The following is a 55089-nucleotide window of genomic DNA, read 5'->3' on the forward strand; positions in this document are numbered from 1 at the left end:
CGATATGCGAAGTTCCTCTCGTCGAAACGAGCCGAACACCCCGCATATCCCTTCTTCTTCCAATCATTTCAAAGAGCGAGACAACAGAACTTCGGTTGCGCTCAAGGCGCTCCGCCCGATTTCCTGCCGCCTGATGTCACCGGCGAGGCGTTTCGTCTTGCCGGTGAGGGGTATCTAGGGGATTCCCCGGGGGGCGTCAACAGCCAAATGACAAAAAGATTTCGCTCTGGTGGCCCGGAAAGCGCCCGCCCCCAGATATGGTAGAAGGCGCCCCGCGAGGCGCCTTCCGACGGGGATTTATCCCCATTTTCCACAGATTTGCAGCGTCTGGGCCCCCTCCCCTGCCCCGCGGAACCGGGCGGGAGGGGGCCCTGCGAGTCGCGCAGGGAGCCCCGCGGCAGACTCAGTGCACGGTGACCGGGTCGTCCTCCGGGTGGGCGGCGATCCGGTCGCCCACGATGAGCCCGTCCGGGCCGACGGTGACCGGGATGCGCGTGCCCTCGCCCGCCTCGCCGGAAAGCAGCAGCTCGGCCAGCGGGTTCTGCAGCTCGCGCTGGATCACGCGCTTCAGGGGGCGCGCGCCGTAGACCGGGTCGTAGCCGCGGTTCGCCAGCCACTGCCGGGCCTCGGGCGTGATGTCGAGCGTCACCTTGCGCTCCTCCAGCCGCTGCGCGAGCTGGGCGAGCTGGATCTCGACGATCCCGTCCATGTGCGCGCGGCTCAGGCGCTCGAAGATCACCTGCTCGTCGAGCCGGTTGAGGAACTCCGGCTTGAAGTGCGCCCGCACCGCCGCCATCACCTCGCGCCGCGCCGCGGCCATGTCACCGCCCTCGGGCAGGGTGGAGAGCGCCTGGGCGCCGAGGTTGGAGGTGAGCACGATCAGCGTGTTGCGGAAATCGACCGTGCGGCCCTGGCTGTCGGTGAGGCGCCCGTCGTCGAGCACCTGCAGCAGCACGTTGAACACGTCCGGATGCGCCTTCTCCACCTCGTCGAACAGCACCACCTGGTAGGGGCGCCGGCGCACGGCCTCGGTGAGCACGCCGCCCTCGTCGTAGCCGACATAGCCCGGAGGGGCGCCGATCAGCCGGCTCACGGCGTGTTTCTCCATGAACTCGGACATGTCGATGCGCACCATGGCCTGGTCGTCGTCGAACAGGAACTCGGCGAGCGCCTTGGTGAGCTCGGTCTTGCCCACGCCCGTGGGGCCGAGAAACAGGAAGCTGCCCAGCGGCCGGTTGGGGTCGTTGAGCCCCGCCCGCGCGCGGCGCACCGCGTTCGACACCGCCGAGACCGCCTCGCGCTGGCCGATGACGCGCTTGCCCAGCGCCTCCTCCATGTGGCGCAGCTTCTCGCGCTCTCCTTCCAGCATGCGGTCGACCGGGATGCCGGTCCAGCGCTCCACCACCTGGGCGATGTGCTCGGGCGTCACCGCCTCCTCGACCATCACGTCGAGCCCGCCGGCAGCGGCCTCGGCCTCCTTCAGCTGCTTCTCCAGCGAGGGGATCACGCCGTAGGAGAGCTCGCCTGCCTTGGCGAGGTCGCCCGCCCGCTTGGCGAGCTCGAGGTCGTTGCGGGCACGGTCGAGCTGCTCCTGCACGTCGCGGGTGCCGGCGAGCTTGTCGCGCTCGGCCTGCCAGCGGGCGGTGAGCTCGGCCGAGTGCTGGCTGAGCTCGGAGAGCTCCTTCTCCAGCCGCTCCAGCCGCTCCTGCGAGGCCGCGTCATGCTCCTTCTTCAGCGCCTCGGCCTCGATCTGCTTCTGCAGGATCTCGCGGTCGAGGGCGTCGAGCTCCTCGGGCTTGCTGTCGACCTCCATGCGCAGCCGGCTCGCGGCCTCGTCCATCAGGTCGATGGCCTTGTCGGGCAGGAAGCGGTCGGCGATGTAGCGGTCCGAGAGGGTGGCGGCGGCCACCAGCGCGCTGTCGGTGATGCGCACGCCGTGGTGCACCTCGTATTTCTCCTTGATGCCGCGCAGGATCGAGATCGCGTCCTGCACCGTGGGCTCGGAGACCATCACCGGCTGGAAGCGACGGGCCAGGGCCGCGTCCTTCTCCACGTGCTTGCGGTATTCCTCGAGCGTGGTCGCACCGATGCAGTGCAACTCGCCGCGGGCAAGTGCGGGCTTGAGCAGGTTCGAGGCGTCCATCGCGCCGTCGGACTTGCCGGCCCCCACGAGCGTGTGCATCTCGTCGATGAAGATGATCACCTCGCCGGCGGCGGCCTCGATCTCCTTTAGCACCGCCTTCAGGCGCTCCTCGAACTCGCCGCGGTATTTCGCGCCGGCGATCAGGCTGCCCATGTCGAGGGCCATCAGGCGCTTGTTCTCCAGGCTCTCGGGCACGTCGCCGTTGACGATGCGCATGGCGAGGCCCTCGGCGATGGCGGTCTTGCCCACGCCGGGTTCACCGATCAGCACCGGGTTGTTCTTCGTGCGCCGGCTCAGCACCTGGATGCAGCGGCGGATCTCCTCGTCGCGGCCGATCACCGGGTCGATCTTGCCCTCGCGCGCGGCGGCGGTGAGGTCGGTGGCGTATTTCTTCAGGGCGTCGAACCCGTCCTCGGCGGTGGCGCTGTCGGCGGTCCGGCCCTTGCGCACGGCGTTGATCGCCTCGTTGAGCTTCTGCGGCGTGGCGCCGGCGGATTTGAGGATGTCCGAGGCGCCCGATTTCACGATGGCAAGTGCTGTGAGCAGGCGCTCCACGGTCACGAAACTGTCGCCCGCCTTGTCGGAGACCTTCTCGGCCTCGGCCAGCACCTGGCCGGTCGCGCTGTCGAGGTACATCTGGCCGCCGCCCGACACCTTGGGCTGCCTGGCGAGTGCGGCGTTCACCCCCTCGAGCGCGCGCGAAGGCTCACCCCCGGCGGAGCGGATGAGGTTTCCGGCCAGCCCCTGGTCGTCATCCAGAAGCGCCTTGAGCAGGTGCTCGGGCAGGAACCTCTGGTGGGATTCGCGCATCGCGATGGTCTGGGCGGCCTGGATGAACCCGCGTGCGCGCTCGGTGAACTTCTCGAAGTTCATGTGCATCTCTCCTTCTCGGCACCGGTTCGCCGGCGCCCGAAAGGCGCACCGGCCACGGTCCATTCACTGTCCGGGCTGCCCGGCATGGCGCAGCCCTTTGATGAGGAGATGGGGCAGGCGAAGCGAGGTTGCAAGTATATGATCGCGCGTGATTAGCAAGAAACGGGCCAGCCTGCGGAAAACCCGGTGCCAATGGCCCCTGCGGTCCGCCCGGGGCCCCGTCAGGGTGGACGCGGGCGCGCCTTTCGCGTATCGGCTTGGGCTGCGCGGCCGGCCCTGTCGCGCGCCCCCGATCCGACCAGCAGCAGCACCCGAGGAGAGTCCGATGACCAGCCCCACCCTTCCGCGCGACCGCCTGATCGTGGCCCTCGACCAGCCGGATGCGCTCTCCGCCCTCGCGCTGGTGGAAAAGCTGGGCGACACGGTGGGCTTCTACAAGATCGGGCTCGGCATGCTCACCGGCGGCGGGCTGGCGCTGGCAAACGAGCTCAAGGAGCGCGGCAAGCGCGTGTTCCTCGACATGAAGCTCTTCGACATCGGCGCCACGGTGGAGAACGCGGTGCGCGGGCTGGCGCAGTTCGACCTCGACTTCCTCACCGTGCACGGCGACCCCCACGTGGTGCGCGCCGCGGTGAAGGGCCGGGGTGACGCGGTGACGCGCATCCTCGCGGTCACCATCCTCACCAGCCTCGACCGCGCCGACCTCGACGCCGCGATGATCGAGGCGGGCGAGATGCAGGCGGTGACGGTGGAGCGCGCGCGCCGCGCCCTCGCCGCCGGGGCCGACGGGGTGATCTGCTCGCCGCAGGAGGCCGCCGCCATCCGCGCCCTGCCCGAGGCGGAGGGCAAGCTCATCGTCACCCCCGGCGTGCGCCCGGCAGGCACCGCGAGCGACGACCAGAAGCGCATCGCCACCCCGGCAGAGGCGGTGACCAGCGGCGCCGACCATATCGTGGTGGGCCGGCCGGTCTGGGCCGCGGAAGACCCCGCCGCCGCGGCCGCCGCCATCGTCGCGAGCCTCTGAGCCCCTTCGGGGCGCGCAACCCCCGGCCCTGCGCCGGGGGCAGACCCTGACACGCGCCGCCCGGCGACGGGGCATGCCCGGCCCCGGGGCCGGGCCGGAGGCGCCAGCAACGGAGGCCGTCCATGGGCCATGTCGTCGAGGTATCCTCCTTCATCGCCTTCACCCTGGGCATGGTGGTGCATTTCATCGGCGACATGCTCACCCGCCGGGTGGGTCTGCTGCGCCGCGTCAGCATTCCCGAGGCGGTGGCCGGCGGGCTGGCGGTGGCGCTCGGCGCCTGGGCGCTGCAGGCGGGCACCGGCACCGAGCTGTCCTTCGATCTCGAGGTGCGCGACGCGCTGCTGGTGGTGTTCTTCACCACCATCGGGCTGAACGCGCGCTTCGCCGACCTGCGCCGCGGCGGTCGGCCGCTGGCGGTGCTGCTGGGGCTCACCCTCGCCTTCATGGTGCTGCAGAACATCGTCGGCCTGCTGGGCGTCACGCTGTTCGGCCTGCCCACCGGGCTCTCGGTGCTGGTCGGCTCGGCGGCGCTGATCGGCGGGCATGGCACGGCCATCGCCTGGGGGCCGGAGATCGCGGCCACCGGCATCGAGGGCGCAGCCGAGATCGGCATCGCCGCCGCCACCTTCGGGCTGGTGCTGGCCGCCCTCATCGGCGGGCCGGTGGCGCAGTTCCTCATCGCGCGCCACGATCTCTCGCCAGAGGTGGAGGATGCGCCGCCCATGGTGGGCCTGCGGCACCACGAGGAGGCCGGCGTCGCCTTCGGCTATGTCGCGCTGCTGCGCTGCCTGCTCACGGTCAACCTCGCCATCCTGCTGGGATACGGGCTCGACGGGCTGATCGCCGCCGCCGGGGTGCGGCTGCCGCTCTTCGTCTCCTGCCTGCTGGTGGGGATCGTGATCGCCAACCTCCAGCCGCTGGCGCTGCCGCGCGCACCAAGGGTGAGCGGCACGCCGATGCTGGCGCTGGTGTCGGAATTCGCGCTGAGCGTGTTCCTGGGCATGTCGCTGATGAGCATGCAGCTCTGGACGCTCGCGGGCCTCGCCGGGCCGCTGGTCGGCATCCTCGCGCTGCAGGTGGCGCTCACGCTGGCGTTCTGCGTCTTCGTGCTGTTCCCGCTGATGGGGCGGGGCTACCGCGCCGCGGTGCTGGGCGCGGGTTTCGCCGGCTTCGCCCTCGGCGCCACGCCCACCGCCATCGCCAACATGACCGCGGTCACCAAGCGGCACGGGCCCTCGCCGGTGGCCTTCATCATCCTGCCGCTGGTCTCGGCCTTCTTCGTCGACCTCGCCAACGCCTTCATCATCCAGGCCTTCCTGGCGCTCTGAGCGGCGGGCAAGCGGCGGGCGGGAGGCGCCGGGTCAGGCCCGGCGCGCCGCGCGCAAGCTCAGGCGGGCTGAGCGGATCCGAGCGCCACGGGCTTCGGCGCCGCGGCGGCCTCGGTCCCGGCCACCACGTCGGCCAGGATGCGGGCGGTGGCGCCGGAGAGGGTCCAGCCGAGGTGGCCGTGGCCGGTGTTGTAGAACACGCCCGGCGCGCGGCCGCGGCCCACCCGGGGCAGCATGTTCGGCATCATCGGGCGCAGGCCGGCCCAGGGCACCACCCGCTCGGTGCGCACGCCGGGGAAGTTGGTCGCCACCCAGTCCACCAGCGGGCGGATGCGGTCGGCGCGGATGTCGCGGTTGTAGCCGTTGTACTCCGCCGTGCCGGCGACGCGGAAGCGCCCGGCGCCGAGGCGCGAGGTGACGATCTTGGCGTCATCGTCGAGCAGGCTCACCCAGGGGGCGGCGGCCTGGCTCGGCTCGTCGAGCTCGACGGTGATGGAGTAGCCCTTCACCGGATAGATGTTCACCCGGTCGCCGAGCTGGGAGGCGAAGCTGCGGCTGTGCACCCCCGCGCAGACCACGATGCCGTCGTAGAAGGCCGGCGCGTCGCCCTGCGCGAACACGCGCACGCCGCCCTGCTCGGCGGCGACCTTCGTCACCTCGCGGCCGTAGTGCACATGGGCGCCTCGGCGCAGGATCGCCTCGGCCAGGCCCACGGTGAGCTTGTGGATGTCGCCGGTCGAATCGCTCTCGGTGAACCAGCCGCCCACGTAGTCACGCCCCAGGGCGGGCTCGATCTCGGTCATCTCCTCGGGCGTCACGCGGCGGCGGCTCAGCCCGCCCTCGGCGTAGAGCTTCGAGACACGGTCGGCGGCGGCGAGGGATTTCGCGCTCTTGTAGACATGCAGGATGCCGCGGGTCTCGTGGTCGAAATCCACGCCCTCGCGCGCGGCCATGTCGAACAGCGCCTCGCGGGCCTGCAGGGCCAGGCGCACGGTCTCGATGGTGTTGGCGCGGTAGTTGGGGATGTGGCCGAGAAACTCGAGCATCCAGGAATACTTGTGCCAGGAGGGCTTCGGGTTCACCAGCAGCGGCGCATCGGCGCGCATCATCCACTTGATGCCCTTGAGCACGGTCGCCCAGCTGTTCCACACCTCGGCGTTGGAGGCCGAGAGCTGGCCGCCGTTGGCGAAGCTGGTCTCCATCGCCGCGTAGCGGTTCCGGTCGTAGACCGTCACCTCGTAGCCCTTGTCCATCAGGGCATGGGCGGTGGTCACGCCGGTGATGCCGGCCCCGAGAACTGCGATGTGTTTCATGTGCGGTCTCCGCATGACAAGGGGTTGCCCGCGGCTCTCGCCGCGCCTGCACCCCCTCCGTCAAAGGCCTGAGAGTTTCACGGGCTGTTCGCACCGCTTGCTCCTTCGGCGGGCCGCGAAGGCCACTCTTCGGAGTTTCATCACCCGGCTCCGGTCCCTTTGCCTGAGAGATTCCGGGGCGGTTGCTCCTTCGGCGGCACGGGGCCGGGCACCCGTCGAGCCGGGCCGCCCTCATCCGTACGCTCTCCCGAAGCCGGGGGTTGTTTCCGATAGGAAACCTAGCGCCGAATCCCCCGCCGGACAAGTGTTTCCCGCAGTGCGGGAGCGCTTTTCACGCAAGCGCGAACTGGCGTTGCGCTTCTGCCACGGCGATGGCGGCGGCGGCCACGACGTTGAGCGAGCGCCCGCCGCCGGGCATGGGGATGAAGAGCCGCGCATCCGCCGCGGCATGCACCTCGTCGGGCAGGCCGGCGCTCTCGCGGCCCATCAGGACCACGTCTCCGGGGCGGAAGGCGAAGCTCCACAGCGGCGCGGCGGCGGCGGTCGTCATCGCCACCAGGCGGCCGCCACGCTGTTCCTGGAAGCGCGACCAAGATGCATGGTGCAGAATTTGTGCATGTTTGGCATAGTCTAGCGAAGAAACGCGCACATCGCGGGTCGAAAACGGAAAACCACAGGGAGCGATCACATCCAGAGCGATGCCGAAACACGCCGCGAGTCGGATCATGCCGCCGAGATTCTGCGGGATGTCGGGCTGATAGCTCGCCAGCCGAAGCGACCGGCAGTTAATCGAAGTGAAATCGGTTTCGCGTTCTCGTAAGTCCATGTCGCCCCGCCAGTTGCAAGCCAGAGGCCCGCGTACACCCGATGACGTTCCGAGCCAAACCCGCCCTCCCCCGCGACACAGCGTCCCGGACAGGCCCCGTTTTGCCGCGGGGGGTTGCCTGTGCGCGCCCTCTGCGTCGGACTGTCCGATGGACCGGGATCACAGGGCTGTGTAATCGAGGCGGTCGAATCCGGCACCTGCACAGGGCACCAAGCATTCACGATGTCCGATAAAAGGGCATAGACCGAGGGAGAGACCAGTGTCTCAAGAAGAAGAAGCGACTGGCACACGCCGCGATTTTCTCTACGTCACGACGGGCGCTGCCGGTGTTGTTGCGGCGGGCGCGGCCATCTGGCCGCTCGTCAACCAGATGAATCCGAGTGCCGACGTGCAGGCCCTCTCGTCCATCGAGGTCGATGTCTCCGGCGTCGAGCCGGGCACGCAGCTCACGGTGAAATGGCTCGGCAAGCCGGTCTTCGTGCGTCGCCGCACGCCTGAGGAAATCGAGGAGGCCCGCGCCGTCGCGCTGAGCGAGCTCGTCGACCCGATCGCCCGCAACGCGAATCTCCCCGCCGATGCCCCCGCCACCGACGAGGACCGCGCGCTCGACGAGAACGGCGAATGGCTGGTGATGATGGGCGTGTGCACCCACCTCGGCTGCGTGCCGCTGGGCAATGCAGGCGACTTCGACGGCTGGTTCTGCCCCTGCCACGGCTCGCACTACGACACCGCCGGGCGTATCCGGAAAGGTCCGGCACCGCAGAACCTCCCGGTTCCGACGGCGTCGTTCATGTCCGACACGGTCATCAAACTGGGCTGAGGGAGGACATAACAATGGCTGGCATCCCGCACGAGCATTACGAACCGAAGACCGGCATCGAGAAATGGCTGCATTCGCGCCTTCCGGTCGTGAGCCTGCTCTACGACACGCTGATGATCCCCACTCCGAAGAACCTCAACTGGATGTGGATCTGGGGCATCGTCCTCGTCTTCTGCCTGGCGCTGCAGATCATCACCGGCATCGTCCTGGTGATGCACTACACCCCGCATGTCGACCACGCGTTCGACAGCGTCGAGCACATCATGCGTGACGTGAACGGCGGCTGGGCGCTGCGCTACCTGCACGCCAACGGCGCCTCGCTGTTCTTCATCGCCGTGTACCTGCACATCTTCCGCGGCCTCTACTACGGCTCCTACAAGGCGCCGCGCGAGATCACCTGGATCATCGGCATGCTGATCTACCTCGCGATGATGGGCACCGCCTTCATGGGCTACGTGCTGCCCTGGGGCCAGATGTCCTTCTGGGGCGCCACGGTGATCACCGGGCTGTTCGGCGCCGTGCCGGGCGTGGGCCCCGCGATCCAGGAATGGCTGCTGGGCGGGCCCGCCGTGGCGAACGCCACGCTCAACCGCTTCTTCTCGCTGCATTACCTGCTGCCCTTCGTCATCGCCGGGCTGGTGATCGTGCACGTCTGGGCCTTCCACACCACGGGCAACAACAACCCCACCGGGGTCGAGGTGCGCCGCAAGGACATCGCGACCGCGAAGAAGGACACCCTGCCCTTCTGGCCCTATTTCGTGATCAAGGACCTCTTCGCCCTCGTGGTGGTGCTGGTGGTGTTCTTCGCCATCGTGGGCTTCATGCCCAACTACCTCGGCCACCCGGACAACTACATCGAGGCCAACCCGCTGGCGACGCCCGCGCATATCGTGCCGGAATGGTACTTCCTGCCGTTCTACGCCATGCTGCGCGCCATCACCGACGATCTGTGGATCATGTACCTGCTGCCCTTCACCGCGAAGTTCACCGGCGTGCTGGTGATGTTCGGCTCCATCGCCATCATGGCGCTGGTGCCCTGGCTGGACACCAGCCGGGTGCGCTCGGGCCGCTACCGGCCGATGTTCAAGTGGTGGTTCTGGCTGCTGGTGCTCGACTTCTTCGTGCTGATGTGGTGCGGCGGCATGCCGGCGGAGGAGCCCTACTCCACCATTTCGGTGATCGGCACGATCTACTGGTTCGGCTATTTCATCGTGATCCTGCCGCTGCTGGGGATCCTGGAGAAGCCGCTTCCGGTGCCGGCGACCATCGAGGAAGACTTCGATGCGCATTACCCGCCCAAAGCCAATCCGGCCGAATGACGGACGAGCGAGGAAAACGACCATGATCAAGAAACCCCTCCTCTCCCTGCTGGCCGCGGCCGGTCTCGCCCTCGCAGCCCTTCCGGGGGCTGCGGCCGAGGGCGGCGGGCACATCGAGGATGTCGACTTCTCCTTCGAGGGGCCCTTCGGCTCCTTCGACCAGCACCAGCTGCAGCGCGGCCTGCAGGTGTACCAGGAGGTCTGCTCGGCCTGCCACGGCATCCGCCAGGTGTATTTCCGCAACCTCGGAGACCCCGGCGGGCCGGAGCTCGCCGAGGAGCAGGTGCGCGCCTTCACCGCCTTCTACGAGGTGGAGGACGCCGAAACCGGCGAGTTCCGCCCCGCGGCCCTGTCGGACAAGTTCCCGCCCAACACCGGCGCCGGCGCCCCGGACCTGAGCCTGATGGCCAAGGCCCGCGCCGGCTTCCACGGCCCGGCGGGCACCGGCATCAACCAGTTCGTCAACGGCATCGGCGGCCCGGAATACATCCACGCCATCCTCACCGGCTACACCGGCGAGACCATGGAGCAGGCCGGCGTGACCTATTACGAGAACCACGCCTTCCCCTCCGGCTGGATTTCCATGCCGCCGCCGCTGATGGATGACGCCGTCACCTACATCGACGGCCACCCCGCCGACGTGGACCACATGGCGGAGGACGTCTCGGCCTTCCTGATGTGGACGGCGGAGCCGAAGATGATGGCGCGCAAGGATGCCGGCCTCACCGCTGTGGTGTTCCTCGGCATCTTCGCGGTGCTGCTCTACCTCACCAACAAGAAGCTCTGGGCCAAGGTGAAGCGCAAGGACTGACGGCGCCACCTCCCCCGCGAGACAGGAAGGGCGGGCCCGCAGGGGCCCGCCCTTTTTCGTGGCTCAGCCGGCCGCCCCCAGATAGGCGGCGAGCGCGCCTTCCGGCGCATCGAGCATCGGGCCGGTGGGGCGCGGCGGCGCCACCCGGCCCTCGGCCACGAGCGCGGTCTCGGCCGCGATGGCCCGCGCGTCGCCCGGCATGTGGGTGACCATGAGCACGCTCATGCGCTCGCGCTCCGCGATGCCGGCGACGAGGGCGAGCATTTCCGTGCGCAGCGCCGGTCCGAGGGCGGCGAAGGGCTCGTCGAGCAGCAGCACCGGCTTGCGGCGCAGCAGGGCGCGGGCGAGCGCAACGCGCTGGCGCTGCCCGCCCGACAGCTCCGCCGGCCGCCTCTCGCCCGTGCCGGCGAGACCCACCTCGGCGAGGGCGGCGTCCACCTCGGCGCGCTGCGCGCGGTCGAGGCGCAGCCGCGCGTCGAGCCCCAGGCCCACGTTCTGCCACACCCGCAGGTGGGGGAAGAGGTTGTGCTCCTGGAACAGCATGGTCACCGGGCGGTCTGCCGGGGCGCGACCGGTCATGTCCTCGCCCCCGATCAGCACCCTGCCCCGCGCCGGCGCGAGAAAGCCGGCGATGGCCGAGAGCAGGGTCGACTTGCCGGCGCCGGACGGGCCGATCAGCGCCGTCACCGCGCCCTCGCGGAAGCGGCAGTCGGCCTCGAGGCGGAAGTCGCCCTGCTGCAGCACCAGGGTCTCAAGCACGATCAAGCCAGCGTCCTCCGCGGTCGAAGATCCAGAACAGCGCGAGGGAGAGGAGGAGCAGCAGCAGCGCCGTGCCCGCCGCCGCCTCCATCCGGTAGGCGCCCATGAGCCGGTACATGGTGAGCGGCAGGGTTGCGGTCTCGGGGTCGGCGAAGAGCGCGATCACCCCGAGGTCGCCCATGCTGAGGGCCGCGGCGATGCCGCCGGCAAAGCCCGCCGGGCGGCGCAGCGCCGGCCAGACCGCGAGCCGGAAGCGCGAGACCCCCGACATGCCCAGCGAATCGGCCAGCCTGCCGTAATCCTCGCGCGCGCGGCGCATGGCCGGCACCATCACCCGCATGGCGAAGGGCAGGCTCATCACCGCGTTCACCAGCAGGGTGACCGGGATGGCGAGCGCGAACGGGTTCACCAGCGGGTTCAGCACCAGGAACAGCCCGGTGCCGATCACGAAGGGCGAGGCCGCGAGCCCCATGAGCGTGAGCGCTTCCGCCAGCAGGCCGCGGCGCACCGAGGTCACCAGCCCCGCCAGCGCCAGCGCCAGCGCGAGGCTCAGCAGCGCCGAGGGCACCGCCACCGATAGCGACACGCGCAGCGCCGGCCAGACCTGCGCCGGCAGCCCGGCGATGAGCGCCGGCAGCCCGCGCACCACCACCGCGCCGAGCGGCAGCAGCAGGAAGGCTGCGGCGAACAGGATGGCGCCGGCATCGATGGCGCGGGCGAGCGGGCGGGCCGCGTCATGCCGCGCAACCGGGCCGCCGAGGCCCTGGCCGAAGCCCGCCTGCCGCCCCAGCGCCAGCAGCCCCGCCGCGAGCACGAGGCAGATGGCGAATTGCACCAGCCCCAGCAGCGCCGCCCGGCCGAGGTCGAAGTCGAAGCGCAGCGCCTGGTAGATCGCGAGCTCGACGGTGGAGGCCGCCGGCCCGCCGCCGAGTGCGAGCACCACCGCGAAGCTGGTGGAGCAGAGCAGGAAGACGAGCAGGAAGGCGCCGGGCAGCACCTCGCGCAGCATCGGCCCCTCGAGATGGCGGAACACGGCGCCCGGCCCCATGCCGAGCTGGGCCGCGAGCCGCCAGTGCTCGGCCGGGATGGCGCCCCAGCCCTGCAGCAGCATGCGAGTGACCAGCGGCAGGTTGAAGAACACATGCCCCAGCAGCACCCCGCCCAGCCCGTAGACATCGAGCGGGCCGAGCCCGGCGAGCCCCAGCGCGCGGCTCGCGAGCCCCGAGCGCCCCCAGATGGCGATCAGCCCCAGCACGGCCACGATGGTGGGCAGCAGGAAGGGCGCGCCGAGCAGGGTGACCAGCGCCTCGCGCCCCGGGAAGCGCCGCCGCGCCAGCGCCCGCGCCACCGGGATGGCGAGCAGCACGCTGAGGCCGGCCGAGAGCGTGGCCTGGAACAGGGTGAAGCGGATCGCCGCGCGGTCGGCCGGCCCGATGCCGCGCCCGGGCTCGGCCGCCAGCACCAGCGGCAGCAGCGTGCCGAGGCACAGGGCCACCACCAGCGCGAGTGCGACGCCCCCGGCGATCCGGGCGGGAGAGAGGCTCAGTTCCCCAGCCCCGCCTGCCACTCGGCCAGGGCCTCCTCGCGCAGTGCCGGCACCTCATCGGCGGGAACCAGCAGCGATTTCGCCGGCTTCGCCAGCGTCTCGAAGCCCTTCGGCAGGCCGCCGGCCGGGGTCACGGCGGGGTACATCCAGTTGGTGGTCGGCACCGCGTCCTGGAAGGCATCGGTGAGCATGAAGGCGAGGAAGGCGTCGGCGAGCTCGGGCTGATCGCTGTCCTTGAGCCTGCCCGCCACCTCGATCTGCAGGTAGTTGCCCTCGGCAAACACGGCGGCGGCCTTGGTGTCGTCATCCTCGGCGATCAGGTGATAGGCCGGCGAGGTGGTGTAGGAGAGCACCATGTCGGCCTCCCCCTCGAGGAACATGCCGTAGGCCTCGGTCCAGCCGGCGGTCACGGTGACGACATGCGGCTTCAGCCGGGCCCAGGCGGCTTCGGCCTCGTCGCCGTAGACGGATTTCACCCAGAGGAGCAGGCCCAGCCCGGGGGTGGAGCTGCGCGGGTCCTGGATCACCACCTTGAGGTCCTCCGGCGCGTCGAGCAGCTCCTCGAAGCTCGCGGGCGGGGTGTCGAGCTTCGTGCGGTCGTAGACGAAGGCGAACCAGCCCCAGTCGAAGGGCAGGAAGGTGTCGTCGTCCCAGTCCACCGGCAGGTCGAGCGCGGGGCTCACGCCGTGCGGGGCGAAGAGCCCGGTCTCGCGCGCCGCGGCGGTGAGGCTGGTGTCGAGGCCCAGCACCACGTCCGCATCGGTGCGGGCACCCTCGAGCTTGAGGCGGCCCAGCAGGGCGGCGCCGTCGCCGGCGGGCACCAGCTTGAGGTCGCAGCCGCACTGCGCCTCGAAGCGCTCCTCGATGATCGGGCCCGGGCCCCATTCGGAGGTGAAGCTGTCATAGGTGTAGACGGTGAGCACCGGCTTTTCCTGCGCGAGGGCCGGCAGGGCGGTGAGCACGGCGGCGGCAGAGGCGAGAAGCAGTCGGGTCATGTCATCCTCCCAACCGGCGCGGGAGAGGCACGCGTCGGGCGCGGAGCGCCCGTCGACCTTCCCTCCGCCGGTACGATCCGGTTCAGGTTCAACGGGTCCGCTCTGTCCGAGCATCTCAGCCTGCATGAGGCCCCCCGAGGCAGACCGCACCCTATCGCAGCGCGGCCGATTTGCAAGGCCGGGCTGCGTCGCGGCCCGCGCGCGGCAAGGCCCGGTCCCTTGCCAGATTGTAATTCAATCCGGGTCGGTTTTGCTCTAAGGGAGGCGCGAAAACGGAGGCGCGCGCATGTCCTACAACACTTTCGGTCAGCTGTTCCGGGTCACCACCTGGGGGGAGAGCCACGGGCCCGCGCTCGGCGCCACGGTCGACGGCTGCCCGCCGGGCGTGCCGGTCTCGGCGGAGGAGATCCAGCACTGGATGGACCGCCGCAAGCCCGGCCAGAACCGCTACACCACCCAGCGCCAGGAGGCGGACGCGGTGGAGATCCTCTCCGGCGTGTTCGAGGGCCGCACCACCGGTACGCCGATCCAGCTGATGATCCGCAACACCGACCAGCGCTCCAAGGATTACTCGGAGATCGCCGAGAAATTCCGCCCCGGCCATGCCGACATCAGCTACTGGCAGAAATACGGCATCCGCGACTATCGCGGCGGCGGGCGCTCCTCGGCGCGCGAGACCGCGGCGCGGGTGGCGGCGGGGGGCATCGCCCGGGCGGCGCTGAACGTGCTTGCCCCGGGGCTCTCCTTGCGCGGCTGCATGGTGCAGATGGGCCCGCACCGCATCGACCGCGCCCGCTTCGACTGGGCGGAGGTGGAGCGCAACCCGTTCTGGACCCCCGATCCGCAGGCCGCGACCGACTGGGCGACATATCTCGACGGCGTGCGCAAGGCGGGCTCCTCGGTGGGTGCGGTGATCGAGGTGGTGGCGAGCGGCGTGCCCGCGGGCCTGGGCGAGCCGATCTACGGCAAGCTCGACACCGACCTTGCCGCGGCGATGATGTCGATCAACGCCGTGAAGGGCGTGGAGATCGGCGAGGGCATGAACGCCGCCGCCCTCACCGGCGAGGAGAACGCCGACGAGATCCGCATGGGCAACGACGGGCCGGTCTACATGTCGAATCACGCGGGCGGCATCCTCGGCGGCATCTCAACCGGGCAGGAGGTGGTGGTGCGCTTCGCGGTGAAGCCCACCTCCTCCATCCTGCAGACACGGCGGACGATCTCGAAGTCCGGCGGGCAGGAGGAGATCATCACCAAGGGCCGGCACGACCCCTGCGTGGGCATCCGCGCCGTGCCGGTGGGCGAGGCGATGATGGCCTGCGTGCTGCTCGACCACATCCTGCGCGACCGCGGCCAGACGGGGGGCATCCGCGGCCATATCGGCGCCTGATCAGCCCCGGGTGAAGGCCGCCACCAGCTCCACGTGGCCGGTCCAGCGGAACTGGTCGACCACGGTCACCGGGCCGAGGCGGTAGCCGCCGTCGGCGAGGGTGCGGGCGTCGCGCGCGAAGCTCGCCGGGCTGCAGGAAACGGCGGCGATCACCGGCACGGCGCTCGCCGCCAGCGCCTCGCACTGCGCCTTGGCGCCGGCGCGGGGCGGGTCGATCACCACGCCGCCGAAGCGCTTCAGCTCGCCCGCCTCCAGCGGGCGGCGGAACAGGTCGCGCCGCTCGGTGGTGACGCGGTGCAGGCCGGGCGCGCGGCGCCAGCCGGTGTCGAGGGCCGCGAGCAGGCTCGCCTCCCCCTCCACCGCATGCACGTCTGCCCCCGCCGCGAGCGGCAGGGTGAAGGTGCCGCAGCCGCTGAACAGGTCCGCCACCTGGGGGATGCCGCTCAGGATGCGGCTGACGGCCGAGACGAGCGTGGCTTCGCCGGCCCGGGTCGCCTGCAGGAAGGCGCCGGGCGGCGGCACCACGGATGCCGAGCCCATGGCGATCGCGGGCGGCCGGCGCTCGGCCACCACCTCGCCTTCCCAGCTCAGCCGGGCGAGGTCGTGTTCGGCGGCGAGGGCGGCGGCGGCGATGCGCATCGGCCCGTCGAGCGGCTTCACCCCGCGCAGGTCGATGTCGATGCCGGCGTCCGAGAGGGTGAGATGCGCCTTCACCTCGCCCTTGCGCGAGCCGCCGAGCCGGGTGAGCGCCGATACCGCCTCGCGCGCGGCGAAGAGCGCGGGGTCGATCACCCGGCAGTCCTCCACCGGCACCAGGCGGTCGGAGGCGCGGGCGTGGAACCCGAGGGTCACCCCGGTCTTGGTGCGCCGGGCCGAGAGCACGGCGCGGCGGCGCGAGAGCGGCGGCGAGGTCTCCACCCCGGCGATCTCGGCCTCGAGCCCCCGGGCCGCGAGGGCGCGGCGCACGGTCTCGGCCTTCCAGCTCTCCACCGCGCTGTCGGCGAGATGCTGCACCGAGCAGCCGCCGCACAGGCCGAATTGCGGACAGTGCGGGACCACCCGTTCCGGCGCGGGTTCGAGGATCTCGGCGCCGGGCATGCGGCCCTCGATGATCTCGCCGCGCACCCGCTCGCCGGGCAACGCGAAGGGCACCATCACCGGGCCGTCGGGGCCGGCGGCGATGCCGTCACCCAGGTGGCCGAGACTGTCGATGCGCAACTCCTGCATGGTGGGGTCCTCCGCTGCCGGGCGCGCCCGCCGCACCCGGCGCCAGCCCTAGACTGCCGCCGCGGGGGAGAAAAGCCCTCTCTGCGCCCGCCCTGCCCCGGGGTTTCGCGCCACGCCCTGCGGCGCATGGGCGCGCCCCCCGGCACCCGCCCCCGCGCGGGAATCCGCCGCCGTCGGCCTGACCCGCGGGCACCTGCCTGCGCCCGCGCGTCGCACTCTCCGGAACTCACTGCAATTTCAATATCTTGGGCCGCAGTCACGCCGATTTGTCTGCCTTGACAGGTCACCCCCCCGTCCATATGGTCCGCCGCATTGCGGAGAGGGCCTCGGTTTCGGGCAACATGACGCGTGCCTTGCCGAAGGGAGCGTTATGGACGACAAGAGTGACCAGAGGCTTGAAAGGCTCGAAGCCCGCATAAAGGCGGCGCGGAAGGCCCGGACGCCGGCTTCGGACGGGAAGGGAAAGGGTTCCTATTCCGGACTGGAGCTCGCATGGAGAATGGTCATCGACCTCGTTTCCGGGGTCGGTGTGGGATGCGGGATAGGATACGGGATCGACGCCCTCGCGGGCACGCTGCCGGCATTCATGATCCTGTTTACCATCCTGGGCTTCGGGGCCGGTGTGCGCGTGATGATGCGCTCCGCCGCGGAGTATCAGGAAAAGCTTAACGCGTCGGAAACGGCGCAGCCGAATACCGCGCCGGCGACGGCGCAGCCTACCACGGCGCCGGTTCCGGCGCAGGACAACACCGCGCCGGCGACGGCGTCTGAAGATGACAGGGCCTCCGGGGGCCGCTGAAGCGAGAGGGAAGACACCGTGGCAAGCGACGCAAATGAGGGCAGCTTCATCCACCCGATGGACCAGTTCGTCATCAAGCCGCTGTTCGGCGATGGCGAAAGCATCTCCTTCATCACCGTCACGAACTCCACGCTGTGGATGTTCATCGCCGTGGCGGCCATCGCGGCGCTGACGATCCTGGGCACGCGCGGCCGCTCGCTGGTGCCCTCGCGCACCCAGTCGATCGCCGAGCTGCTCTACGGCTTCGTGCGCAACATGGTCGAGGACGTGGCCGGCAAGGGGGCGATGAAGTATTTCCCCTACATCTTCACGCTCTTCGTCTTCATCCTGTTCTGCAACGTGCTCGGCATGATCCCGCTGGCCTTCACCCCCACCTCGCACATCGCGGTGACGGTGACCCTGGCGCTGGCGGTGTTCATCTCGGTCACCGTGATCGGCTTCGTGAAGCACGGCGCCGCCTTCCTCGGCTTCTTCTGGCCCAAGGAAGCGCCGGGCTGGCTGCGCCCGATCCTCTGCGTGATCGAGCTGATTTCCTACTTCGTGCGCCCGGTGAGCCATTCGGTTCGTCTCGGCGCCAACATGATGGCCGGCCACGCGGTCATGAAGGTCTTCGCGGGTCTCACCGCCATGGTCATCGCCGGCGGGCTCGGCCCGGTCGCCATCCTGCCGCTGGGCGCGATGGTGGGCATGACCGCGATCGAGTTCCTCGTCGCCTTCATCCAGGCCTATGTTTTCGCGATCCTCACCTGCGTCTACCTGCACGACGCCCTGCACATGCACTGAGTGATCGCCTGCCCCTTCCAAGAAGAGTTCAGCCAACCTGAGGAGAATGAACATGGAACTCGAAGCTGCTGCCGCCCTCGGCAAGTATCTCGGCGCTGGTATCGCCTGCCTTGCCCTGGCTGGTGCTGGCATCGGTGTCGGTAACGTCGCCGCCTCCTTCCTGAACGGCGCCCTGCGCAACCCGGCCGCCGCCAAGGAACAGACCGCGACCCTCTTCATCGGTCTGGCCTTCGCCGAAGCACTCGGCATCTTCGGCCTCGTGGTCGCGATGCTGCTGCTCTTCGCCGTCTGATAAAGACGCGCCAAACCGGCGACCTTCCTCAGGGGGGTCGCCGGCAAGCCCGCCGCCTGACGACCAGGGCGGGTGACGTTTCTGCCGGGCCGCATGCTGCGGCCGACCCCGTTTCCGGAGACCGCAATGGCCACTGAAACCGCAGAAGAGCTGATCCACGAGGCGGCCGAGCCGCATGCCTCGGGCGGTCTGCCACAGCTCGACTTCTCGAACTGGGACAGCCAGATCTTCTGGCTCGTGGTCGCCCTCGTTCTGCTCTATTTCCTGATGAGCCGCATCGCCCTGCCCCGGATTTCCTCGGTGATAGAGGACCGGGCCGACGCGATTGCCGACGATCTCGATCAGGCCGCCGACCTCAAGCGCCGTGCAGAGGAGGCCGAGGTCTCCTACACCGCCGCGCTGAACGCCGCGCGCGCCGAGGCCCAGACCATTGCCGCGGAGGCCCGTGCCGAGGTCCAGAAGGAGCTCGACGCCGCCATCGCCAAGGCCGATGCCGAGATCGCCGCCCGCACCGCCGAATCCGAGAAGCGCATCGCCGAGATCCGTGACGGCGCGCTCGAGGCCGTCGAAACCGTCGCGACCGACACGGCCCAGGCCATCGTCGCGGCCCTGCTCCCCGCCGCCCAGGACGAGGCCGCCATCTCGGCCGCCGTCAAGCAGCGCGTGAGCTGAGGAGAGCCGAGATGGACCTTATCCTGGACACCAACCTGCTGGTCGCCGTCTCCTTCTTCATCTTCGTGGGCATCCTGCTCTGGGTGAAGGTTCCGGCGAAGGTGGCCGGCATCCTCGACGGCCGCGCGGCCCATATCCGCGCCGAGATCGAGGAAGCCCGCCAGCTTCGCGAGGAAGCCCAGACCCTGCTCGCCTCCTACGAGCGCAAGCAGAAGGAAGTGGAGCGCCTGGCCGAGGACATCGTGACCTCCGCGCGTGAGGAGGCCCGTGCCGCCGCCGCCGAGGGCCGCGAGGAGCTCGAGCGTTCGGTCGCCCGCCGCCTGCGCGCCGCCGAGGACCAGATCGCCACGGCCGAGGCCGAGGCGCTGCGCCAGGTGCGCGACCGGGCGATCTCCGTCGCCGTGGCCGCCGCCGCCGAGGTGATGAAGACCCGCATGCCGGCCGATCAGGCCAATGCCCTGGTCGACGCCTCCATCGCCGAGACGGCCCGGAAGCTGCACTGATACCGACGCGGCCGCGAAGTCGGCCGGGGGACAGCGAGAACCACAGACGAAGCGCCCGGAGGACCCCCCTCCGGGCGCTTCGCGTTCCGGGCTACTGCAGCACGATCTCCACCCGGCGGTTGCGGGCGCGTGCGGCGTCGGTAGCGTTGTTGGTGAGGGGCGAGAGCGGGCCCACGCCCCGGGCCTCCACCCGCCCGGCGGCTATGCCGTGGTCGCGCAGCAGGAGGGTGCGGATCGCCTCGGCCCGGGAGCGGGAGAGCGCGAGATTCGCCTCCAGCCCGCCGGTGGCGTCGGTATGGCCCACGATGACCACCTGAAGGTCCGGGTCGGCCTCCAGCATTCCGGCGAGCGCGGCGATGGCGGGCGCGGAGCCGGGCAACACGCCGGAGTTTCCGGTGGCGAAATCGATGCCCGGCAGCAGGGCGCGTCCGTCGCGGCGCAGTTCCGCGAGCAGGGTGGCGGCGACGGGCGGCGCACCGGGTCCGGCGGCGGCAACGGGCGCAGGCACGGGCGTGCCCTCCCCTTCACCGCCGGGTGTGGTCGCGGGGGCGGGAGGCGGCGTGGTGAGCACGGACGTCACCTGCACGTAGCCGGCGCTGCCTGCCCGCGAGGCGAAGAGCACGACCCGCTCCGGCCCCATTTCCAGCGCCACGTAATGGTAGAGACCGAGGTCCACCTCCATCTCCGGTGCGCCCACCAGCGGCAGGGCGAAGCGGAAGTCGAAGCCGCCACAGGCGAGCGCGGAGCACTCGTAGCGTTCGGTGTAGCCCATGCCGGCGAGCGCGGCGCGCGGGCCCTCCAGCAGCGCCGCCGGTTCCGCCTCGGTGTCATCGAAGCGCCAGACCTCGGTCTCCACCTGGCCCTCCAGCGGTGCGGGCGGGGTGTCTCCGGCGGCGACCGGGGCCTCGGGCACCGGAAAGGCGCCCTCGCGCGGGCCGTCCGACCAGGTGACGACAGCGCCCTCCGGCGCGCTCACCGGCAGGGCGAGGGCGGCGGGCGGGGCGAGGAAGGCGGGCATCAGCAGGGCCGCGGCAGAGCCGCGGAGACGCAGGCGGAGGCTCATCGCGCCTGCCCGTGATACTCGGGATTGGGGCGCATGGCGGTGGCCGAGGCCATGCGGTTGGTCATCGCGAAGAACGAGGCCACGGCGCCGATGTCCCAGATGTCGCGGTCGGTGAAGCCGGCGGCGCGCAGGGCCTCGCGGTCCGGCTCCTCGATGCGGTGGCTTTCCTCGGCCATCTTCACGGCGAAGTCGAGCATCGCGCGCTGGCGGGGGGTGAGCCCCTGCGCCATGCGGTAGTTCGTCACCAGCGCCTCGCCGAGGGCGGGGTCGCCCGAGAGGGCGCGCACCGCCGCACCATGCGCCACGAGGCAGTAGTGGCAGCGGTTCACCCAGGAGACGACCACGGCGATCATCTCGCGCTCCAGCTTGCTCAGCCCGCTCTCGCCCAGCATGAGGTCATTGTAGAGCGTGGTGAAGGCGCGCAGCTTTTCCGGCGCGAAGGCATAGGCGCGCAGCACGTTGGGCACCAGGCCCAGCTTTTCCTCGCAGAGCGCGAAATAGGCCGCCGTATCCTCGGGCAGCGGGTCTGCCGGGGGCAGGTTCAGCGCGGTGGGCAGCTCTTCGGTCATCGGGTCTCTCCCTCTGGCGCCATGCGGTAGTGGTAGCGGGCGCATTCCGTCATTCCCAGGCCTTCGTAGAGGGCGCGGGCGCCGCGGTTGGCCTCGGTCACCGCGAGGGCCAGCACCGGGGCGCCGGCGCGCCGTGCCACGCCCGCTGCCGCCCCCACGAGATTGCGCCCCTGCCCGGCCCGACGCGCCGAGGGGCGCACTTCCAGGGCGTGCAGCATGGCGATGTCGCCGCTCGACGCCACAAAGCCGGCGGCCACGCCCCGGTCTCCGAGCCGGCCCAGCAGATAGGCCCGGCTCTGCCCCGAGCGGGCCATCACCGCGAGGCGGCCGGGGCCGATGCCGCCTTCCTCCCAGATCTCGGCCATCAGGGCCAGCGGCGCGTCGCTCACGATCGCGGCATGGCCCATGGGGTCGGCCGGGGCGAGGGCCCCGGCCGGGGCGGCATAGATCACCGTCCGGTCGACCACGCCGTAGCCACGCGCCTCCAGCGCGGCGTCGAGCGCCGCATCCGCGGCAGAGAGGCGGAACAGACAGGGCTGGCCCATCGCCTGCATCGAGGCCTCGGCGCAGGCGATGGCGGAGGCGGGGTCGGCCAGCGGGCCCAGGGGCGTGGCGGCGGAGACGCGCTTGCCCCCGCCCCCGCCGCGGCGCAGGCGCCAGCTCTGCGTGTCGAGGGTTTCCAGCGGCGCCCATGTGGCGTCCATCGCGGCGAAGAGCCGGGCCGGCGAAGGCAGGTCGGTCATGCTTGTCTCCCGTTCTCCCTTAGGTATAGTCGGCGCCGCTCCCGGTGCAATGAGGCGCCGGCGAGCGCGTTCTCAGGGCGGGGTGAAATTCCCCACCGGCGGTAACGGGGAGACCCGAAGCCCGCGAGCGCCCCGGGCCGGTTTCGGCACGGGGGACAAGCAGATCCGGTGCGATTCCGGAGCCGACGGTCACAGTCCGGATGGAAGAGAGCGGACAGCCCGGGCGGGCCGGCAACGGCGCGTGCGGGGCCTTTCCGTTTGCGCCTTGGGTCACGGTCGGACGAAAGGAAAACGGATATGACCACGACCCCCTCTCCCCTTCGCATCGCCTTCATCCAGGCGCGCTGGCACGCCGATATCGTCGACGAGGCGCGCGCCGGGCTGCTGGCCGAGCTCGACCGGTTGCGCCCCGGCGGCGTGGCCGTGGATGTGTTCGACACGCCGGGCGCCTTCGAGATCCCGCTTCTGGCGCGGCGCATCGCGCGCGGCGGGCGCCATGCCGCGGTGATCGGGGCGGCCTTCGTCGTCGACGGCGGCATCTACCGGCATGATTTCGTGGCCTCCGCGGTGATCGACGGGCTGATGCGCGCGCAGATGGACAGCGACGTGCCGGTGCTCTCGGCCGTGCTCACGCCGCATCATTTCCACAACAGCGCCGAGCATTCCGCCTTCTTCCGCGAGCATTTCCGGGTGAAGGGCGCCGAGGTGGCGCGCGCCGCGCTCGCGGTGCTGGCCGGGGCGGCGGCGCTTGAGGCGCTGAGCCCCAGGCCGGAGCTCGCGGAGGCGTAAGCCCGGTCCGGCCCCGGTGCCGGCAGGCGCACACGAAAAGGGCCGCCCATCCGGGCGGCCCGTCCTGCCGGAAGGGGCGGCGGTTCAGCCCCGCTCGCGCAGCAGGCGCTGTTTCTGGCGGTTCCAGTCGCGCTGCTTCTCGGTGTCGCGCTTGTCGGCCAACTTCTTGCCCTTGGCGACGCCGAGCTGGAGCTTCGCGATGCCCTTCTCGTTGAAGTAAAGCTTGAGGGGGACGAGGGTCATGCCCTCGCGCCCGATCCCCTGCCAGAGCCGGGCGAGCTGGCGCTTGTGCACCAGCAGCTTGCGGCGGCGGCGCTCCTCGTGACCCCAGGTCTGGGCCTGCAGCAGGGCGGGGATGTAGGCGTTGATGAGCCAGAGCTCGCCGCCCTCCACGGTGGCATAGCTCTCGGCGATGTTGGCCCGGCCCTCGCGCAGGCTCTTCACCTCGGAACCCGCGAGCATGATTCCGGCCTCGAGGTCGTCCTCGATGAAATAGTTGTGCCGGGCCTTCCGGTTTTCGGCGGCCACGCGGCTGTTCGGGTCTGATTTCTTCTTCTGCGCCATCGCGCACAGATAGTCGGGAACGCGCCCCGCGGCAAGCGGCCCGCGGGGCGTATTCCGCTCAGATCAGGCCGGCATGCTCCATCGCGGCCCGCACCTGCGCCCTGGTGGCGTCGGTGAGCTCGACCATCGGCAGGCGCAGCTCGGGCGAGCACTTGCCCAGCAGCGAGAGCGCGTATTTCGCGCCGGCCGGGTTCGGCTCGACGAACAGGGCGGCATGCAGCGGCATCAGCTTGTCCTGGTAGGTGAGCGCGCGGGCATAGTCGCCGTCGAGGCAGGCGTTCTGGAACTCGGCCGAGAGCTTCGGCGCCACGTTGGCGGTGACCGTGATGCAGCCCACGCCGCCATGGGCGTTGAAGCCGAGCGCGGTCGCGTCCTCACCGGAGAGCTGGATGAAATCGGTGCCGCAGGTGATGCGCTGCTGGGAGACGCGCTCGATCTTGCCGGTCGCGTCCTTCACGCCGATGATGCGCGGCAGCTTCGCGAGCTCGCCCATGGTCTCGGGGGTCATGTCGACCACCGAGCGGCCGGGGATGTTGTAGATGATGATCGGCAGCTCCACCGCGTCATGCAGCGCGGTGAAATGCGCGATCATGCCGCGCTGGCTGGGCTTGTTGTAATAGGGCGTGACGACGAGGGCGGCATCCGCCCCCACCGACTTCGCGAATTCCATCAGCCCGACGGACTCGGCGGTGTTGTTCGAGCCCGCGCCCGCGATCACCGGGATGCGGCCGGCCGCGGTCTCGACGCAGATCTCGATGACCCGGCGGTGCTCCTCGTGGCTGAGCGTGGGGGTCTCGCCGGTGGTGCCGACGGCGACGAGCCCGTGCGAGCCCTCGGCCACGTGCCACTCCACCAGCTCCTTCAGCGCTTTTTCGTCCACCTTGCCGCCGGAAAACGGGGTGACGAGCGCGGGAATGGAACCTCTGAACATGGCTGACCTCTTGATTGAGCCCGGTTTCACGGGGCACCGGCCTCGGCACCCCCGGAACACCGCCCTTTGGCGGGACGGGGGAACCTACCCGCCTTCGCGTCCGCCCGCAAGACGGCCCATGGCCCCCGCGACGGCGCGCTTCAGACCTGCTAGAGTGCTCCGAAATCCTACAGGCAGGACAGGTTCCATGATTCCACGTCTCCGCATGGCAGCGGCGTTTGCCGCAGCGTATGCCACGCTCCCCGGCTCCGCGGCCCTCGCCGAGGTCGCCCCCTCCGACGGCGCCGTCGCCTCGGCCATCCTCGACGCGGCCCGCACCGACAACTGGCCCCAGGCCGACGGCTATGCCCGCCAGGCGGCCGACCCCGCGGCCCGCGACATCGCCACCTGGCTGCGCCTCGCCTCCGACGACGGGGTGTGGAGCGAGTATGCCGATTTCCTCGCCTCCCACGCCGACTGGCCGCGTCTGGAGGCGGTGCGCGCCAATGCCGAGCGCAAGATGCCGGCCGATCTCTCCACCGCGCAGGTGAAGGCCTTCTTCGCCGGCAGCGCGCCCACCACCGGCACCGGCGCCATCCGCCTCTCCGACGCGCTGATGCGCGAGGGCGACAGGCTTGGCGCGCAGGATGCGATCATCGCCGCCTGGGCGCAGCTCGACCTCACCCCCTCCGAGCGCGCGGCCTATCTCGCGAAATATCCCTCCGTGGTGGCGCAGTGGAGCGATGCGCGGCTCGACCACCTGATCTGGGAAGGCGAGTTCGCCGAGGCCGAGGCCACCTACCCCTATGCCTCGCCCGGCCAGGTGGCGCTGGCGCGCGCCCGCATCGCCCTGCGCGAGGACCGCAACGGGGTGGACGGTTTCATCGCCGCGGTGCCGGCGCAGCTGGTGAACGACTCCGGCCTTGCCTATGACCGGTTCCAGTGGCGCCTGCGCCGCGACCGCTGGGACGATGCGGAAGTGCTGATCCTGCAGCAGTCCACCTCCGCCGTGGCCCTCGGCCGGCCCTCGGCCTGGGCGCCGCGGCGGCTGTCGCTCGCCCACCGGGCCATGCGCCGGGGCGACAACGCCACCGCCTACCGGATCGCGGCCAACCACTACATGAGCACCGGCGGCGATTTCGAGGAGCTGGAGTGGTTTGCCGGCTGGCTCGCCCTGCGCAAGCTGGGCAACCCCCAGGCTGCGCTGGCGCATTTCACCAAGTTCCGCAACCACGTGGACACGCCGATCAGCGTCGGCCGCGCCGGCTACTGGATGGGCCGCGCCGAGGAGGCGCTCGGCAACCGCTCCGCCGCCCGCGCCGCCTACCAGGACGCCGCGCGCTACCAGACCAGCTTCTACGGCCAGCTCGCCGCCGAACGCGCCGGGCTGCCCGCCGATGCCGCCCTCTCCGGCTCCACGCGCGGGGCGGACTGGCGCAACGCCGATTTCATGCGCCGCTCCTCCGGCCGTGCCGCGCTGATGTTCCACTACGCCAACGAGCCCGGCCGGGTGTGGCAGTTCCTCGTGCAGCTCGCCCGCTACGAGACCGACCCGGACGAGCTCGCCGCCATCACCCGGATGGCGCTCGACCTGGGCTACCCGCATGTGGCGGTGCGCGCGGCGAAGGTCGCGGCGGGCAAGGGCGTGGTGCTGATGAACACCTACTACCCGGTGACCGACCTCGCCGCCATGCGCGGGCCGGTGCGCCCGGAGCTGGCACTCGCCATCGCCCGGCAGGAGAGCGAGTTCAACCAGAACGCGGTGAGCCCGGTGGGCGCGCGCGGGCTGATGCAGCTCATGCCCCGCACGGCGCAGAAGGTGTCGCGCGATATCGGCGTGGGCTACTCGGCCGCCCGCCTCACCTCCGACTGGCAGTACAACGCCACGCTGGGCCAGACCTATCTCGCGGAGCTGCTGGCGAAGTTCGGCTCCGTGCCGCTGGCCGCGGCGGGCTACAACGCCGGGCCCTCGCGGGTGGAGAGCTGGATCACCCAGTTCGGCGACCCGCGCCGACCCGGCGTCGACATGATCGACTGGATCGAGACCATCCCCTTCTCCGAGACGCGCAACTACGTGATGCGCGTGGTGGAGGGGCTGCATGTCTACCGCTCGCGCCTTGCCGGACAGGCCGCGCCGCTGCAGATCGCGGCCGATCTCGGCGAGGGGCAGTGAGCGGGCGAAACCGCTTGCAAACCGGGGCGTGTTCCTGTTTCGTGCGCGCATGATGCAGGACACGCCCCCCGTCACTCTCTCCCTCGCCGGCTGCCGGCTGGAGGCCCGCGCCGCCGGCACGCTGTGGTGGCCGGAGCAGCGGCTGCTCTGCGTGGCCGACCTGCACCTCGGCCGGGCGGAGCGCACCGCCCGGCGCGGCGGCGCCCTGCTGCCGCCCTACGAGACGCGCGACACCCTCACCCGGTTCGAGGCCGAGATCGCGGCCTGCGCGCCGCGCACGGTCGTGGCGCTCGGCGACAGTTTCGACGATGACAGCGCCGCCGAGGCGCTGGAGGCGGAGGAACGCGCCCTGCTCGCCCGCCTCACCGCCCGCGCCGAATGGGTGTGGATCAGCGGCAACCACGACCCCGCGGGGCCCGGCGGCACCGCCCTGCCCGAGCTTGCGCTGGGGCCGCTCACCTTCCGCCACATCGCGCAGGCCGGGGCTTCGGGGGAAATCTCCGGACACTGGCACCCGAAGATCCGCCTCAGCCTCGCCGGGCGGGCGCTCAGCCGGCCATGTTTCCTGAGCGATGCGGCACGGCTGATCATGCCGGCCTTCGGCACCTACACCGGCGGGCTCGACTGCCGGCGCCCGCCGCTGGCCGGGCTGATGGCGCCCGGGGCCCGCGCCGTGGTCATCGGCCGGCCGATGCTGTGCATTCCCCTCGCCGCGCAGGCGGCCTGACGGAGGGTCCGAGGATGAACGATCCGAGCTGTTCCGGCGGCTGCCCCTGCGGCGGCGTGCGCTTCGAGGGCAGGCTGGAGAGCACCGCGGTGGTGGCCTGCCACTGCGGCCAGTGCCGGGCCTCCTCCGGGCATTTCTGGGCCAGCGCGGCGCTCTCGGAGGCCCGGATCAGCGGCGAGGCGCTGCGCTGGCACCGCTCCTCGCCGGGCTTTGAGCGCGGCTTCTGCGGCGGCTGCGGCGCCTTCCTGTTCTGGCGGCCGGAGGGCGCGACGCGCCTCGCCGTGTCCGCCGCCGCCGTGCACAGCGGCCCGGCGCTGCGGCTGGAGCGCCACATCTACACCGCCGACAAGGGCAGCTACTACGAGATCACCGACCCCCTGCCCTGTTTCGAGCAGGACGACGCCGCCCCCGGCGCCCGGCCCTGGTACCCCGCGCAGCCGCGCTGAGGCCGGGCGCAGGCATCCCGGCACCGGAGCCGCGGCATGCCCGCTGGCGCGCGGATCACCGTCATTCGGGCCGCGGCCCCGGGGAAACGGGCATCCCCCGCGCATTGCGGGCCGCCGCCCCGCCCTCCGTGCGAGGCGGACCCGCACAGGAAAACGCCGCGCCCGGGCATCCCGGGCGCGGCGCTGTCATCCGGCGGCCTGCTTCCGAGGGCCGCTCAGGGCGCGGGGTTCGGCCAGCGTGCGTGGACGGCGTTCACCGCGGCGTCGAGCTCGTCGGTCCACTCGATCTCCAGGCAGTCGATGATCAGCTCGAGCTGGCGCATGTTCGCCGCCCCGAAGATCGACGAGGCCACGAAGGGCTTGGAGACGCTCCAGCGCAGCGCCATCGCGTTCGGGTCGAGGCCGAAATCGCCGGCCACCTCGAGGTAGCCGCGGATGGCGTGCTCGGTGGAGGGGCCCTCGTAGCGGGTCATCCGCTCGCCCATGAAGCTCTTGCGCGCGCCCTCGGGCACCTGGCCGTCGAGGTACTTGCCGGAGAGGTAGCCCTGCGCCAGCGGCGAGTAGGTGAGCAGGCCCACGTCCTCCATCATCCCCACCTCGGCGAGCCCGTACTCGTAGATGCGGTTGAGCAGCGAATAGGGGTTCTGCACGCTCACCGGGCGGTCGACGCCGAGGGCCTCGGCCACCTGGATGCATTTCATCGTGCCCCAGGGCGTGTCGTTCGACAGGCCCCAGGTGCGGATCTTGCCGGCGGCGATCAGCCGGCCCATGGCGGCCACCGCCTCTTCCAGCGGCACCCAGTCATCGGCGAAGGGCACGAAGCCGTAGCGGTCGTTGGCAAAGCGGGGCGACTGCCGGTCCGGCCAGTGGATCTGGTAGAGGTCGATCACGTCGGTCTGCAGGCGGGCGAGGCTGGCCTCCACGGCCTCCTCGATGTCACGGGCCGAAACGCGGGGCGTGCGGCCCTCGCGGATCCAATGGTTGTCGTCGTTGCGGCCCGCCACCTTGGTGGCGAGCAGGATGCGCTCGCGGGTGCCGCGCTCCTTCATCCATTCGCCGATGAATTCCTCGGAGCGGCCGACATACTCGGCCTTCGGCGGGATCGGGTAGATCTCGGCGGTGTCGAAGAAGTCGCAACCGGCGTCGAGGCAGCGGTCCATCTGGGCCCAGGCGCCGTCGCGGTCGATCTGGGTGTGGAACATCATGGTGCCGAGGCCGAGGACGGAGACCTCGAGCGATGAGCGTCCGAGCGGGCGTTTTTCCATGCGGGGAGTCCTCTGCGAATTGTGCAGCTGCGAATGAGCCCCGGAGTGTACCCGCCACGGCGGCGGGCACAACCCGTGCCCGGGACAGGCTCAGGCCGCGAGGCCTTCCGGCTCGGGCAGGCCATTGGCGCGCGCGCAGGCGGTGAGCGTGTTGGCGAGCAGGCAGGCGATGGTCATCGGCCCCACGCCGCCCGGCACCGGGGTGATGGCGCCGGCCACGGGCGCCACGCTGTCGAAGTCCACGTCGCCCACCAGCCGGGTCTTGCCCTCGCCGGCGTCGATGCGGTTGATGCCCACGTCGATCACCGTGGCGCCGGGCTTCACCCAGTCGGCGGTCACCATGCGCGGGCGGCCCACGGCGGCCACGAGAATGTCGGCCTGCCGGCACAGCGCCTCGATGTCGCGGCTGCGCGAATGCACCACGGTCACGGTGCAGCTCTCGCGCAGCAGCAGGGCCGCCATCGGCTTGCCGACGATGTTGGAGCGCCCGATCACCACCGCGTGCAGGCCCGAGAGGCTGCCCAGCCGGTCGCGCAGCATCATCAGGCAGCCCAGCGGCGTGCAGGGCACCATGGCCTTCTGCCCGGTGGCGAGCAGGCCGGCGTTGGAGATGTGGAACCCGTCCACGTCCTTCGCCGGGTCGATGCTGTTGATCACCTTCTCGGCGTCGACATGGGCCGGCAGCGGCAGCTGCACGAGGATGCCATGCACCTGCGGATCGGCATTGAGCCGGGCCACGGTGTCGAGGATCTCGGCCTCGGAGGCCTCGGCGGAGAGGCGGTGCTCGAAGGAGAGCATGCCGCATTCCACCGTCTGCCTGCCCTTGTTGCGCACGTAGACCTGGCTCGCCGGATCCTCGCCCACCAGCACGACCGCGAGGCCGGGGGTGAGGCCATGCGCCTCCTTCATGGCGGCGACGCCGGCGGCGACACGGCTGCGCAAACCGGCCGCGAAGGCCTTTCCGTCGATGATCTCTGCGGCCATCACATCCTCCTGTCACAGGCAACGGCCCGCGACAGGCGCCGCGGGCCGTGACCGGGTTATAGGGGGGATGGCGGGCTCAGAACAGCCCTTCGATGTTGCCGTCCGCATCGAGGCGGATGCGCTCGGCGGCAGGCTCCCGCGGCAGGCCCGGCATGGTCATGATGTCGCCGCAGATCGCCACCACGAAGCCCGCCCCGGCCGAGAGGCGCACCTCGCGCACCGGGATGGTGAAGCCGGTGGGCGCGCCGCCGCGCGTGGGGTCGGCGGTGAAGGAATAGGGGGTCTTGGCCATGCAGACCGGCAGGTCGCGGTAGCCCGCCTCTTCCCAGGCGCGGAGCTGGGCGCGCACCCGCTCATCGGCCACCACGCCGTCGGCGCGGTAGATCTCGCGGGCCACGGTGTCCATCTTGTCGAACAGGCTCATGTCGTCGGGGTAGATGGGGCTGAAGTTGCGCGCGCTGTGCTCGGCCAGCTCCACCACCTTCTCCGCCATGCCGGCGATGCCGGCCGAGCCCTCGGCCCAGTGCCGGTTCACCACCGCTTCCACGCCGAACTGGCGGCAGAACTGCTGCACGGCCTCCAGCTCGGCCTCGGTGTCGGTGACGAAATGGTTGATGCCCACGATGGCGGGCACGCCGAACTTCTTCACGTTCTCGATGTGGCGGGCGAGGTTGGCGCAGCCGGATTTCACCGCCGCCACGTTCTCGCTGCCCAGATCGGCCTTGGCCACGCCGCCGTTCATCTTCAGCGCCCGCACTGTGGCGACGATCACCACTGCGTCGGGCGCGAGCCCGGCCTTGCGGCACTTGATGTTCATGAATTTCTCGGCGCCGAGGTCGGCACCGAAGCCCGCCTCCGTCACCACGTAGTCGGCGAGGCGCAGGGCGGTCTCGGTGGCGATCACCGAGTTGCAGCCATGCGCGATGTTGGCGAAGGGGCCGCCGTGCACGAAGGCCGGGGTGTTCTCCAGCGTCTGCACGAGGTTGGGCTGCATGGCCTGCTGCAGGAGCACGGTCATCGCGCCATCGGCCTGCAGGTCACGCGCGGTCACCGGGCTGCGGTCGCGCCGATAGCCGATGATGATGTCGCCGAGGCGGCGCTCGAGGTCGGCGAGGTCGGTGGCGAGGCAGAGGATGGCCATCACCTCGGAGGCGACCGTGATGTCGAAGCCGCTTTCGCGCGGCACCCCGTTGGCCGGGCCGCCGAGGCTGGTGACCACGTTGCGCAGGGCGCGGTCGTTCATGTCCAGCACCCTGCGCCAGGTGACGCGGCGGGGGTCGATGTCGAGCGCGTTGCCCCAGTGGATGTGGTTGTCGATCATCGCGGCGAGCAGGTTGTGCGCCGTGGTGATGGCGTGGAAATCGCCGGTGAAATGGAGGTTCATCTCCTCCATCGGCACGACCTGGGCGTAGCCGCCGCCGGCCGCCCCGCCCTTCATGCCGAAGCAGGGGCCGAGCGAGGCCTCGCGGATGCACACCACGGCGTTCTTGCCCACGGCGCGCAGCCCGTCACCCAGGCCCACGGTGGTGGTGGTCTTGCCCTCGCCGGCCGGGGTAGGGTTCACCGCCGTCACAAGGATGAGCTTGCCGCGCGGGCGGTCCTTCAGCCCGGCGATGTAGCCGGCGGAGAGCTTCGCCTTGTCATGGCCGTAGGGGATGAGGTCTTCCCAGGGGATGCCGAGCGTGGCCGCAACCTCGCCGATCGGCAGCTTCTTCGCCTCGCGCGCGATCTCGATATCGGTCCTCTGGGCCATGAACGCTCTCTCCTGCTGGCACGGGGTCTGAAAACGGCGCTTCGGCGGCCGCCGGCGACGCCTGTTTCGCATCGGAAACTTTCTCCCGCAAGCGCATTCTCGCCCCTGCGGCTCAGGCGCGGGTGAGCACGATGAACAGTCGGCTGAAGGGGAAGAGCACCGAGCCGTCGGCCAGCGGCGGGTAGGGCGCGGCGAGCGCTTCGTCCCAGGCGGCGAGGAAGCGGCGGCGCTCGGCGTCGTCGAGCTTCGCGAGGATGGGGAGTGCGGCGGTGGAGCCGGTGAAGTGGCGCACCGGGTGGCCCTCGGCCACCGGGCCGAGGCGCTGCATGTAGCGGGTCTCCCAGATGTCAGGCACGCCGTATCCGGACAGCGCCCCGAAGTAGGTCGCGGCGGGGGCGACGGGCGGCCGCCAGCCCCGCCAGTCGAAGCGGTCGGGGAAGAGCCGGGCGGCGGTTTCGCGCAAGCTGCCGTGCGAGGGCGCCCGCGCCTGGTCGGGCATCTGCACCGCGAAGGTGGCGCCGGGCTGCAGCGCGGCGGGGATGCGGGCCATCACTGCAAGGTGCTCCGGCAGCCATTGCAGGGCAGCGTTGGAGAACACCAGCGCCGGGCGCTCCGGCGCCCAGGCGCCGATATCCGCCTCCAGCGTGCGGTCGTAGGCACCGGTCGCGGCAGCCTTCGCGATCATGTCGGGAGAGAGGTCGAGCCCGGTGAGGGGCCGGTCGGGGAAACGGGCGCGCAGCGCGGGGCCCACCGCCCCTGCCCCGCATCCGAGGTCCACCACCTCGCCCGGCGGCAGGTCTGCCGGCACGCGGGCGAGAAGGTCGAGGGCGGGGCGCAGCCTCAGGTCGGTGAATCGGCCGTATTCTGCCGGGTTCCACGCCTGTCCCTGCGCCCCGCCCATCGACGGATCAGTTCGGCTGGGGTTCCATCCCGCCTTCGCCCGGCTTGGGCCGCGGCTTGCCGGCCTTGGGCATGGAGATCACCCCGGAGATGCCGCCCGGCGGCGGCGGCACCGAATCATCGCCGCGGTTCAGCCGCTCGCCGGCGATGACGCGGGTGATCTCGTCACCCGTCAGCGTCTCGTATTCCAGCAGGCCGCGGGCCAGGCGCTCGAGGTCGCCGTGCTTCTCGGTGAGGATGCGGCGCGCGGTGGCGTAGCCTTCCTCGACGATCTTGCGCACTTCGTGGTCGATCACCTGCTGGGTGTCCGGCGCCGCGTTGGTGCCGTTGCCGGTGGGGCCGAGGTAGCTCTCGCGCTCGTTGGCATAGTCGATGTTGCCGAGCGCCTCGGACATGCCGAACTGGGTCACCATCGCGCGGGCGATGCGGGTGACCTGCTGGATGTCGGACGCGGCACCGGAGGTGACGTTGTCCTCGCCGAAGATCAGCTCCTCGGCCACCTTGCCGCCCATCGCCATCGCGACCTTGGACTTGTACTTGGTCTTGGTGACGGAGAGCTGGTCGCGCTCCGGCAGCGAGAGCACGAGGCCGAGGGCGCGGCCCCGCGGGATGATGGTCGCCTTGTGGATCGGGTCATGCTGGGGGACGTTGAGCCCCACGATGGCATGGCCGGCCTCGTGATATGCGGTGAGCTTCTTCTCGTCCTCGGTCATGGCGAGGGAGCGGCGCTCGGCACCCATCATCACCTTGTCCTTGGCGGATTCGAAATCTTCCATGGTCACGAAGCGCTTGCCGGAGCGCGCGGCGGTGAGGGCGGCCTCGTTCACCAGGTTGGCGAGGTCGGCGCCGGAGAAGCCGGGCGTGCCGCGGGCGATGACCTTGAGGTCGACGTTCGGGGCCAGGGGCGTCTTGCGGGCATGCACCTCGAGGATGCGCGAGCGGCCGTTGATGTCCGGGTTCGGCACCTGGATCTGGCGGTCGAAGCGGCCGGGGCGCAGCAGCGCGGGGTCGAGCACGTCGGGGCGGTTGGTGGCCGCGATGAGGATCACGCCCTCGTTGGCCTCGAAACCGTCCATCTCGACGAGGAGCTGGTTCAGGGTCTGCTCGCGCTCGTCGTTGCCGCCGCCGTAGCCGGCGCCGCGGTGGCGGCCGACGGCGTCGATCTCATCGATGAACACGATGCAGGGGGCGTTCTTCTTCGCCTGCTCGAACATGTCGCGCACGCGGCTCGCGCCGACACCGACGAACATTTCCACGAAGTCGGAGCCCGAGATGGTGAAGAAGGGCACACCTGCCTCGCCCGCGATGGCGCGGGCGAGCAGCGTCTTGCCGGTGCCCGGGGGGCCGACGAGCAGCGCGCCCTTCGGGATCTTGCCGCCGAGGCGGGAGAATTTCTGCGGGTCGCGCAGGAACTCGACGATCTCCTCGAGCTCCTCCTTCGCCTCGTCGATGCCCGCGACATCGTCGAAGGTGACGCGGCCGGAGCGCTCGGTGAGCAGCTTGGCCTTGGACTTGCCGAAGCCCATGGCGCCGCGCCCGCCGCCCTGCATGCGGTTGAGGAAGAAGATCCACACCCCGATCAGGAGCAGCATCGGCAGCCAGAAGGACAGGGTCGACATGAGGTTCGAGCGCTCCTGCGGCACAACGGTGATGTCCACCCCGTGCTGGCGGAGCTGCTCGACCACGTCGGAGGAGCGGGGCTGCACGACCTCGTACTGGGTGCCGTCGTTATCTCGCGCTCGAATCGTCTCGCCGTCAATCTGAACCGAGGCGACCTTCGACTGGTCCACCCTGTTCAGGAAGTCGGAATAGGATACCTCGTTGGCACGCGTGCCGGGGCCGCCCGAATTGAATACATTGAATAGTGCGACCAGCAGCAGGATCACAATCGCCCAGAAGGCGAGGTTCTTCGCGTTGCCCAAGGCGTCCTCCAGAAGAACGGGTTTCCGCCGGTCCCCGCAGGGCCGGCGCGTTCGTGCCTAACATAATCTCTGCACGGGCAGATTCAACGACACGTTAACAGCCTGCGGCGTCTTGCGTCCCTGATGTACCATTCGGCCGTCCAGCCGGCCCCGATGCGCGCGTCGGCATATCCGCAGGCCGGTGCCGCGACCACCTCGCCAGTGTGCCTCAGGGCCGGGGTTGCGTGCAACACTTCCGCGGCAGGGCCGCCGGGGGCGCGGCCGACCTGTGCCAGCCCTTCGGGCCCGAGGGCGCCGAGGGTGAGGCCGGGGGCGGGCGCGGCCGCGCAGCTCACCCGCCAGCGGCCGTCCCAGAGCTGTTCGCACCGCGCCGGTACCGGGGGCGGACAGGCGCCCGGCTCGCGGCGCAGCAGGAGCATGGCGCCACGCCTGCGCCAGAGGCAGCCGTGCAGGCTGCCTGCGGGGGCATCGCCCTCCAGCATCGCCTGCGCCGCACGCTCCAGCGCCGCGCGCCGGGGCGGGTGCACCTGGCCGGAGGTGGCGGTGAGGAGATCGGCGAGGAGTTGCCGCGACACGGCGCGGGGTGCCGCGCGCAGCGGCGCGGGGGCGAGCCGGGCCTCGCCCTCCGGGCTCCAGGAAACGGCTTCGCGGGCAAGGGCTTGGCCGGCAGCATCCAGGGCCTCGCGCGCCTCGGCCATGCGCGCCGCGGTGGCGGTGAGGCGGGGCACGTCGAGACCGAGCGGCGCGAGCAGCGCCAGCGCCTGGCGGGCCTTTACCCGGTCGTAACGCGGATCGGCGTTGGTGGGGTCTTCCGCCCAGTCCCAGCCGCGGGCGCGCAGGATGTCGCGCAGGGTGTCGCGGCGGATGTCGAGCCAGGGGCGCAGCCAGAGCAGCCCCTCCGCCTCGGAGACCGGCGCCATGCCCGAGAGCCCCCCGACCCCGGAGCCACGGGCGAGACGCATGAGGAAGGTCTCGGCCTGGTCGTCGGCGGTATGGGCGAGGGCCACTGCGACGGCGCCGCGGGCACGGGCATGGGCGGCGAGCAGGGCGCGGCGGGCCTCGCGCGCGGCCTCCGAAACATTGCCCGCGCCCGGCCCCTCCTGCCAGGCGAGCGTGGCATGCGGCAGGCCGAGGGCTTCGCAGCGGGCGGCCACGGCGGCGGCTTCCGCGGCGGAGGCGGCGCGCAGGCCGTGGTCGACGGTGGCGACGGAGAGGGGCCGGCCGGTGGCGCGGGCATGGTCGGAGGCTACGGCGAGGAGCGCGAGCGAATCGCCCCCGCCCGAAACCGCGAGGCAGATCTCGCCGCCGACATCGCGGAAGGCCGCCGCGAGCGCGGCTGCGGCAAGACCCCCGGCAGCGGGCGCTGCCACGGGGCTACTGCTGGCAGCTGGCGCCGTCGCGCCCCTGCTCGAGCTTGTCGGCCAGTTCCGGGTCCATGTCGGGGAAGCGGCGCTCGACCTCGTCGTAGGTCAGGCAGGCTTCCGGCATCTGGCCGAGGTATTGCAGCGAGATGCCGACGCCGTAGAGCGCCTCGGGCGCGTTCGGGCCGCTCGGCTCGGCGTTGAAGGCCTTGAGGTAGCCCTTGGCGGCATCGCGGAACGAGCCGGAGGCGAGATTGGCCTCGGCAAGCTCGAAGGTGGCGTCATTCGCGAGCGGGCTGTCGGGGTACTGGGCGAGGAACTGGCTGAAACCTGAGGCGGCCTCCTCGAAGCGCCCGGCCTCGAGCGCCGAGGCGGCGGCGTCGTAGGAATTCTGCTCGGAGATCGCCACGGCCACGGTGGGCGTGTCGCTCTGCGAGGGGGAGATCGGGCCGCCGAAACCGGAGCCGGAGCCGGCGGTGCCGTCGGTCACGCCGCCGCCGAGGGCCACGGGGTTGCCCAGCAGCGCGGTGTCGCCGCCCTCGATCTCGGTGAGGCGGAAATCGACATCCGAGTAGCGGCGGCCGGCATCGTCGGCCATGCGGCGGATGTCGTTCTGGAGCTGCTCCACCCGGCCGGTGAGCAGGCGGGTGTTGTGCTCGAGCGCGTCGAGGCGCTGGAGCGGGTTGCCGGCGGTGGCGGGGAGCTGGTTTCCGGTGGCCACGAGCTGGTTGCGCAGCTGTGCTACCTCGGCGTCGATGGCCATGAGATTTTGCCGGATATCCTCGAGGCTCTGCGCGTTCGGTGCCGTCTGGGCCATGCCGCAGACCGGCAGGACAAGCGAAATGACGAGTGCAGACAGACGGATGCGCATGGGCCCTCCCTTCGGGTTCCGGCAGGATCCGGGCCGCGGAGGCGGCCCGGACGTGGTCAGGAGCGTAGCGCTCAGCTCATCGGCGCGCCGGCCACGACAGTAACCGCGCGGCGGTTCTGCGACCAGCAGCTTTCGTTGGAGCAGGTGGCCTCCGGGCGCTCCTTGCCGTAGGACACGGTGCGCAGGCGGCTGGCGGAGACACCGCGGCTCACCAGGAAGTTGTAGGCGGCGTTGGCGCGGCGGGCACCGAGGGCGAGGTTGTACTCGCGGGTGCCGCGCTCGTCGGCATGGCCTTCGATGGTGGCGGACACGCCCGGGTTCGCGTTCAGCCACTCGGCCTGACGGGTCAGGGTCTCGGAGGCGTAGCTGTCGATCGAGGAGCTGTCGGTCGCGAACAGCACCCGGTCACCGACCACGGTGTTGAAGTACTGCAGCGAGCTCTCCGAGATGGTGCTCGCGTTCGGGTCATACGGCTGGGCCGTCATGTCCTCGTCGGAATCCGAACAGGCAGCGAGCGTGAGGGCGGTCAGCGCCACGAAGCCGAACTTGAGGAAGGTCATGGATGGTATCTCCGGTTGCACGCCGGGGGTTCTCTCCCCCGGACTGGGTGGTTTGCCGTCTTCTGCCGCCGGTCTCTCACTCCCGGCGGACAAAACTCATTGCAGGAGCGGCGACCAGGCCGGGTCTGACGCCGGCATGTTCAGCGGCACGCGCCGCTCGTTGCGACCGGTCACGTCCACGCTCCTCAAGGCCGGTGCGCCGTTCGGCCCCGGGCTCTCCCGGAAGAACATTAGCACGCGACCGTTCGGTGACCACGTCGGGCCTTCATCGAGGAAGGACGCGGTCAGCAATTTCTCGTCGGATCCGTCGGGGCGCATGACCCCGATGTAGAAGCGCCCGCCCTGCTGCTTGGTGAAGGCGATCATGTCGCCGCGCGGCGACCAGACCGGCGTGGCATAGGCGCCGTCGCCGAAGGAGATGCGGCGCGCGCCGCCGCCCCCGGCCGACATCACGTAGAGCTGCTGCTTGCCGCCGCGGTCGCTCTCGAACACGATCTGCGAGCCATCGGGGGAGTAGCTGGGCGCGGTGTCGATGGCCGGCGAATTGGTGAGCTGGATGAGCTGGCGCGAGCCCAGCGGCACCGAGTAGATGTCCGTGTTGCCGCCGCGCGAGAGCGACATCACCACCGAGCTGCCATCGGGCGAGAAGCGCGGCGCGAAGGTCATGCCGGGCTGGCGCTCCAGCTCCTCGCGCTGCAGGGTGTCGACGTTCATGAGGAACACACGGGGCTCGCCCGTCTGGTAGCTCATGTAGATGACTTCCTGGCTGGTGGGGTTGAAGCGCGGGGTGAGCACCATGGAGCTGCCGTCGGTGAGGTAGCGCAGGTTCGCGCCGTCCTGGTCCATGATGGCGAGGCGCTTCACGCGGGCGTTCTTCGGGCCGCTCTCGGCCACGAACACCACGCGGCTGTCGAAATAGGGGTCCTCGCCGGTGATGCGCGTGTACACTTGGTCGGCCACCTTGTGGGCCAGCCGGCGCCAGTTGTCGCGGTCGCCCACCAGCTGCAGGCCCTGCCCCACCGGCTGGCCGGCATAGACGTCCCACAGCCGGAAGCGCAGGGTGATCTGGTTGCCGCTGGTCGAGACGGCCCCGGTCACCAGCGCCTGCGAGTTGATCGCCCGCCAGTCGGCGAACTGGGGGGTGGCCTCGAAGCTCGACGGGCTGGAGATATAGGCATTGCGGTCGATCAGCCGGAACAGCGCGGTGCCGGTGAGATCATTGGTCATCACGTCGGTGAGCTGTGCGGCGAACTCCGCCGCGCCGGCATCCTCGGCGATGAAGACCGGGGCCGCAAAGGGCATGGGCTCGATCACGCCCTCGTCGATCTCGATGACCAGGGGCGGGGCGTCCTGCGCCATCGCACCGCTGACGGGGGCCAGCACGCCGGCCCCGGTCACCGCTGCCAGGAGCCACGCGACTACAAAATTCCTCGCCATCAGTATCCGATCCCTTTGCTGGGGTTGAACGTGATCTGCACGGTCTTCCACTGGCCGTACTTGTCGGCCGGCATCTTGAACGGCGCCGATTTGAGCACCGCCATCCGGGCCTGCCGGAAGGCGAGCGCGTAGGACCCGCTGGGGTTGGCCGGGGTGACCGGGGTGACGGACTTGCCCACCACCTCGCCCGTGCGGTCGAGCTCGAACTGCACGGTGATCACCAGTTCCTTGAAATCCGCCAGCCCCTGGATCGGGCCGAGGTTCCAGTTCTTCTTCACCGCGAGGCCGATGCCGTCCTTCTCGCGCGCGGTGAGCGGCGGACCCTGGGTGGCGGCGGAGGAGGCGGCGCGCGGCGTGGAGGCCTGCTGCGCCGGCCTCTCGGGCGCCGAGGCGGCGGGGCGCTGCTGCTGGGGCTTCGCGGCCGGGGTGGCCGGGGCCTCCTGCTGGCGCGGCTCCTCCTGCGGGCGCGCGGCGGCGATGACGGTGTCGGGCCGGCCGCGCGGGCGCGGGGCGGTGAGCGGGGCCACGGCCTCGGGCACCGGCTGGGCCTCGGCCTGTTCGGGCACGATCTCGGTGGCGGCCTCCTTCGGGGCCTCCTGCGGCTTTTCCTCGCGCGGCTGCTCGGCGGAATCGGACTCCGCCACCTCCGGAGAGGCCTCCTCGGCGGTCTTCGCCTCCTCGGGCGGCTTGGGCGCGGGGCGCGAGGCGATGCGCGGCGCGGGCGCGGGCGGCGTGGGGTTGTCCAGCGTCGTCGCGGTCGGCTTGCGGTTCTCGGTCTCGGGGTTCTGCCGGCCCACGGCGTCGGGCCGCACGAGGGACACGCCCTCCTCGCCCGTGTCGGTCTCGGCCGGCGTGGGGCTGGCGGGGGCCTGGGGCATCACCGGCGTCGGGCTCTCCTGGCGCAGGCCGGAGACGTCCGGCGCCTCCTCGGGCTCCGACATCTCGGGGGTCTCGGCGGTGCGCGGGCTCGGCGCCTCGGTGGCGGTGGGCGCGGTCACGTCGGAGCCGCCCTGCTCGGGCGGGGTCATCTCCGACACGTCCTCGCGCGGCGCATCGGGCGCGCTGGAGACGGCGGCATCGAATTCGGCCCCGGTCATGAGGTCCACCTCGGCGATCTGGATGGCCTGCGCCTCGTCGGCCCTGAACAGGTCGACGCGGAGCAGGACAAGCAGTATCAGGGCAAGGTGTACGCCGCCCGAGATGATCATCCCTCTGCGCATGATGTGTCGGCCCTCCGCGCCTCCTCGCGCCTCAGTTGTCCTGGCCGTCAAGCGTAGGGCCTCCGGGATCGGTGACAAGCCCGATCCGGTTGAAGCCCCCGGCATTCAGCGCGCCCATCACCTCGGCCACGGTCTTGTAGGACACCGCGCCGTCGGCCCGCAGGAACACCTTGTCGTCCTCGCGCTCGGCCGCGATGGCGCGCAGCTTGGGGATGAGATCGGCCAGGACGATCTCCTCCTTCTGCAGCATCACCTTGCCGTCGGCGGTGAGCGAGATGGAGAGCGGCTCCTCCTTTTCCGTCGGCAGCGGGGCGGCCGCGGTCTTGGGAAGCTCGACCGGAACACCCACGGTCAGCAGCGGTGCCGCGACCATGAAGATGATCAGCAGCACCAGCATCACGTCCACGAAGGGCGTGACGTTGATTTCGGCCATCTGCCGGCGGGACCGGCTGCGGCCGCGCCGCCCGCCTCCCCCGCCGCGTTTCATGACACCGGCACCCATTTACTCTGCACTCCGCTCGATCTGGCGCGACAGGATGGTGGAGAATTCGTCGGCGAAGTTCTCGTAGCTCGCGGTGATGTGGTCCGCGTCGCCCGAGAGCTTGTTGTAGAAGATCACCGCCGGGATGGCGGCGAGCAGGCCGAGCGCGGTCGCCACCAGCGCCTCGGCGATGCCAGGCGCCACGACGGCGAGGTTGGTGCTCTGCTGCATCGCGATGTCCTCGAAGGCGTTCTTGATGCCCCAGACCGTGCCGAACAGGCCCACGAAGGGCGAGATCGAGCCCACGGTGGCGAGCACGCCGAGCCCCTTGTTGATGCCCTCCGCCTCGCGCGCGATGGTCACGTCCATCGAGCGCTCGATGCGGCGCTGGGAGCCGGGCAGCAGCACGCCCTTGCGGTAGGAGCGGCGCCATTCGCCCATGCCGGCGGAGAAGATGCGCTCGATCGCGGTGCGGGGCTTCTGCCCGAGCCGGTCGAACAGGTCTTCCAGCGGCTGGCCGGACCAGAACGCGTCCTCGAAACTGCCGTCCTCGCGGCGGGCGCGGCGGTAGCGGATGGATTTCTCGATGATGATCGCCCAGGACCAGACGGAGGCAAGAATGAGCAGCACCATGACGATCTGCACCGTCAGCGTCGCACGCGTGAACAGGGCCAGCAGCGAGAAATCGATCTGCTGCGCGGCCGCCAGGGTATCCGGTTCCATCTATCCTGCCTCGATCCAGCCAAATAAGGGCGGGCCGGGTTTTTGAACATCCCGGTCTCTGCAGCGCCTATCTGTCATAGCCTAGCAAATTCGCAAGTGGCTGTGCGCGAAATTCGCAAAAATTCGCGTGAACGGCGGCTTTACGCCGCTGCCGCGGCCAGCGCCGCGCGAATATCGGCGGGAATCCGCTGAGGGCCCCCGTCAACCGACATGCAGGCGAGGCCCACCTCGGCCCGCAACAGCTCTTCCCCGCCCCGCAGCACCCGCTGCGAGGCGTGGAGCGAGGCGCCCCTGACACGGGCGAATCGGGTCTCGACGACAAGCGTATCGTCGTAGCGCGCCGGGCGCAGGTAATCCGCCTCCACCCGGTGCACCACGAAGACCAGCCCCCCGGCGCGCATCGCCGCCTGGTCGATGCCCAGTGCCCGCACCGCTTCCGAGCGGCCGCGCTCGAGAAAGCGCAGGAAGTTGGCGTGGTAGACGACACCGGCCATGTCGGTGTCCTCGTAATAGACGCGGATGGAGAGGCTGTGGGTCATGACACCCGCCGGCCGAGGCGCGCGGCGAGGCGCAGCGCGGTGGCGGGGTCGTCGGAGGCGTCGGGCAGCGCGGGGTCGTAGGCGGCGCGCAGCAGGGCGGCCGCGCCGGGCTTCACCGCGGCCACGCTCCCCTCCCCCACCAGGTGCAGGGCGGAGGCGGCGCGGAAGGCGGTGTCGGACCACAGGAGCAGGCTCTGCACGGTCTGCGACAGCATCAGCGTGTGGGCGGGCACGGCGGAGAGGTGCTCGTCATGGCGCAGCAGCACGAAGCAGGCGCGGATGGCGCCGCCCTCCGAGAAGCGGAAATGGCGGTACTGGTTGGCCCCCGCCGCCTCCAGCCGGCCGATCAGCGGCTCGAGCTCGGGCAGCAGGCGCTCCAGGTGCGGCACCTCGCGCAGCTCGGCCCAGTGGCTGCAGAAGAACACGATGAAGTTCGCGCCCAGTTCGGGGTCGGTCTCGGCGAGGGCGAGCCCGGCATGGCCCGCGGCCTCGTCCATCGCGGCGCGCAGCGGCACCAGCGTGGCGTCATCGGTGCCGAAGATCACCGGCGCGGGCGCACAGCCCCAGCGCGCGAAGCGGAAGCTGCCGTCGGCCCGGGTGAACAGGGCGGCGATTTCCTCGGCCAGTTCCCCGGCCCCGGTCTCGGGTGTCAGCACGGATGCGGTCTCCTCGGTGGCGCGGCTCGCGGCTCTAGCACGGAGCGGCCCGCGATGGAACCGCCCGGGCCGCCGGGGCGCCTCGCGCGGCCTGCATGGCTGCAGGCCCCCGGGGGCTCCCCGGCACCAACGACATTGCACCGCGACAAGGTTCCATCCCGCCCGACGCGCCACCGGGCGCGGCAGGCAGGCGGGCGCGCTACCGGCGCGGTGGGCAGGCGCCCGGCCCTAGCCCTCGTCGCCGAAGAGATCGGCCTGCGGAGGCTGGCGCGGCGGGGCGAGGCCGAGATGCGTCCAGGCCTTGCGGCCCAGCATGCGGCCGCGCGGCGTGCGCTGCAGCAGGCCCTGCTGGAGGAGAAAGGGCTCGATCACCTCCTCGATGGCGTCGCGGCTCTCGGAGAGGGCGGCGGCCATGGTCTCGACCCCCACCGGCCCGCCGCCGAAATTCTCCGCCAGCATGCTCAGGTAGCGGCGGTCGGCGCCATCTAGCCCGAGGTCGTCGACCCCGAGCCGGTTCAGCGCCATGTCGGCGAGCGCGCGGGTGACCCGGCCGTCGCCCTCCACCACGGCGAAATCCACCACCCGGCGCAGCAGGCGGCCGGCGATGCGCGGCGTGCCGCGGGCGCGGCGGGCGATCTCGCGCGCGCCGGGCTGGTCGGCCTCGGCGCCAAGCATGCGCGCGGCGCGGGTGACGATAAGCTCCAGCTCCTCCACGGTGTAGAACTCGAGCCGGGTGGGGATGCCGAACCGGTCGCGCAGCGGCGTGGTGAGCAGGCCCAGCCGGGTGGTGGCGCCCACCAGGGTGAAGGGTGGCAGGTCGATGCGCACGGTGCGCGCCGCCGGGCCCTCGCCGATCACGAGGTCGAGGGCGAAATCCTCCAGCGCGGGGTAGAGCACCTCCTCCACCACCGGGTTCAGGCGGTGGATCTCGTCGATGAACAGCACGTCGCGGGCGTCGAGATTGGTGAGGATGGCGGCGAGGTCGCCGGCCTTGGCCAGCACCGGGCCCGAGGTCATGCGGAAGTTCACGCCGAGCTCGCGCGACATGATCTGCGCCAGCGTGGTCTTGCCGAGACCGGGAGGGCCGTAGAACAGCGTGTGGTCCATGGCCTGGCCGCGCTGGCGGGCGCTCTCGATGAACACGCGCAGGTTTGCGCGGGCCTCCTTCTGGCCGACGAAATCCTCGAGGCTCTGCGGGCGCAGGGCGCGGTCGGCGTCCTCGGGGCGGGCGTCGGGGCGGATGAGCGGGTCTGGGGCCTCGGATGCGGCCATGGTCGGTCAGCCTCTCGGATCAGCCCTTGGGGGCGAGCAGCTTCAGGGCGGCGCGGATCAGCGCGGCGGTGCCGGCGTCGGGCGCCTCGGCGGCGGCGCGGGCCACAGCGCCGGCGGCATCCCCCATCCCATACCCCAGATTGACCAGGGCGGACAGGGCGTCGGCGGAGGCATCCGCCTGGCTCACGGCCGGGGTTGGGCGGGCCTCGGCCATCTGCGCAGCCTCAGGCTGCGCAGCCGACGGCGCCGGTTCCGGCGCCGGCGGGGTTTCGGGCGTGCCCGAAACCATGGCCGGTTGCGCACCGCCCGAGCCGAGCGCCATGATGGCGGGCGCCTTGTCCTTCAGCTCGCTCACGATGCGTGTCGCCAGTTTCGGCCCCACGCCGGGAGCTGCCTTGATCGCCGCGACATCGCCCAGCGCCAGCGCCCGGCCCAGCCCCTCCGGCCCCAGCCGGCCGAGAATGGCGAGCCCCACCCGCGCCCCCACGCCCTGCACCGAGGTGAGCAGCCGGTGCCACTCGCGCTCGATCATGGTGGGGAAGCCGAAGAGCTGCAGCAGATCCTCGCGCACCAGCAGCTCGGTGTAGAGCGCCACCGTGCCGCCCGGCTTGGGCATGCGTGACAGCGTGCGGTCCGAGCAGTAGACGAGGTAGCCCACGCCGCCGGTGTCGATCAGCACATGGTCGGACGCCGTATAGACCAGCCGGCCGGAGATCTTGCCGATCATGCCACGCCCGCCTTCTCGCCCGCCTTCTCGATCGCCGCGGAAAGCCGACCGGAGAATCGCGCGTGATGGGCGTGGCACAGCGCGATGGCCAGCGCGTCGGCCGCGTCGGGCCCGTCGATCCGCGCGTTGGGGAGCTGCAGGCGCACCATGTGCTCCACCTGGCCCTTCTGCGCGTGCCCCACGCCGACGACCACCTTCTTCACCGCGTTGGGCGCGTACTCGGCCACGTCGAGCCCGGCGCGCGCCGGCACCAGCAGCGCGATGGCCCGGGCCTGGCCGAGCTTCAGCGTGCCGGCGGCGTCCTTGTTCACGAAGGTCTGCTCCACCGCCGCGGTCTCGGGCGCATGGGCCTCGAAGACCACGGAGAGCTGTTCGAACAGGCTCAGCAGCCGCTGGGCCAGATCCTCCCCCTGCGATTGGCAGGTGCCGTTGGCCACGTGGGCGATGCGGTTTCCCGCCACGTCCACCACACCCCAGCCGGTGCGGCGCAGGCCCGGATCGATGCCGATGACGCGCATGGGCCCTCCCGTCAGATGCGAATGCTTCCAGTCACTTGCCCCTCACTAGCACGAAACGCGAACAGGGCGCCAGTGGCGATCCGCGTGCCCTGCGGCACCGGCCCGACGGGTCTTCGGACAGGAGGCGGGCGGCCCCGCGGGCGGGCGGTCGCCTCCGGGCGCCGGCAGAGGCGGGTGTGAGGCGATGCCGGGCGGGAAAACCTGTCGCGCGACCCATCGTTTTCAACCTGCCCAATTAAAAATCAAATCAATGCTCCGGGTGCATGCCTGACATGCATTTTCAGCCCGTTGCCTTGGCCACGATTCCCGCCTATCTGCCCGTCTCGAAGGCACTCACGCCACCACACATATGATATAGGAAACCGGATCATGGCTCTGTACGAACCGACCGCTTCCGGCGCGTACGGCGCCGGCAAATCCCGCTCCTTCCTCGGCTCCATCGTCGAGCGCTACACCGTCTGGCAGCGCACCCGCGCCACCAGCCGCGCGCTGCGCGCCCTGACCCCGGCCCAGCTCGCCGACATCGGCCTCGAGCCGGGCGAGATCGAGACGCTCGCCGACACCCTGGCCCGCGGCCACCGGGGCTGAAACGCCCCTGCCGCGCCGGCACGGCCCCGCTCCCCGGGGCGTGCCGGACCCCCGGTCCGGTGACCCGTCCCGGACCTGCTGCGCCCCGACGACACGTTCGCCGGGGCGTTTTGCTGTCCGAGAGGTGCCCGTCGCCGGGCCACGCCCCCACCGCGCCCCCCGCCCGGCGGCGCGCCGGCCCGGCCCCTCCCGACGCAGCCATCGCCCGGAAGCCCGCGCCCCCTGCCGGAGCTTTGCCTCCTCGGGCCGCTCGCCTGCGGCCTTGCGCGTCCGGCTCGGCTGGCCGCCGCCCCCGACCGCCCCACCGCCCGACTGCCGGAGACCGGCATCTTCCCGGCGCGACCCGGGCCGGGAAAAGCCGGCAGGCCACACTCTCTCATCGCGGCCCACAGCCAAGCCCTTCCCGGGCTGGCAACACAGCACTGCCGGCTTCTCCGGGCCCGGCTCGCTCCGGAACCGTTGGTCCCGGCCCGAACCCGGCGCGCGCTCCACAATGCCGAGAAGGCTTGCCGCTCCCGCGATGCGCCCTTGCGGTCCATCCGGACCCGGATATCCCGGACGAGCTTCACGGTCCGCGCGCCCAGGCGAGCCTGAAGTTCCGCCCGTCCCGGGCAGCCTGAAGTTCTGCCCGTCCCGGGCAGCCTGAAGTTCTGCCCGTCCCGGGCAGCCTGGGATTCCGCCCGTCCCGGGCGAGCTTCAGCTTCCACCCGTTCCGGGTGAGGCCCCCAGATCACTCCCCGCCCCCGTGGGCGTGCGGGACGCGTCGGCCTCCGGGTCGGCCAGGCCCTCGCGCAGGCGCAGGGCGCGCAGCACCTCGCGGTCGGCCTCCAGCGCCAGCCCGGCCTCCGCCCGGTCCATCGCCTCGCGGGACTGGGCCCGGGCGCAGGCGCGGAAGGCCTCGTCGCCGGTGGCATAGAGCGCGCCCAGCGCCTTCTGCAGCCGGATGTGCACTTCGAGATGCCCGGCGCCATCGCGCGCGATGGGCGGGAAGATATCGGCAAAGAGATCCGCCACCGCGATGCCCGGAACCAGCACGCGCGGAAAGTCCACCTCCTCCGTGGCCCGCTCCGGCGCCGTCGCCCAGGGCGCGAGCAGGCGCACGCTGCGGCCCAGCACGTCGATCGCGGTTCCGTGGTCGTTGATCGCGGGCGAGAGCGCGCGCGAGGCGATCTCCGCCATAACGCAGAGACCGAACCGCGGATCCTGGTCGAAGGAGCGCCGCTGCGCCAGCGAGAAGCAGCCGCGCAGGGCGTCGCATGTCTCGAGCCAGGCATCGCCCTCCTCCGCCAGCCCCGTGGCGGAGAAGCCCTCCACCCGAAGCAGCGCGCGGCCGGGATGCACGAAGCCGCCCGGCAGGGTGATCACCTCGAGCATGAGGCCCCGCGCCTCGGCGATGTCGGACAGGGCGGCAACGTCGACATGCTGGATGTAGCCGGTCTCGGGCGGAAAGACCGGCCGGGCCGTGACAGAGGCGCTGCGCGGCCCGGCCGGCGCCGGGCGTCCGCCGAGATAGGGGTCGGCCAGCCGGGCGGCGATGGCCCGCGACGTCGCCTCCTCCACCCGCTCCGTCGTCTCGCCCACCCGGCCGAGGCCGGAGAGATAGTCGATCCAGCGCAGCATGGTGATCACGATGATGCCGATCACCGCGATGGTGACGACGAAGAGCACCGCCCGCCCCCGCTCGCCGTAGGAGCCGGTGCCCAGCGCCACGATGCCGACCAGGCTGAACAGGAACGAGCCGAGGAACACCGCCAGAACGTTCTGGGTTGTGGGGTCCTGCACCAGCAGGCGGGTGGCGCGGGGGGTGACGTTGCTCGTGGCCGCCCCGTAGGCCGAGACCATCACGCTGAGCGAGAAGGTGGTGACCGCGAGCATGCTGGAGGCGAGGATGTCGAGGATGCGGTCCACTGCATCCGCCTCGACGCTGAAGGGCATCTCCCAGGGCAGCAGGCTTTCCGCCAGCGTGGCGAGCAGCGCCGTCGCCACGCCCAGCAGCGCGAGCAGCGCCGCGCGCACCCAGAGCCGGCGGGAGAACTGCATCAGCAGCCAGTGCCATTTCGAAATCATCCTGTCCCCTGCTCTCCTGCCGGCAGCACCTCTCTCCCCCCGCAACCTAGCCCGATGCCGGGCCACGGCGATAGCGCCGCGCGCGCGTCCGGGCTATGCACGGGCTTTGCGACAGAGGAGCGCCACGGGGAGAAGGCGGCAGATGCAGGACCCGGTCGAGATCAGCCGCGCAGTCCCCGCCGATGTGGCGGAGGCGAGCGCCGTCATCCACGCGGCACTGCGCGAGACACTCGCGCGCGCCTACCCGGCGGAGGTGATCGACCGGGTGGCGCGCAGCTTCGAGCCCGGGCCGCTGGCCGCCCTCTTCGCCGTGCGCATCGCCTTCGTGGCGCGGCGCAGCGGCCGGCTGGTCGGCACCGCGGCGCTCGAGGGCGCGGCGGTGCGCAGCGTGTTCGTGGCGCCCGACCAGCATCGCGCCGGCGTCGGGCGGGCGCTCATGCAGGCGGTGGAGGCAGAGGCACGGCGTCGCGGCCTCGACCGCCTCGAAGTGCCCGCGGCCCTGCCCGCCGTGCCCTTCTACGCCGCCCTCGGCTACCGCCCCCTGCGCGAGATCGACGACGGGCACGAGAGGACGATGGTGATGGAGCGCCTGCTCGGGTGATCGGCACCGCGAATGGGGCGCCCGCCTCACCCGTGACGGCGCAGGGTGCCCGGTCGGAACCGGATCTGCGAACGATGCCGCTCGGCCTCCCCCCCCGCGACGGCACGATCTGCTCGGCCGTGGCGCCGGGCCGTGGCGGACAGTGCCTGCGCGCCCCGAGTTGCGGCCCGGCGGGGGGGGGAGCCGCCCTGCGCGGCCCGCGGGGTTTTCTTGCGGTCATGATGTGCTTCCGCGGCCCCGGGCACCTCCCGGCGATACTCCGCGCGCTTGTGCTCCGCGGCGGACCGGCCACGGCGATCACCGATGCGGTGAGCGCGGGGCCGCCCGGCATCATCCGCAGCCGACATTGCACCTGCGGTTGGCTCGCCTCGGCGCGCGCGACATGTGGCAGGACCCGCCACTGCCCATGGGAAGCGGCAGGCGGCGCGGCGGCATCCCCTCCCGGGCCGGTCCTCCGCCTCAGCGGCGGTGAAACACCGGCGGGCGCTTCTCCTTGAAGGCGCGACGGCCCTCTGCGGCGTCCTCGGTGGCAAAGCAGATGGTCTGCAGGTCGCGCTCGTACTCGATGGCCTTCTCGAGCGGCATGGCATGGGCGGCGCGCAGGTTGAGCTTGGCCGTCTCCGCCGCGATGGGGGCACGGGCGGCGATGGTTTCGGCCAGCGCCCGGGCGCGGGGCAGCAGCGCCTCGGGGGCGAGCACCTCGCTCACCAGCCCCCAGGCCTGCGCGGTGGCCGCGTCCACCGGATCGCCGGTCATCACCATCAGGGCGGCGTTCGAGGCGCCGATGGAATGGGCGAGCTGGGCCGCCATGCCGCCGCCGCCGATCCAGCCGAGCTTGATCTCGGGTGCCGCGAAGCTCGCCGTGGCCGAGGCGAGGCGGATGTCGCAGGAGAGCGCCGTCTCCAGCCCGCCGCCGAAGGCATAGCCGTTCACCGCCGCGATGCAGGGTTTGCGCAGGGCGCGCACGGCGTCGCAGTAGTCCGGGCGGTTGCGGAACTCCCAGGGGGTTGCGTAGGTGTCGAGCTCGCGGATGTCGGAGCCGGCGCAGAAGGCGCGCTCCCCCGCCCCGGTGAGGATCACGCAGCGCACCGCGGCCTCCGCCTCGCAGGTGGCGAGGGCGGCGGTGATGGCGTCGGCCATCTCCGGCGTGACGGAATTGAGCTTCGCCGGGCGGTTGAGCGTGATGGTCGCCACGGCGCCGTCGATCTCGAAAAGCAGGTCCTCGGTCATGTTGTCCTCGTGTCTCGCCCCGAAGGGGCGGTCTCTACCTCGCCCGAAGGGGCGGTCTCTACCTCGCCCGAAGGGGCGGCCGCTGCCTCGCCCCGAAGGGGCGGCCCTGGTGTCGCGCCCCGCAGGGGCGGTGTTGATCTCGCCCCGGAAGGGGCTGTCTGTATCTCGCCCCGGAAGGGGCGGTGTTGACCTCCTCCCGGAGGCGCGGCGCAATGCGCGCCCCGCCGAGATGGCCTTCACGGTGCGCCCCGCAGGAGCCGTTCCGTCTCGCGCCCCGCGGGGGCGGCCCGGACACTCTCCGCGCAAGGGCACAGCCGGTATCCGCCCCCCTGGGGGCAACATCATCGTGTCCATGCCCGGAGCGGGCGGGGTGCGCCGCCGTCCCGGGCGACATGCGCGGGAGCGGCGTCGCGGCCGCGGGCCGAGCCCGGGCCGCCTTACGTCTCGCCGCCGTCCGGGCGGGCCGCCGCGTAGAGATCCTGCAGCGCCGCCATCGCCCGGCCGGCGGGCTCGGCCGAGGCAAGGGCCTCACGCAGGCGCTCGGAAGCGGCGGTCTGGAAGGCGATGTAGCCGGAGAAGCGCGGCCGCACGCAGGAGGCCTCCAGCGTGGCGGCGGTGCCGGCGTAGAACCCGCCCCAGCGCGCGTTCACCCCGGCATCGGCCCAGGCGGCGCGGGCGCTCGGCTGGCCGTCATGGTCGGGGATGAAGCCGCGCTGCACCGCTTCCGACATCAGCCAGCGCAGGTGGGTGCGCAGCGCCTCGGTGGGCTCCAGCCGGCGCGAGATGCCGATGCCGGTGCCGCCCAGCGTGCCGCCGGGCCGCCCGCCGGGCCGGGCCCGCGGCGCGTCGGAGAAGCGCAGGGGCGCGCCCTCGGCCGGGGCGGCGTAGTTCACGTAGCCGTAGACCAGCGGCACGCAGGCGGCCACCGGCCCGGCCGCCATGCGGCCCAGGATCCCGATGGGGTTGAGCGGGCGCAGCGCCGCGGGGCTGCGGGCGGCGAGCTCGGAGAGGATCTCCCAGGCCTCGATGGCGACAGCGCGCGGCAGCAGCTCCGCCGGGTCGGCCTCGGTCGGGGGCGCGCCCAGCGCGGTGGCGAGCGAGAACAGGCTCATCAGCACATGCGGCCCGGCGAGCGACAGCGCCACCGCCGTGCCGCCGCGCGAGAGGGCGAGCACCTCCTCCCATGTCGCGGGGGGTGTCGCCAGCAGGTCCAGGCGGCTCGCCATCACCTGCGTCGCGGCGTCGAGCGGCAGGGCCCAGTGCCGGCCGGCATAGCGGTAGGAGGCAAGGCAGGGCCCGATGGTGCGCGCGCCGATGGCGGCGAGCTCGTCGGCGCCGAAGATGTCTTCCAGCGGGTGCAGGCAGCCGGCCTCCACCGCCTCGCCGACATGCGGATGGTCGAGCACCACGAGGTCATGCGCGGCGCAGAGCTCGGCGATGGGGGCGGATTCGAAGCCCTCCAGCGGCTGGCGCGCCCAGGTGAGCGACAGGCCGTGGCCCGGCGCCACCTCCGCCGCGGCGGCGGCCAGCGCGTTGTAGCCGCGCGGATGGTCCCAGGTGAGGCCGGAGAGCATCACGCCCCCTCCCCCAGCGCCACGGCGCCCGCGGCCACCAGCGCCTCGATGCGCTCGGGCGGATAGCCCGCGGCGGCGAGGATCTCGCGCGTGTGCTCGCCCACCAGCGGCGCGCCGCGCGCCACGCTGGAGGGGGTTTTCGAGAAGCGGATCGGGAAGCCGGGGGTTTTCACGCGCCCCTCGGTGGGGTGGTCATACTCCACGAAGGTGCCGTTATGGGCGATCTGCGGGTCGGCCACGAGATCGGCATAGCCGTAGACCGGGCCGGCCCAGATGTCCGCCTCGGCAAAGCGCTCCAGCCAGTGCGCGGTGGGCATGGTGAGCAGCCGCTCGCGGGTGCGGGCGAAGATCTCGTCGCGGTGGGTCCAGGTGTCGGTCTCGTCGTTCATCGTCTCGAAAGATGGCTCGCCGATGATGGCGCCGAGCTTGGCCAGCGGCGGGAAGGCAAGGGCGAGATAGCCGTCGGCGGTGGCGAAGGTGCCGTAGGGGGCGCGGATGAACACATGCGCATGCGGCTCGGCCGAGCGCTGCTGCGGCTTGCCCGCCACGGTGAACACCGAGAGCTCCTGCATCTGCAGGGTGGTGATGGCGTCGAGCATGTTGACCTCGACCAGCTGGCCCTCGCCGGTGCGCTCGCGGTGCAGCAGGGCCGCGAGCACGCCCTCGAAGGCGGTGTAGGCGGTGACGGCGTCGACGAGATATTGCCCGGCGGCGACAGGCGGCTCGCCCGCCCGCCCGGTGGAGAGCATGGCGCCGGAGAGCGCCTGCAACAGCAGGTCCTGCCCGGGGCGGTTCACGTAGGGCCCGCTCTCGCCGTAGCCGGACATCGAGACGTAAACCAGCTTCGGGTTCAGCGCCGAGAGGGTCTCGTAATCCACGCCGAGGCGCTTCGCCACGCCGGGGCGGTAGTTCTGCACGAAGACATCGGCCTCGCGCACGAGGTCGAGCAGCACGGCCTTGCCCTCCTCGCTCTTGAGGTTCACCGCCAGCGAGCGCTTGTTGCGGTTGAGCGACAGGAAGGAGACGTTGATGCGGTTGCCCGCCGCGCCGCCGGCCGCGACATGGCGCTGCCATTCGCCGGTGACGGGCTCAACCTTCACCACGTCGGCGCCGAGGTCTCCCAGCCGCTGCGCGGCGAAGGGGCCGGCCATGGCGATGGAACAGTCCAGCACGCGGTATCCGTCGAGAATGCCCAATTGGGTGTCCTTTCCTGAAAGGGGGTGTCAGTGCATCACCCAGCCGCCGTCCACGTTCAGCGTCTGGCCGGTGATGAAGCCTGCGGCGTCGGAGGCGAGGAAGAGCAGCGCGTTCGCGATGTCCTCTGGCGCGCCCCGGCGCTTCACGGCCTGATGGTCGAGCACGAAGCGGGTGTAGCCCTCGGGGTCGGGGTGGATCTTCTCCGCGTCGGTGGGGAAGGCGCCGGGGGCGATGGCGTTCACGGTGATGCCGTATGCCCCGAATTCCCGCGCCCAGGCCCGGGTGAGGCCCACCAGCGCGCCCTTGGACTGCACGTAGGGCGAAAGTTTCGCCCAGCCGCCGTAGAAGGTGACCGAGGCGATGTTGAGGATGCGCCCGCGCCCCGCGGCCCGCATGTGCGGCAGGGCGGCCTGCACGGCCACGATGGCGGCATCCACGTTCACCGCCTGCACGGCGCGATGCTCGGCCAGGCTGTACTCCTCGAACGGTTTCGAGGGGTAGATGGCGGCGTTGTTGACCAGCGTGTCGAACCCGCCGCGGGCGGCCTGCGCCTCTGCCAGCGCCTCTGTGAGGGCCCCGGCATCGGCAAGGTCGGTCGCGGCGAGGGTGAAGCGCGCCTCCTGCCCCGCGGCGTGCACGGCGGCGGTGAGGGCGGCGGATTTTTCGGGGTGCGTGTCGATCGCATGCACCGTGGCGCCAGCGGCGAGGAAGCCCAGGACCGTGGCCTGCCCCAGCCCGCCGGCCGCACCGGTGACGAGCACGTGCCGGCCCTGCATGGCACCCTCGGAGGCGGGGCGTGTGTCTTCGGCGAGGGTCATCTGCGGTTTCCTTTCAGGCCGGGCGTGGTGACGGGGCGCGACCCCCGCCCGGCCGGCGCGAGGCGGGCCGGGCGGGGAACGGGACCCGGGGCGCGGGACAGGTGAGCCCGAGGCGCTCCCCGGCGTTTGGCGCCCCCGCCCGGGCTCTGGCGCACGCCGCTCATGCCCCGGCCCGCAACGGGAGGTGATGTCCCGAGGGCTCGGGGAAATCCTCCTCCGGCTGGGTGGCGAGGGCGGTGACGCGCGCCTCGCAGGCCGCGATCTCCGCCGCGCCGTCGAGCACGCGCAGCCGGGTGTCATAGCGCCGGGCCTCGCCATGGCCGAGGGTGATCAGCTCGCCCCGCTCGGCGGCGTAGCCCTGGCCGAGCACGTGGTTGGTCGAGGGCTCGATGCCGAAGCCGTATTGCCCGGCCTGCAGCGCCTGCCATTCGAACATGCAGGGGAACTGCGCCGCATCGGTGGTGACCTCGAAGCCGAGGCCCGCCGCATCGTTCACCAGCGCCACCGGGCGCGTGCCGTCCGGCCCCGCCGCGAGCTCATGCTGCCAGACCTGCTCGTGAAACCGCGGCTGCGGGCCGGTGAGGCGGCGATAGCCCACGCCCTGCGCGCGGTAATCGGCCCCGGCATGCGCGGCCCAGACCACGTCGCGCACCGGCGCGAGGTAGCGCGCGCCCTCGCCCAGCAACGGATGGCCGAGGTTGATGTGGTAGCAGTACATGTGCGGCGTGGGGTTGAAGCCGCGGTTCTCCACCCGGTCGGTGAGGCGGATCTCGGAGGTGCCGGCGTCGATCTCGATGCGCCGGGTGAGCTCGAGATGCTCGCCGAACATCGTCGCCTGCCGCACCACGCCCTCGCACCACAGGGTGCAGCGGTCGCCCTCCCAGGTCTCGCCATAGCCGGTGAGCCGGGCGGGAATGGTGCCGGCGCGGCCGTGCAGCGAGTGCTTCACCTCCGTGCGGGGACCGTAATTGTACTCCGCCGCCGGGGCGTCATGCATGAACAGGATGTGGTCGAGCCCGCAGGTCACCATCAGCCCGGAGAAGGAGCGCATCCAGGAGAGCCCGCCCTCGCCCTCGTACTCGTGCAGGGCCGGGTGGCGGAAGCCCGAGGGCCCGTGCCAGCCGATGGCCCGGCCGCGATACTCGCACTCGGCGATGTCCAGGCAGCGGTCCACCAGCACGGTGAAGCGCAAGCCGCTGCCGGAGCGGAATTCCAGCATGCGGATGCCGCGCTCCGCCCCGTCGCCCAGCACCATCAGCCGCACGCCGGCGAACTGGGCCATGTCGCCCGAATGCGCCGAAAGCTCCGCCCGGCTGAACTCGCGCCCGAAGAGTGCCACCATGCCCTGTCGTTCTCCTGTCCGTCGTTCCGATATGCAGAACCCGGGCCCCGCGCGGGGCCCGGGCCCGGTGTCACAGGCCCTGCGCGCGCAGCTTGCCGTCGAGGAAGGTCTTGGCGCGCGGCACGTCCGCCTCCTCGAGATGCTCGATGATGATCGGGATGTTGGGGTGCTTCTTCGCCAGCCGCTTCAGGTAGAGGTCGTAGTTCAGCTCGCCCAGCCCCGGTGCCGGCAGCTCGATCTCGCCCACGCCGCGGAAGGTGTGGCTCTCGTGGGCGGTGTCGTCGCCGATGTCGGAATGCTTCTCCGCCTTGTCCTCGCCCGAGCGCTTCACGTCCTTGGCGTGCGCGATGCAGATCCGGTCCGAGAGGGCGTCGAAGACATGGTTCAGCGTCTCGTCCATCCTGTCGATGTTATGGGCCTCGAAATAGTTCGTCGGGTCCATCAGCAGGCCGAGGCCGGGGTGGTCGACCTCCGCGAACATGCGCAGTGTCTCCTCCACCGAGCCCACCACGTTGTTCACGTAGGTCTCCAGCAGGAACACCGCGCCATGGTCATAGGCGTGCTGCGCGAGGTCGGTGATGACGGCGCGGCAATCCTCCCAGCCCTCCTCGGTCTTGTTCTTCGGGTGGTGCACCCAGTCGCTCCCGGTATCGAAGGTGCCGGTCTCGGAGATCACGTAGGGGCTGCCGAGGTACTGCGCATGCGCGATCACCTCCTTCAGCAGGCCGTTGCGCTTGCCCCGCTCGCCGGCGTCCGGGTGCACGATGTTGGTGTAGCCGGAGATGGCGCTCACCGGCAGGTCATGGTCGCGGAAGGTCTCGCGGATGCGGACGCATTTCTCCTTGGTGATGTTCCCGGCGGAGAGGTCCATGTCCTTGAAATGCATGTCGAGCTGCACGGTGTTGAAGCCCAGGGCGCGGATCTTCTTCGCGGTCTCCTCGAGGGCATAGGGGAAATAGGCGGTGAAAATGCCGGTCTGCATCATGTCTTGGGTCCTCCCGTGTTTTGTTCTTTGATGTCGATCTCGCAGAGCATCACCGTCCGCCCCTCGGCGGCGGAGCGGTAGGCGGCCTCGA

The 55089-nt window shown here is 71.2% G+C and carries 54 protein-coding genes and 3 riboswitches (1 of these 57 only partly in view); of the genes, 17 read left to right on the forward strand and 37 right to left on the reverse strand.

Features of this window, described 5'->3' with window-relative positions:
• Positions 1–403 precede the first annotated feature (403 nt).
• The gene (gene clpB / locus D3P35_RS18185) at positions 404–3016 is read right to left on the reverse strand and encodes an ATP-dependent chaperone ClpB (protein WP_118136445.1); all 2613 of its coding nucleotides are present in this window, start codon (positions 3014–3016) and stop codon (positions 404–406) included.
• Between the two features lie 325 nt (positions 3017–3341).
• On the opposite strand from clpB, the gene pyrF reads away from it, so the two are divergent.
• Together pyrF and gltS are read left to right on the forward strand one after the other, a co-directional pair.
• Complete coding sequence (gene pyrF / locus D3P35_RS18190; protein ID WP_118136447.1) at positions 3342–4040, forward strand: orotidine-5'-phosphate decarboxylase; 699 nt, start codon at positions 3342–3344, stop codon at positions 4038–4040.
• 122 nt (positions 4041–4162) lie between these two features.
• Entirely contained in the window at positions 4163–5368 is a 1206-nt protein-coding gene (gene gltS / locus D3P35_RS18195; RefSeq protein WP_118136449.1) for a sodium/glutamate symporter, read from the forward strand.
• 59 nt (positions 5369–5427) lie between these two features.
• Here gltS and D3P35_RS18200 read toward each other — a convergent pair whose 3' ends face one another.
• Both D3P35_RS18200 and D3P35_RS18205 read right to left on the reverse strand, forming a co-directional pair.
• Positions 5428–6681 carry a D-amino acid dehydrogenase gene (locus D3P35_RS18200; RefSeq protein WP_118136451.1) on the reverse strand — a complete coding sequence of 418 codons (1254 nt, stop codon included), beginning with the start codon at positions 6679–6681 and terminating at the stop codon, positions 5428–5430.
• A gap of 47 nt (positions 6682–6728) precedes the next feature.
• Positions 6729–6824: riboswitch (glycine riboswitch) on the reverse strand.
• Positions 6825–7012: 188 nt separating this feature from the next.
• Positions 7013–7507 carry a tRNA (cytidine(34)-2'-O)-methyltransferase gene (locus tag D3P35_RS18205; protein ID WP_118136453.1) on the reverse strand — a complete coding sequence of 165 codons (495 nt, stop codon included), beginning with the start codon at positions 7505–7507 and terminating at the stop codon, positions 7013–7015.
• A gap of 259 nt (positions 7508–7766) precedes the next feature.
• Here D3P35_RS18205 and petA point away from each other — a divergent pair, with 259 nt between their 5' ends.
• Genes petA through D3P35_RS18220 form a run of 3 tightly spaced genes read left to right on the forward strand, consistent with a single transcriptional unit; the run spans position 7767 to position 10457 of the window.
• Positions 7767–8327, forward strand: a complete 561-nt coding sequence (petA, locus tag D3P35_RS18210) for a ubiquinol-cytochrome c reductase iron-sulfur subunit (protein WP_118136455.1) — start codon at positions 7767–7769, stop codon at positions 8325–8327.
• 14 nt (positions 8328–8341) lie between these two features.
• Positions 8342–9646, forward strand: coding sequence for a cytochrome b N-terminal domain-containing protein (locus D3P35_RS18215; RefSeq protein ID WP_118136457.1), 1305 nt, complete (start codon positions 8342–8344; stop codon positions 9644–9646).
• A 22-nt stretch (positions 9647–9668) separates the two neighbouring features.
• The gene (locus D3P35_RS18220) at positions 9669–10457 is read left to right on the forward strand and encodes a cytochrome c1 (RefSeq protein WP_118136459.1); all 789 of its coding nucleotides are present in this window, start codon (positions 9669–9671) and stop codon (positions 10455–10457) included.
• Between the two features lie 63 nt (positions 10458–10520).
• Here the strand turns inward: D3P35_RS18220 and D3P35_RS18225 are convergent, their stop codons facing one another.
• Genes D3P35_RS18225 through thiB form a run of 3 tightly spaced genes read right to left on the reverse strand, consistent with a single transcriptional unit; the run spans position 10521 to position 13757 of the window.
• Positions 10521–11222 (reverse strand): ATP-binding cassette domain-containing protein, encoded by a 702-nt coding sequence (locus D3P35_RS18225; protein WP_118136461.1) that lies wholly within the window; start codon positions 11220–11222, stop codon positions 10521–10523.
• Positions 11209–12783: a thiamine/thiamine pyrophosphate ABC transporter permease ThiP gene (locus D3P35_RS18230; RefSeq protein WP_232830548.1), complete on the reverse strand. Its 1575-nt coding sequence runs from the start codon at positions 12781–12783 to the stop codon at positions 11209–11211. Before D3P35_RS18230 ends, D3P35_RS18225 begins: the two co-directional genes overlap by 14 nt.
• Positions 12759–13757 carry a thiamine ABC transporter substrate binding subunit gene (gene thiB / locus D3P35_RS18235; RefSeq protein WP_118136463.1) on the reverse strand — a complete coding sequence of 333 codons (999 nt, stop codon included), beginning with the start codon at positions 13755–13757 and terminating at the stop codon, positions 12759–12761. Before thiB ends, D3P35_RS18230 begins: the two co-directional genes overlap by 25 nt.
• Before the next feature lie 42 nt (positions 13758–13799).
• Positions 13800–13904, reverse strand: a riboswitch (TPP riboswitch).
• A gap of 139 nt (positions 13905–14043) precedes the next feature.
• Here thiB and aroC point away from each other — a divergent pair.
• On the forward strand, positions 14044–15147 hold the full coding sequence (aroC, locus tag D3P35_RS18240; RefSeq protein ID WP_118136466.1) for a chorismate synthase: 1104 nt from the start codon (positions 14044–14046) through the stop codon (positions 15145–15147).
• Here the strand turns inward: aroC and D3P35_RS18245 are convergent, their stop codons facing one another.
• On the reverse strand, positions 15148–16374 hold the full coding sequence (locus D3P35_RS18245) for a class I SAM-dependent RNA methyltransferase (RefSeq protein ID WP_118136468.1): 1227 nt from the start codon (positions 16372–16374) through the stop codon (positions 15148–15150).
• 370 nt (positions 16375–16744) lie between these two features.
• On the opposite strand from D3P35_RS18245, the gene D3P35_RS18250 reads away from it, so the two are divergent.
• The 5 genes from D3P35_RS18250 to D3P35_RS18270 all read left to right on the forward strand — a co-directional run bounded on the left by D3P35_RS18250 (position 16745) and on the right by D3P35_RS18270 (position 19423).
• Positions 16745–17173: an AtpZ/AtpI family protein gene (locus D3P35_RS18250; protein WP_118136470.1), complete on the forward strand. Its 429-nt coding sequence runs from the start codon at positions 16745–16747 to the stop codon at positions 17171–17173.
• A gap of 57 nt (positions 17174–17230) precedes the next feature.
• Entirely contained in the window at positions 17231–17956 is a 726-nt protein-coding gene (locus D3P35_RS18255) for a F0F1 ATP synthase subunit A (protein WP_118136472.1), read from the forward strand.
• 52 nt (positions 17957–18008) lie between these two features.
• Positions 18009–18248 (forward strand): F0F1 ATP synthase subunit C, encoded by a 240-nt coding sequence (locus D3P35_RS18260; protein WP_118136474.1) that lies wholly within the window; start codon positions 18009–18011, stop codon positions 18246–18248.
• A gap of 126 nt (positions 18249–18374) precedes the next feature.
• Positions 18375–18920 carry a F0F1 ATP synthase subunit B' gene (locus D3P35_RS18265; RefSeq protein WP_118136476.1) on the forward strand — a complete coding sequence of 182 codons (546 nt, stop codon included), beginning with the start codon at positions 18375–18377 and terminating at the stop codon, positions 18918–18920.
• 11 nt (positions 18921–18931) lie between these two features.
• Complete coding sequence (locus D3P35_RS18270; RefSeq protein ID WP_118136478.1) at positions 18932–19423, forward strand: ATP F0F1 synthase subunit B; 492 nt, start codon at positions 18932–18934, stop codon at positions 19421–19423.
• A gap of 91 nt (positions 19424–19514) precedes the next feature.
• Here the strand turns inward: D3P35_RS18270 and D3P35_RS18275 are convergent, their stop codons facing one another.
• The 3 genes from D3P35_RS18275 to D3P35_RS18285 are packed head-to-tail and all read right to left on the reverse strand — an operon-like array spanning position 19515 to position 21798.
• Positions 19515–20486: an OmpA family protein gene (locus tag D3P35_RS18275; RefSeq protein WP_118136480.1), complete on the reverse strand. Its 972-nt coding sequence runs from the start codon at positions 20484–20486 to the stop codon at positions 19515–19517.
• Positions 20483–21055 (reverse strand): peroxidase-related enzyme, encoded by a 573-nt coding sequence (locus D3P35_RS18280; RefSeq protein ID WP_118136482.1) that lies wholly within the window; start codon positions 21053–21055, stop codon positions 20483–20485. Before D3P35_RS18280 ends, D3P35_RS18275 begins: the two co-directional genes overlap by 4 nt.
• Positions 21052–21798, reverse strand: a complete 747-nt coding sequence (locus D3P35_RS18285) for an N-acetyltransferase (protein ID WP_118136485.1) — start codon at positions 21796–21798, stop codon at positions 21052–21054. The genes D3P35_RS18280 and D3P35_RS18285 overlap by 4 nt, the downstream gene beginning before the upstream one ends.
• A 64-nt stretch (positions 21799–21862) precedes the next feature.
• A riboswitch (FMN riboswitch) is annotated at positions 21863–22014 on the forward strand.
• An 81-nt stretch (positions 22015–22095) separates the two neighbouring features.
• Here D3P35_RS18285 and D3P35_RS18290 point away from each other — a divergent pair.
• A complete protein-coding gene (locus D3P35_RS18290; RefSeq protein WP_118136487.1) occupies positions 22096–22587 on the forward strand; it encodes a 6,7-dimethyl-8-ribityllumazine synthase in 492 nt (163 codons plus the stop codon).
• 84 nt (positions 22588–22671) lie between these two features.
• On the opposite strand, the gene smpB is transcribed toward D3P35_RS18290, so the two are convergent.
• Together smpB and dapA are read right to left on the reverse strand one after the other, a co-directional pair.
• Positions 22672–23151, reverse strand: a complete 480-nt coding sequence (gene smpB / locus D3P35_RS18295; protein ID WP_118136489.1) for an SsrA-binding protein SmpB — start codon at positions 23149–23151, stop codon at positions 22672–22674.
• A gap of 58 nt (positions 23152–23209) precedes the next feature.
• Complete coding sequence (dapA, locus tag D3P35_RS18300) at positions 23210–24082, reverse strand: 4-hydroxy-tetrahydrodipicolinate synthase (protein ID WP_118136491.1); 873 nt, start codon at positions 24080–24082, stop codon at positions 23210–23212.
• Between the two features lie 187 nt (positions 24083–24269).
• Here dapA and D3P35_RS18305 point away from each other — a divergent pair, with 187 nt between their 5' ends.
• From D3P35_RS18305 to D3P35_RS18315, 3 genes are read left to right on the forward strand one after another with little or no spacing between them, the layout of a single operon-like run.
• The gene (locus D3P35_RS18305; RefSeq protein ID WP_157982197.1) at positions 24270–26234 is read left to right on the forward strand and encodes a lytic transglycosylase domain-containing protein; all 1965 of its coding nucleotides are present in this window, start codon (positions 24270–24272) and stop codon (positions 26232–26234) included.
• Between the two features lie 52 nt (positions 26235–26286).
• Positions 26287–26961, forward strand: a complete 675-nt coding sequence (pdeM, locus tag D3P35_RS18310; RefSeq protein WP_118136601.1) for a ligase-associated DNA damage response endonuclease PdeM — start codon at positions 26287–26289, stop codon at positions 26959–26961.
• A 14-nt stretch (positions 26962–26975) separates the two neighbouring features.
• Positions 26976–27407, forward strand: coding sequence for a GFA family protein (locus D3P35_RS18315; protein ID WP_118136495.1), 432 nt, complete (start codon positions 26976–26978; stop codon positions 27405–27407).
• Positions 27408–27622: 215 nt separating this feature from the next.
• On the opposite strand, the gene D3P35_RS18320 is transcribed toward D3P35_RS18315, so the two are convergent.
• The 17 genes from D3P35_RS18320 to ruvC form a co-directional block, all read right to left on the reverse strand.
• Positions 27623–28672, reverse strand: a complete 1050-nt coding sequence (locus D3P35_RS18320; protein WP_118136497.1) for an aldo/keto reductase — start codon at positions 28670–28672, stop codon at positions 27623–27625.
• Positions 28673–28762: 90 nt separating this feature from the next.
• Positions 28763–29656, reverse strand: coding sequence for a bifunctional methylenetetrahydrofolate dehydrogenase/methenyltetrahydrofolate cyclohydrolase FolD (folD, locus tag D3P35_RS18325; RefSeq protein ID WP_118136499.1), 894 nt, complete (start codon positions 29654–29656; stop codon positions 28763–28765).
• A gap of 76 nt (positions 29657–29732) precedes the next feature.
• Positions 29733–31409, reverse strand: a complete 1677-nt coding sequence (locus tag D3P35_RS18330) for a formate--tetrahydrofolate ligase (protein ID WP_118136501.1) — start codon at positions 31407–31409, stop codon at positions 29733–29735.
• 112 nt (positions 31410–31521) lie between these two features.
• Entirely contained in the window at positions 31522–32310 is a 789-nt protein-coding gene (locus D3P35_RS18335) for a methyltransferase domain-containing protein (protein ID WP_118136503.1), read from the reverse strand.
• Between the two features lie 7 nt (positions 32311–32317).
• On the reverse strand, positions 32318–34231 hold the full coding sequence (ftsH, locus tag D3P35_RS18340) for an ATP-dependent zinc metalloprotease FtsH (protein ID WP_118136505.1): 1914 nt from the start codon (positions 34229–34231) through the stop codon (positions 32318–32320).
• 83 nt (positions 34232–34314) lie between these two features.
• Complete coding sequence (tilS, locus tag D3P35_RS18345; RefSeq protein ID WP_118136507.1) at positions 34315–35601, reverse strand: tRNA lysidine(34) synthetase TilS; 1287 nt, start codon at positions 35599–35601, stop codon at positions 34315–34317.
• Positions 35602–35605: 4 nt separating this feature from the next.
• Positions 35606–36463 carry a tol-pal system protein YbgF gene (gene ybgF / locus D3P35_RS18350; RefSeq protein WP_118136510.1) on the reverse strand — a complete coding sequence of 286 codons (858 nt, stop codon included), beginning with the start codon at positions 36461–36463 and terminating at the stop codon, positions 35606–35608.
• Positions 36464–36534: 71 nt separating this feature from the next.
• Entirely contained in the window at positions 36535–37023 is a 489-nt protein-coding gene (gene pal / locus D3P35_RS18355; protein ID WP_118136512.1) for a peptidoglycan-associated lipoprotein Pal, read from the reverse strand.
• Positions 37024–37119: 96 nt separating this feature from the next.
• On the reverse strand, positions 37120–38460 hold the full coding sequence (gene tolB, locus D3P35_RS18360) for a Tol-Pal system beta propeller repeat protein TolB (protein ID WP_118136514.1): 1341 nt from the start codon (positions 38458–38460) through the stop codon (positions 37120–37122).
• The gene (locus D3P35_RS18365; protein ID WP_157982198.1) at positions 38460–39680 is read right to left on the reverse strand and encodes a hypothetical protein; all 1221 of its coding nucleotides are present in this window, start codon (positions 39678–39680) and stop codon (positions 38460–38462) included. The genes tolB and D3P35_RS18365 overlap by 1 nt, the downstream gene beginning before the upstream one ends.
• 31 nt (positions 39681–39711) lie before the next feature.
• Entirely contained in the window at positions 39712–40182 is a 471-nt protein-coding gene (gene tolR, locus D3P35_RS18370; protein ID WP_118136519.1) for a protein TolR, read from the reverse strand.
• Positions 40183–40884: a protein TolQ gene (tolQ, locus tag D3P35_RS18375; protein WP_118136521.1), complete on the reverse strand. Its 702-nt coding sequence runs from the start codon at positions 40882–40884 to the stop codon at positions 40183–40185. It lies immediately after the preceding gene.
• Between the two features lie 140 nt (positions 40885–41024).
• A complete protein-coding gene (ybgC, locus tag D3P35_RS18380; protein ID WP_118136523.1) occupies positions 41025–41423 on the reverse strand; it encodes a tol-pal system-associated acyl-CoA thioesterase in 399 nt (132 codons plus the stop codon).
• On the reverse strand, positions 41420–42079 hold the full coding sequence (locus D3P35_RS18385; protein WP_232830549.1) for a hypothetical protein: 660 nt from the start codon (positions 42077–42079) through the stop codon (positions 41420–41422). The genes ybgC and D3P35_RS18385 overlap by 4 nt, the downstream gene beginning before the upstream one ends.
• 228 nt (positions 42080–42307) lie before the next feature.
• Positions 42308–43351 carry a Holliday junction branch migration DNA helicase RuvB gene (ruvB, locus tag D3P35_RS18390; protein WP_118136525.1) on the reverse strand — a complete coding sequence of 348 codons (1044 nt, stop codon included), beginning with the start codon at positions 43349–43351 and terminating at the stop codon, positions 42308–42310.
• 19 nt (positions 43352–43370) lie between these two features.
• Positions 43371–44078, reverse strand: a complete 708-nt coding sequence (gene ruvA / locus D3P35_RS18395; protein ID WP_118136527.1) for a Holliday junction branch migration protein RuvA — start codon at positions 44076–44078, stop codon at positions 43371–43373.
• Positions 44075–44596, reverse strand: coding sequence for a crossover junction endodeoxyribonuclease RuvC (gene ruvC / locus D3P35_RS18400; protein ID WP_118136529.1), 522 nt, complete (start codon positions 44594–44596; stop codon positions 44075–44077). Before ruvC ends, ruvA begins: the two co-directional genes overlap by 4 nt.
• Positions 44597–44965: 369 nt before the next feature.
• Here ruvC and D3P35_RS18405 point away from each other — a divergent pair, with 369 nt between their 5' ends.
• The gene (locus D3P35_RS18405; RefSeq protein WP_118136531.1) at positions 44966–45184 is read left to right on the forward strand and encodes a DUF1127 domain-containing protein; all 219 of its coding nucleotides are present in this window, start codon (positions 44966–44968) and stop codon (positions 45182–45184) included.
• A 696-nt stretch (positions 45185–45880) separates the two neighbouring features.
• Here D3P35_RS18405 and D3P35_RS18410 read toward each other — a convergent pair.
• Positions 45881–47251 (reverse strand): DUF2254 domain-containing protein, encoded by a 1371-nt coding sequence (locus tag D3P35_RS18410; RefSeq protein WP_198670690.1) that lies wholly within the window; start codon positions 47249–47251, stop codon positions 45881–45883.
• A 142-nt stretch (positions 47252–47393) separates the two neighbouring features.
• Here D3P35_RS18410 and D3P35_RS18415 point away from each other — a divergent pair, with 142 nt between their 5' ends.
• Complete coding sequence (locus tag D3P35_RS18415; RefSeq protein WP_118136533.1) at positions 47394–47852, forward strand: GNAT family N-acetyltransferase; 459 nt, start codon at positions 47394–47396, stop codon at positions 47850–47852.
• 459 nt (positions 47853–48311) lie between these two features.
• On the opposite strand, the gene D3P35_RS18420 is transcribed toward D3P35_RS18415, so the two are convergent.
• From D3P35_RS18420 to D3P35_RS18450, 7 genes are all read right to left on the reverse strand, one after another.
• Positions 48312–49082 carry an enoyl-CoA hydratase/isomerase family protein gene (locus D3P35_RS18420; RefSeq protein WP_118136535.1) on the reverse strand — a complete coding sequence of 257 codons (771 nt, stop codon included), beginning with the start codon at positions 49080–49082 and terminating at the stop codon, positions 48312–48314.
• Between the two features lie 437 nt (positions 49083–49519).
• Positions 49520–50656 (reverse strand): extracellular solute-binding protein, encoded by a 1137-nt coding sequence (locus D3P35_RS18425; RefSeq protein WP_118136537.1) that lies wholly within the window; start codon positions 50654–50656, stop codon positions 49520–49522.
• Complete coding sequence (locus D3P35_RS18430) at positions 50656–51852, reverse strand: CaiB/BaiF CoA-transferase family protein (protein WP_118136540.1); 1197 nt, start codon at positions 51850–51852, stop codon at positions 50656–50658. Before D3P35_RS18430 ends, D3P35_RS18425 begins: the two co-directional genes overlap by 1 nt.
• 27 nt (positions 51853–51879) lie before the next feature.
• Positions 51880–52671, reverse strand: a complete 792-nt coding sequence (locus D3P35_RS18435) for an SDR family NAD(P)-dependent oxidoreductase (RefSeq protein WP_198670692.1) — start codon at positions 52669–52671, stop codon at positions 51880–51882.
• 160 nt (positions 52672–52831) lie between these two features.
• Positions 52832–54013 carry an aldose 1-epimerase family protein gene (locus D3P35_RS18440; RefSeq protein ID WP_118136542.1) on the reverse strand — a complete coding sequence of 394 codons (1182 nt, stop codon included), beginning with the start codon at positions 54011–54013 and terminating at the stop codon, positions 52832–52834.
• 70 nt (positions 54014–54083) lie between these two features.
• Positions 54084–54998, reverse strand: a complete 915-nt coding sequence (locus tag D3P35_RS18445; protein ID WP_118136544.1) for a sugar phosphate isomerase/epimerase — start codon at positions 54996–54998, stop codon at positions 54084–54086.
• Positions 54995–55089, reverse strand: the end of a protein-coding gene (locus D3P35_RS18450) for a Gfo/Idh/MocA family protein (protein ID WP_118136546.1). 1024 nt of this gene lie beyond the right edge of the window; 95 of the gene's 1119 nt are visible here — the last part of the coding sequence; its start codon lies beyond the right edge, outside the window; it ends in the stop codon at positions 54995–54997. Before D3P35_RS18450 ends, D3P35_RS18445 begins: the two co-directional genes overlap by 4 nt.

The sequence above is a fragment of the Oceanicella sp. SM1341 genome, assembly GCF_003448965.1.
Taxonomy (GTDB): Bacteria; Pseudomonadota; Alphaproteobacteria; order Rhodobacterales; family Rhodobacteraceae; genus Paroceanicella.

Bases quoted from the DNA above. Each gene is read 5' to 3' on its own strand.
- clpB (WP_118136445.1), bottom strand. From the start codon at position 3,016: ATGAACTTCGAGAAGTTCACCGAGCGCGCACGCGGGTTCATCCAGGCC.
- pyrF (WP_118136447.1), top strand. From the start codon at position 3,342: ATGACCAGCCCCACCCTTCCGCGCGACCGCCTGATCGTGGCCCTCGAC.
- gltS (WP_118136449.1), top strand. From the start codon at position 4,163: ATGGGCCATGTCGTCGAGGTATCCTCCTTCATCGCCTTCACCCTGGGC.
- D3P35_RS18200 (WP_118136451.1), bottom strand. From the start codon at position 6,681: ATGAAACACATCGCAGTTCTCGGGGCCGGCATCACCGGCGTGACCACC.
- D3P35_RS18205 (WP_118136453.1), bottom strand. From the start codon at position 7,507: ATGGACTTACGAGAACGCGAAACCGATTTCACTTCGATTAACTGCCGG.
- D3P35_RS18215 (WP_118136457.1), top strand. From the start codon at position 8,342: ATGGCTGGCATCCCGCACGAGCATTACGAACCGAAGACCGGCATCGAG.
- D3P35_RS18220 (WP_118136459.1), top strand. From the start codon at position 9,669: ATGATCAAGAAACCCCTCCTCTCCCTGCTGGCCGCGGCCGGTCTCGCC.
- thiB (WP_118136463.1), bottom strand. From the start codon at position 13,757: ATGACCCGACTGCTTCTCGCCTCTGCCGCCGCCGTGCTCACCGCCCTG.
- aroC (WP_118136466.1), top strand. From the start codon at position 14,044: ATGTCCTACAACACTTTCGGTCAGCTGTTCCGGGTCACCACCTGGGGG.
- D3P35_RS18245 (WP_118136468.1), bottom strand. From the start codon at position 16,374: ATGCAGGAGTTGCGCATCGACAGTCTCGGCCACCTGGGTGACGGCATC.
- D3P35_RS18250 (WP_118136470.1), top strand. From the start codon at position 16,745: ATGGACGACAAGAGTGACCAGAGGCTTGAAAGGCTCGAAGCCCGCATA.
- D3P35_RS18255 (WP_118136472.1), top strand. From the start codon at position 17,231: ATGGACCAGTTCGTCATCAAGCCGCTGTTCGGCGATGGCGAAAGCATC.
- D3P35_RS18260 (WP_118136474.1), top strand. From the start codon at position 18,009: ATGGAACTCGAAGCTGCTGCCGCCCTCGGCAAGTATCTCGGCGCTGGT.
- D3P35_RS18265 (WP_118136476.1), top strand. From the start codon at position 18,375: ATGGCCACTGAAACCGCAGAAGAGCTGATCCACGAGGCGGCCGAGCCG.
- D3P35_RS18270 (WP_118136478.1), top strand. From the start codon at position 18,932: ATGGACCTTATCCTGGACACCAACCTGCTGGTCGCCGTCTCCTTCTTC.
- D3P35_RS18275 (WP_118136480.1), bottom strand. From the start codon at position 20,486: ATGAGCCTCCGCCTGCGTCTCCGCGGCTCTGCCGCGGCCCTGCTGATG.
- D3P35_RS18280 (WP_118136482.1), bottom strand. From the start codon at position 21,055: ATGACCGAAGAGCTGCCCACCGCGCTGAACCTGCCCCCGGCAGACCCG.
- D3P35_RS18285 (WP_118136485.1), bottom strand. From the start codon at position 21,798: ATGACCGACCTGCCTTCGCCGGCCCGGCTCTTCGCCGCGATGGACGCC.
- D3P35_RS18290 (WP_118136487.1), top strand. From the start codon at position 22,096: ATGACCACGACCCCCTCTCCCCTTCGCATCGCCTTCATCCAGGCGCGC.
- smpB (WP_118136489.1), bottom strand. From the start codon at position 23,151: ATGGCGCAGAAGAAGAAATCAGACCCGAACAGCCGCGTGGCCGCCGAA.
- dapA (WP_118136491.1), bottom strand. From the start codon at position 24,082: ATGTTCAGAGGTTCCATTCCCGCGCTCGTCACCCCGTTTTCCGGCGGC.
- D3P35_RS18305 (WP_157982197.1), top strand. From the start codon at position 24,270: ATGATTCCACGTCTCCGCATGGCAGCGGCGTTTGCCGCAGCGTATGCC.
- pdeM (WP_118136601.1), top strand. From the start codon at position 26,287: ATGCAGGACACGCCCCCCGTCACTCTCTCCCTCGCCGGCTGCCGGCTG.
- D3P35_RS18315 (WP_118136495.1), top strand. From the start codon at position 26,976: ATGAACGATCCGAGCTGTTCCGGCGGCTGCCCCTGCGGCGGCGTGCGC.
- D3P35_RS18320 (WP_118136497.1), bottom strand. From the start codon at position 28,672: ATGGAAAAACGCCCGCTCGGACGCTCATCGCTCGAGGTCTCCGTCCTC.
- folD (WP_118136499.1), bottom strand. From the start codon at position 29,656: ATGGCCGCAGAGATCATCGACGGAAAGGCCTTCGCGGCCGGTTTGCGC.
- D3P35_RS18330 (WP_118136501.1), bottom strand. From the start codon at position 31,409: ATGGCCCAGAGGACCGATATCGAGATCGCGCGCGAGGCGAAGAAGCTG.
- D3P35_RS18335 (WP_118136503.1), bottom strand. From the start codon at position 32,310: ATGGGCGGGGCGCAGGGACAGGCGTGGAACCCGGCAGAATACGGCCGA.
- ybgF (WP_118136510.1), bottom strand. From the start codon at position 36,463: ATGCGCATCCGTCTGTCTGCACTCGTCATTTCGCTTGTCCTGCCGGTC.
- pal (WP_118136512.1), bottom strand. From the start codon at position 37,023: ATGACCTTCCTCAAGTTCGGCTTCGTGGCGCTGACCGCCCTCACGCTC.
- tolB (WP_118136514.1), bottom strand. From the start codon at position 38,460: ATGGCGAGGAATTTTGTAGTCGCGTGGCTCCTGGCAGCGGTGACCGGG.
- D3P35_RS18365 (WP_157982198.1), bottom strand. From the start codon at position 39,680: ATGCGCAGAGGGATGATCATCTCGGGCGGCGTACACCTTGCCCTGATA.
- tolR (WP_118136519.1), bottom strand. From the start codon at position 40,182: ATGGGTGCCGGTGTCATGAAACGCGGCGGGGGAGGCGGGCGGCGCGGC.
- tolQ (WP_118136521.1), bottom strand. From the start codon at position 40,884: ATGGAACCGGATACCCTGGCGGCCGCGCAGCAGATCGATTTCTCGCTG.
- ybgC (WP_118136523.1), bottom strand. From the start codon at position 41,423: ATGACCCACAGCCTCTCCATCCGCGTCTATTACGAGGACACCGACATG.
- ruvB (WP_118136525.1), bottom strand. From the start codon at position 43,351: ATGGCCGCATCCGAGGCCCCAGACCCGCTCATCCGCCCCGACGCCCGC.
- ruvA (WP_118136527.1), bottom strand. From the start codon at position 44,078: ATGATCGGCAAGATCTCCGGCCGGCTGGTCTATACGGCGTCCGACCAT.
- ruvC (WP_118136529.1), bottom strand. From the start codon at position 44,596: ATGCGCGTCATCGGCATCGATCCGGGCCTGCGCCGCACCGGCTGGGGT.
- D3P35_RS18405 (WP_118136531.1), top strand. From the start codon at position 44,966: ATGGCTCTGTACGAACCGACCGCTTCCGGCGCGTACGGCGCCGGCAAA.
- D3P35_RS18410 (WP_198670690.1), bottom strand. From the start codon at position 47,251: ATGATTTCGAAATGGCACTGGCTGCTGATGCAGTTCTCCCGCCGGCTC.
- D3P35_RS18415 (WP_118136533.1), top strand. From the start codon at position 47,394: ATGCAGGACCCGGTCGAGATCAGCCGCGCAGTCCCCGCCGATGTGGCG.
- D3P35_RS18420 (WP_118136535.1), bottom strand. From the start codon at position 49,082: ATGACCGAGGACCTGCTTTTCGAGATCGACGGCGCCGTGGCGACCATC.
- D3P35_RS18425 (WP_118136537.1), bottom strand. From the start codon at position 50,656: ATGCTCTCCGGCCTCACCTGGGACCATCCGCGCGGCTACAACGCGCTG.
- D3P35_RS18435 (WP_198670692.1), bottom strand. From the start codon at position 52,671: ATGACCCTCGCCGAAGACACACGCCCCGCCTCCGAGGGTGCCATGCAG.
- D3P35_RS18440 (WP_118136542.1), bottom strand. From the start codon at position 54,013: ATGGTGGCACTCTTCGGGCGCGAGTTCAGCCGGGCGGAGCTTTCGGCG.
- D3P35_RS18445 (WP_118136544.1), bottom strand. From the start codon at position 54,998: ATGATGCAGACCGGCATTTTCACCGCCTATTTCCCCTATGCCCTCGAG.